46 protein-coding genes (1 of these 46 running past the window's edge) are annotated in these 57,671 nt (G+C 70.4%); 23 read left to right on the top strand and 23 right to left on the bottom strand.

Annotated elements, in window-relative coordinates:
• Together AB0I15_RS41060 and mqo are read right to left on the bottom strand one after the other, a co-directional pair.
• Positions 1-207, bottom strand: the beginning of a protein-coding gene (locus tag AB0I15_RS41060) for an FCD domain-containing protein (protein WP_358108529.1). The gene continues 474 nt to the left of window position 1, outside the view; the window shows 207 of its 681 coding nt (coding positions 1-207); the start codon lies at positions 205-207; its stop codon lies off the left edge, out of view.
• Positions 200-1,720: a malate dehydrogenase (quinone) gene (gene mqo, locus AB0I15_RS41055; protein ID WP_358108526.1), complete on the bottom strand. Its 1,521-nt coding sequence runs from the start codon at positions 1,718-1,720 to the stop codon at positions 200-202. Before mqo ends, AB0I15_RS41060 begins: the two co-directional genes overlap by 8 nt.
• Positions 1,721-1,917: 197 nt before the next feature.
• Here mqo and AB0I15_RS41050 point away from each other — a divergent pair, with 197 nt between their 5' ends.
• Positions 1,918-2,271 carry a hypothetical protein gene (locus AB0I15_RS41050; protein ID WP_358108523.1) on the top strand — a complete coding sequence of 118 codons (354 nt, stop codon included), beginning with the start codon at positions 1,918-1,920 and terminating at the stop codon, positions 2,269-2,271.
• On the opposite strand, the gene AB0I15_RS41045 is transcribed toward AB0I15_RS41050, so the two are convergent.
• Both AB0I15_RS41045 and AB0I15_RS41040 read right to left on the bottom strand, forming a co-directional pair.
• The gene (locus AB0I15_RS41045) at positions 2,268-2,921 is read right to left on the bottom strand and encodes a hypothetical protein (protein ID WP_358108683.1); all 654 of its coding nucleotides are present in this window, start codon (positions 2,919-2,921) and stop codon (positions 2,268-2,270) included. The genes AB0I15_RS41050 and AB0I15_RS41045 overlap by 4 nt on opposite strands.
• A 222-nt stretch (positions 2,922-3,143) precedes the next feature.
• Positions 3,144-4,025, bottom strand: a complete 882-nt coding sequence (locus AB0I15_RS41040; protein ID WP_358108520.1) for an SDR family oxidoreductase — start codon at positions 4,023-4,025, stop codon at positions 3,144-3,146.
• An 86-nt stretch (positions 4,026-4,111) separates the two neighbouring features.
• Between AB0I15_RS41040 and AB0I15_RS41035 the strand changes: the two genes are divergently transcribed.
• Positions 4,112-4,690: a helix-turn-helix domain-containing protein gene (locus AB0I15_RS41035; protein ID WP_358108516.1), complete on the top strand. Its 579-nt coding sequence runs from the start codon at positions 4,112-4,114 to the stop codon at positions 4,688-4,690.
• A 48-nt stretch (positions 4,691-4,738) separates the two neighbouring features.
• On the opposite strand, the gene AB0I15_RS41030 is transcribed toward AB0I15_RS41035, so the two are convergent.
• The 6 genes from AB0I15_RS41030 to AB0I15_RS41005 form a co-directional block, all read right to left on the bottom strand.
• A complete protein-coding gene (locus tag AB0I15_RS41030) occupies positions 4,739-5,545 on the bottom strand; it encodes a hypothetical protein (protein WP_358108513.1) in 807 nt (268 codons plus the stop codon).
• Complete coding sequence (locus tag AB0I15_RS41025) at positions 5,542-6,243, bottom strand: hypothetical protein (RefSeq protein ID WP_358108510.1); 702 nt, start codon at positions 6,241-6,243, stop codon at positions 5,542-5,544. The genes AB0I15_RS41030 and AB0I15_RS41025 overlap by 4 nt, the downstream gene beginning before the upstream one ends.
• Before the next feature lie 274 nt (positions 6,244-6,517).
• Entirely contained in the window at positions 6,518-6,739 is a 222-nt protein-coding gene (locus AB0I15_RS41020; RefSeq protein WP_358108507.1) for a hypothetical protein, read from the bottom strand.
• Between the two features lie 310 nt (positions 6,740-7,049).
• Positions 7,050-7,907, bottom strand: coding sequence for a hypothetical protein (locus AB0I15_RS41015; RefSeq protein ID WP_358108504.1), 858 nt, complete (start codon positions 7,905-7,907; stop codon positions 7,050-7,052).
• Positions 7,908-8,224: 317 nt separating this feature from the next.
• Positions 8,225-8,437 (bottom strand): hypothetical protein, encoded by a 213-nt coding sequence (locus AB0I15_RS41010; RefSeq protein ID WP_358108500.1) that lies wholly within the window; start codon positions 8,435-8,437, stop codon positions 8,225-8,227.
• 149 nt (positions 8,438-8,586) lie between these two features.
• A complete protein-coding gene (locus AB0I15_RS41005; protein ID WP_358108497.1) occupies positions 8,587-9,993 on the bottom strand; it encodes an FUSC family protein in 1,407 nt (468 codons plus the stop codon).
• Between the two features lie 82 nt (positions 9,994-10,075).
• On the opposite strand from AB0I15_RS41005, the gene AB0I15_RS41000 reads away from it, so the two are divergent.
• Complete coding sequence (locus AB0I15_RS41000) at positions 10,076-10,561, top strand: MarR family transcriptional regulator (RefSeq protein ID WP_358108494.1); 486 nt, start codon at positions 10,076-10,078, stop codon at positions 10,559-10,561.
• 234 nt (positions 10,562-10,795) lie between these two features.
• Here AB0I15_RS41000 and AB0I15_RS40995 read toward each other — a convergent pair whose 3' ends face one another.
• Positions 10,796-12,886 carry a GAF domain-containing SpoIIE family protein phosphatase gene (locus AB0I15_RS40995; protein ID WP_358108492.1) on the bottom strand — a complete coding sequence of 697 codons (2,091 nt, stop codon included), beginning with the start codon at positions 12,884-12,886 and terminating at the stop codon, positions 10,796-10,798.
• Between the two features lie 430 nt (positions 12,887-13,316).
• On the opposite strand from AB0I15_RS40995, the gene AB0I15_RS40990 reads away from it, so the two are divergent.
• From AB0I15_RS40990 to AB0I15_RS40975, 4 genes are all read left to right on the top strand, one after another.
• Positions 13,317-14,540 (top strand): lipase, encoded by a 1,224-nt coding sequence (locus AB0I15_RS40990; protein ID WP_358108490.1) that lies wholly within the window; start codon positions 13,317-13,319, stop codon positions 14,538-14,540.
• Positions 14,541-14,722: 182 nt separating this feature from the next.
• Positions 14,723-14,878, top strand: a complete 156-nt coding sequence (locus AB0I15_RS40985; protein ID WP_358108487.1) for a hypothetical protein — start codon at positions 14,723-14,725, stop codon at positions 14,876-14,878.
• On the top strand, positions 14,875-15,630 hold the full coding sequence (locus AB0I15_RS40980; protein ID WP_358108484.1) for an SDR family oxidoreductase: 756 nt from the start codon (positions 14,875-14,877) through the stop codon (positions 15,628-15,630). Before AB0I15_RS40985 ends, AB0I15_RS40980 begins: the two co-directional genes overlap by 4 nt.
• 134 nt (positions 15,631-15,764) lie before the next feature.
• Positions 15,765-16,655, top strand: coding sequence for an ABC transporter substrate-binding protein (locus AB0I15_RS40975; RefSeq protein ID WP_358108481.1), 891 nt, complete (start codon positions 15,765-15,767; stop codon positions 16,653-16,655).
• Between the two features lie 92 nt (positions 16,656-16,747).
• Here AB0I15_RS40975 and AB0I15_RS40970 read toward each other — a convergent pair whose 3' ends face one another.
• On the bottom strand, positions 16,748-17,692 hold the full coding sequence (locus AB0I15_RS40970; protein ID WP_358108478.1) for an acyltransferase domain-containing protein: 945 nt from the start codon (positions 17,690-17,692) through the stop codon (positions 16,748-16,750).
• 252 nt (positions 17,693-17,944) lie between these two features.
• On the opposite strand from AB0I15_RS40970, the gene AB0I15_RS40965 reads away from it, so the two are divergent.
• Together AB0I15_RS40965 and AB0I15_RS40960 are read left to right on the top strand one after the other, a co-directional pair.
• Positions 17,945-18,856, top strand: a complete 912-nt coding sequence (locus tag AB0I15_RS40965; RefSeq protein WP_358108476.1) for a HAMP domain-containing sensor histidine kinase — start codon at positions 17,945-17,947, stop codon at positions 18,854-18,856.
• 234 nt (positions 18,857-19,090) lie between these two features.
• Positions 19,091-19,687, top strand: a complete 597-nt coding sequence (locus AB0I15_RS40960; RefSeq protein WP_358108474.1) for a hypothetical protein — start codon at positions 19,091-19,093, stop codon at positions 19,685-19,687.
• 43 nt (positions 19,688-19,730) lie between these two features.
• Here the strand turns inward: AB0I15_RS40960 and AB0I15_RS40955 are convergent, their stop codons facing one another.
• Together AB0I15_RS40955 and AB0I15_RS40950 are read right to left on the bottom strand one after the other, a co-directional pair.
• On the bottom strand, positions 19,731-20,249 hold the full coding sequence (locus AB0I15_RS40955; RefSeq protein WP_358108472.1) for a hypothetical protein: 519 nt from the start codon (positions 20,247-20,249) through the stop codon (positions 19,731-19,733).
• Positions 20,250-20,375: 126 nt separating this feature from the next.
• Positions 20,376-20,642 carry a hypothetical protein gene (locus AB0I15_RS40950; RefSeq protein WP_358108470.1) on the bottom strand — a complete coding sequence of 89 codons (267 nt, stop codon included), beginning with the start codon at positions 20,640-20,642 and terminating at the stop codon, positions 20,376-20,378.
• Positions 20,643-20,923: 281 nt separating this feature from the next.
• Here AB0I15_RS40950 and AB0I15_RS40945 point away from each other — a divergent pair, with 281 nt between their 5' ends.
• Together AB0I15_RS40945 and AB0I15_RS40940 are read left to right on the top strand one after the other, a co-directional pair.
• Positions 20,924-21,850, top strand: a complete 927-nt coding sequence (locus AB0I15_RS40945) for a sugar ABC transporter permease (protein WP_358108467.1) — start codon at positions 20,924-20,926, stop codon at positions 21,848-21,850.
• An 11-nt stretch (positions 21,851-21,861) separates the two neighbouring features.
• The gene (locus AB0I15_RS40940; RefSeq protein ID WP_358108464.1) at positions 21,862-22,743 is read left to right on the top strand and encodes a carbohydrate ABC transporter permease; all 882 of its coding nucleotides are present in this window, start codon (positions 21,862-21,864) and stop codon (positions 22,741-22,743) included.
• 35 nt (positions 22,744-22,778) lie between these two features.
• On the opposite strand, the gene AB0I15_RS40935 is transcribed toward AB0I15_RS40940, so the two are convergent.
• Positions 22,779-25,007, bottom strand: coding sequence for a DUF4832 domain-containing protein (locus tag AB0I15_RS40935; protein WP_358108461.1), 2,229 nt, complete (start codon positions 25,005-25,007; stop codon positions 22,779-22,781).
• Between the two features lie 41 nt (positions 25,008-25,048).
• Complete coding sequence (locus tag AB0I15_RS40930) at positions 25,049-26,494, bottom strand: hypothetical protein (protein WP_358108458.1); 1,446 nt, start codon at positions 26,492-26,494, stop codon at positions 25,049-25,051.
• Positions 26,495-26,621: 127 nt separating this feature from the next.
• Between AB0I15_RS40930 and AB0I15_RS40925 the strand changes: the two genes are divergently transcribed.
• The 3 genes from AB0I15_RS40925 to AB0I15_RS40915 all read left to right on the top strand — a co-directional run bounded on the left by AB0I15_RS40925 (position 26,622) and on the right by AB0I15_RS40915 (position 30,762).
• Positions 26,622-27,983, top strand: coding sequence for a sugar ABC transporter substrate-binding protein (locus AB0I15_RS40925; protein ID WP_358108455.1), 1,362 nt, complete (start codon positions 26,622-26,624; stop codon positions 27,981-27,983).
• Between the two features lie 79 nt (positions 27,984-28,062).
• Complete coding sequence (locus tag AB0I15_RS40920) at positions 28,063-29,556, top strand: glycoside hydrolase family 36 protein (RefSeq protein WP_358108452.1); 1,494 nt, start codon at positions 28,063-28,065, stop codon at positions 29,554-29,556.
• Between the two features lie 48 nt (positions 29,557-29,604).
• Positions 29,605-30,762, top strand: a complete 1,158-nt coding sequence (locus AB0I15_RS40915) for an ROK family transcriptional regulator (RefSeq protein ID WP_358108449.1) — start codon at positions 29,605-29,607, stop codon at positions 30,760-30,762.
• A 7-nt stretch (positions 30,763-30,769) separates the two neighbouring features.
• Here the strand turns inward: AB0I15_RS40915 and AB0I15_RS40910 are convergent, their stop codons facing one another.
• Positions 30,770-31,912, bottom strand: coding sequence for a serine hydrolase domain-containing protein (locus AB0I15_RS40910; RefSeq protein WP_358108445.1), 1,143 nt, complete (start codon positions 31,910-31,912; stop codon positions 30,770-30,772).
• Positions 31,913-32,037: 125 nt separating this feature from the next.
• The gene (locus AB0I15_RS40905; protein ID WP_358108441.1) at positions 32,038-34,785 is read right to left on the bottom strand and encodes a heparinase II/III family protein; all 2,748 of its coding nucleotides are present in this window, start codon (positions 34,783-34,785) and stop codon (positions 32,038-32,040) included.
• 355 nt (positions 34,786-35,140) lie between these two features.
• Here AB0I15_RS40905 and AB0I15_RS40900 point away from each other — a divergent pair, with 355 nt between their 5' ends.
• The 4 genes from AB0I15_RS40900 to AB0I15_RS40885 all read left to right on the top strand — a co-directional run bounded on the left by AB0I15_RS40900 (position 35,141) and on the right by AB0I15_RS40885 (position 42,781).
• A complete protein-coding gene (locus tag AB0I15_RS40900) occupies positions 35,141-38,452 on the top strand; it encodes a WD40 repeat domain-containing serine/threonine protein kinase (RefSeq protein WP_358108438.1) in 3,312 nt (1,103 codons plus the stop codon).
• A gap of 170 nt (positions 38,453-38,622) precedes the next feature.
• On the top strand, positions 38,623-40,173 hold the full coding sequence (locus tag AB0I15_RS40895) for a M4 family metallopeptidase (RefSeq protein WP_358108435.1): 1,551 nt from the start codon (positions 38,623-38,625) through the stop codon (positions 40,171-40,173).
• Positions 40,174-40,411: 238 nt separating this feature from the next.
• Positions 40,412-41,254: an alpha/beta hydrolase gene (locus AB0I15_RS40890; RefSeq protein ID WP_358108432.1), complete on the top strand. Its 843-nt coding sequence runs from the start codon at positions 40,412-40,414 to the stop codon at positions 41,252-41,254.
• 114 nt (positions 41,255-41,368) lie between these two features.
• On the top strand, positions 41,369-42,781 hold the full coding sequence (locus AB0I15_RS40885) for a hypothetical protein (RefSeq protein WP_358108429.1): 1,413 nt from the start codon (positions 41,369-41,371) through the stop codon (positions 42,779-42,781).
• Between the two features lie 145 nt (positions 42,782-42,926).
• Here AB0I15_RS40885 and AB0I15_RS40880 read toward each other — a convergent pair whose 3' ends face one another.
• Complete coding sequence (locus tag AB0I15_RS40880) at positions 42,927-43,316, bottom strand: MerR family transcriptional regulator (RefSeq protein ID WP_358108427.1); 390 nt, start codon at positions 43,314-43,316, stop codon at positions 42,927-42,929.
• Positions 43,317-43,394: 78 nt separating this feature from the next.
• Between AB0I15_RS40880 and AB0I15_RS40875 the strand changes: the two genes are divergently transcribed.
• The 3 genes from AB0I15_RS40875 (at position 43,395) to AB0I15_RS40865 (ending at position 46,539) form a co-directional block, all read left to right on the top strand.
• The gene (locus tag AB0I15_RS40875; RefSeq protein WP_358108424.1) at positions 43,395-44,579 is read left to right on the top strand and encodes an MFS transporter; all 1,185 of its coding nucleotides are present in this window, start codon (positions 43,395-43,397) and stop codon (positions 44,577-44,579) included.
• A gap of 31 nt (positions 44,580-44,610) precedes the next feature.
• Positions 44,611-45,189: a TetR/AcrR family transcriptional regulator gene (locus tag AB0I15_RS40870; RefSeq protein WP_358108421.1), complete on the top strand. Its 579-nt coding sequence runs from the start codon at positions 44,611-44,613 to the stop codon at positions 45,187-45,189.
• Between the two features lie 69 nt (positions 45,190-45,258).
• Positions 45,259-46,539 carry a hypothetical protein gene (locus tag AB0I15_RS40865; protein WP_358108418.1) on the top strand — a complete coding sequence of 427 codons (1,281 nt, stop codon included), beginning with the start codon at positions 45,259-45,261 and terminating at the stop codon, positions 46,537-46,539.
• 63 nt (positions 46,540-46,602) lie between these two features.
• Here the strand turns inward: AB0I15_RS40865 and AB0I15_RS40860 are convergent, their stop codons facing one another.
• A complete protein-coding gene (locus tag AB0I15_RS40860; RefSeq protein WP_358108415.1) occupies positions 46,603-47,562 on the bottom strand; it encodes an exopolyphosphatase in 960 nt (319 codons plus the stop codon).
• 423 nt (positions 47,563-47,985) lie between these two features.
• Between AB0I15_RS40860 and AB0I15_RS40855 the strand changes: the two genes are divergently transcribed.
• The gene (locus AB0I15_RS40855) at positions 47,986-49,275 is read left to right on the top strand and encodes a dicarboxylate/amino acid:cation symporter (RefSeq protein ID WP_358108412.1); all 1,290 of its coding nucleotides are present in this window, start codon (positions 47,986-47,988) and stop codon (positions 49,273-49,275) included.
• A gap of 108 nt (positions 49,276-49,383) precedes the next feature.
• Here AB0I15_RS40855 and AB0I15_RS40850 read toward each other — a convergent pair whose 3' ends face one another.
• The 3 genes from AB0I15_RS40850 to AB0I15_RS40840 form a co-directional block, all read right to left on the bottom strand.
• Positions 49,384-50,955: an RICIN domain-containing protein gene (locus AB0I15_RS40850; RefSeq protein WP_358108409.1), complete on the bottom strand. Its 1,572-nt coding sequence runs from the start codon at positions 50,953-50,955 to the stop codon at positions 49,384-49,386.
• A 382-nt stretch (positions 50,956-51,337) separates the two neighbouring features.
• Entirely contained in the window at positions 51,338-54,961 is a 3,624-nt protein-coding gene (locus tag AB0I15_RS40845) for a LamG-like jellyroll fold domain-containing protein (RefSeq protein WP_358108406.1), read from the bottom strand.
• Between the two features lie 253 nt (positions 54,962-55,214).
• Positions 55,215-56,231, bottom strand: a complete 1,017-nt coding sequence (locus AB0I15_RS40840; RefSeq protein ID WP_358108403.1) for a LacI family DNA-binding transcriptional regulator — start codon at positions 56,229-56,231, stop codon at positions 55,215-55,217.
• Positions 56,232-56,481: 250 nt separating this feature from the next.
• Between AB0I15_RS40840 and AB0I15_RS40835 the strand changes: the two genes are divergently transcribed.
• A partial coding sequence (locus AB0I15_RS40835; protein ID WP_358108400.1) for an ABC transporter substrate-binding protein occupies positions 56,482-57,671 on the top strand: 1,190 nt, incomplete at its 3' end.

Raw genomic sequence — 57,671 nt, 5'->3', positions numbered from 1 at the left:
TCCGCGTCCGCGCCGCGTCTCGACCAGCCCCGCGGCCCGCAAGCGCGACATGGCTTCGCGCACCACCGTACGGCTGACCTGAAAACGGACGGCGAGGTCACCCTCGGAGGGCATCAGCTCGCCGGGCTGCCAGGCGCCGTGCCCGATGTCGCTCCGGAGCTCGCCCTCCACACGATCGGCCAGGCTCGCGCCGTGAGCGTCAGCCATGCTCCGCCTCTTGAGGGGCGCTCTCGTCGGTCAGGCCCAGCGCGAGGGCGCTGCGCCGCGTGGTCTCCGTCAGCAGCTCCGGCTGTCCGGCCAGGGGAGTGCCGTACGTCGGCACCAGGGCCCGCAGCGCGGGACGCCAGCCGGGCAGGCGGTCCGGGAAACTCCGCTCCAGCACGTCCAGCATGATCGCCACCGAGGCGGAGGCACCGGGGGAGGCCCCGAGCAGGGCGGCGAGCCCGCCCTGAGCCGGCGTCACGACCTCGGTGCCGAACCCGGCGATCGACCCCCGGCCGGCCACCCGCTTGACCACCTGCACCCGCTGGCCGGCGGTGACGAGCTCCCAGTCGGCCGCTCGGGCGTCGGGGACGAACCGGCGCAGCGCCCGCAACCGGCCGCGCCGGCTCTGCGCCAGTTGCCCGACGAGGTAGCGCAGCAGGCCGAGGTCGCCGCGGGCCGCGCCCAGGAGCGTGCCGAGGTTGTGGCGGGTCACCGACCGGGGCAGGTCGGTGAGGCGGCCACGCTTGAGGAAACGCGGCGAGAACGCGGCGAAGGGACCGAACATCAGGTAGGTCCGGCCGTCCACGACCCGGGTGTCGAGATGCGGCACCGACAGCGACGGCGCTCCCGGCTCCGCGTGGCTGTAGACCTTCGCGTGGTGCCGGGCGATCAGGTCGGCCCTGGCCGTACGCAGGAACCGCCCGCTGATGGGGAACCCGCCGTATCCCTCCGTCTCCGCCACTCCGGCGCTCTGGAGCAGCGGAAGCGTCCCCCCGCCCGCGCCGAGGAACACGAACGAGGCGCGTACGTCCTCGTCACGGCCCCCTTCCAGATCCCGCACCCGCAAGCACCAGCCCGGGCCGTCCCGGCGCAGCGACCGCACCTCATGGCCGGTCCGCATCTCGGTGCCGTCACGTGCCAGGGCCGCGAACATCCGCCGGGTGAGCACCCCGTAGTCGACGTCCGTGCCCCCGCGCGTGCGGCAGACGGCGACCTGCTCGCCGCCGCGACGATCGCCGAACATCAGCGGCAGCCACCGCGCCATGACCTCCCGGTCGCGGGTGAACTCCAGCCCCTCGAACAGCGGGTGCGCGCGCAAGGCCGCGTGGCGCAGGCGAAGGTGCTCCACCCCGGTGGCGCCGTGGGCGAAGCCGAAATGGGGGACCGAGCGGATGAAGTCCGCGGGATCGCCGAGCGCCCCCTCCTCGGCCAGCCGCGCCCACAACTGCCGCGACAACTGGAACTGCTCGTTCACGGCGACGGCGCCGCCGACGTCGATCGAGCCGTCACCCCGCAGGGGCGTGTAGTTGAACTCGCACAGCCCGGCGTGGCCCGTGCCCGCGTTGTTCCAGGCCGACGAACTCTCGAGACCGGGCCCGTCGAGCCGCTCGAGCACGAGGATCGACCAGTCCGGCTGCGCCCGGCGCAGCAACGTCCCGAGGGTGGCGCTCATGATCCCGCCGCCGACCAGCACCACGTCGTAGTCCGCGCCGGTCTTCACCTCTCGCCCGACCACCTCGAAGCCTCCTCGCCGCCGCAACCTCTATGACAGGACCTCGTCCTGTATAACAAGTCGCGGCCCGTTCACGCGAGCCGGGGGCTGCGGGCGCGCATCCTGAAGTCGCGGGCCGATGAACAGATCGGCTCGTTCCCCGTCCTGAGGGCTCTCGTTCCGGTCGGACATGGGGGTGAACCTGATGGGATGATGATGAAGTGGCGCGTTTTGAGCCGTTCGTGGAGGAACTGCTCGATTTTCTGCTGAGGCGGCTGGATGAGGCGGGGTTCGAGCGACTCGTCGTCCATGAGCCCAGGCGAATGTGCGCCCCGTACATCTTCTCCGGCGGCGGCCGTGTGGAGCAGCGAGGACTGTGGTTCACGGGGTGCCGCGCCTGCTCGCACATCCCCCAAGGCGGGTTCGGCGGAGACGTCGACGTCGAAGCATGGCCGTGCCCGCATGTTCTGTCCCTGACGCTGCAGTTCGCCGCCGACCCGGACTACCGCCAGGGGTGGAGGCCGGAGAACGCGCTGTTCGCCTCGGGGAGGCTCGTCCACCCGGACGGCGTCTAGCCGGACTCGGCTTCGGGCTCCGCCGGGGCCGTGCCCGGTGCGATCTCCAGTGGCGTGGCGAGGCCGCCGGCGAGTTGGTGTCCGTGGGTGAGCGTGTGGTCGAGCTGTCTGGCCAGGCGGGGGACGGTCGACGGTGGCAGGTACGCGTCGGCGCCGGCATCGAGCAGGCGCCGGACCGGGCCGTGGTAGTTGACCCCGAGCTCGGGGTCCTCGATTTCGGTGATGATGACACGAGCCTTCGGGAACATCGATCGGAGCGTCGCGACCAACTGCGGACTGACCGGCGGCACCAGCAGCACGTCGGCCGTGAGGGGAGCCGCGTTCATGTCGAGCACGATGTAGTCCGTACCGAGTTGGGTGGCCAGAGACGTCCGGGCCTCGGCCGACAGCTCCATCGCGGTGGCGACGACCGTCACGTTGTCGTAGTCGGCCGTCGGCTGGTCGTCGGCCTCGTCCGTCCTGTCGTGATCGACGATGGTGCCCTGAAGGACGTCGACGGCACTGGAGATCGTCGCGATCGCCTGGCCGTCTCGCATGACGACCAGGGTCTCGTCGGGCTCGAGAGCGTCGATGAGCGCCACGATGTCCTCGGGAAGGCGAGCCACGTCGAGCCGTTGCTTCTTGGCTCGCGTGACGCGCTTGCGGATCACCAAGCCTGGAACGAGGTCTGGGCGGCGGACGAAGGTGGCGGCATCGTCACAGCGTTCAATCCTTCACGAATCGGGCCGGCGGTCAGTCGCGAGCCTAGCTCGTGGATCACATGGCACCCGACAAGACCTGGTGAGAGGACCCGCCTCGCCCTGGAAGCACGCGTGCCGCAGTGGACGGCGATCCGGTGCGAACGGGCCCGCCCGGATCTTCCCGGTCGCCGGTCAGGGCAGGATGTTCTCCAGGTCCTCCAGAAGGCTCGGGTGCTTCGGCTCCCAGCCGAGCGCCTGCCGGGTGTGGGTGCTGGACGAGGGCTGGTCGGCCGCGAAGATCGGGCCGAGCGGGCCGTAGGTCTCCGGCGGCACCGACTCGACCGGCAACCCCAGCCGCCGGCCGATGACCGCCGCAATGTCACGCACCCTGTCTCCCTCGTCGGCCACGGCATGCCAGGAGCTACCGGCCGGCGCCAGCTCCAGCGCGAGCCGGAGGAGGACCGCCGCGTCGAGCGCGTGCACGGCCGGCCAGCGCTGTGCGCCGTCGCCGGGGTAGCCGGACGATCCGGTACGGCGTGCGATGTCGGTCAGCAAGCCGGCGAACCCGCCCGTGCCCTGGTTGTGAACGGTGCGCGGCAGGCGTACGGCCGTGCTCCGGACCCCGCGCGAGGCCAACCCCAGGACCGCCATGACCGCGCGACCGCGACCACCGACCGGCCCGTCGGTCGGCAGCGGGTCGGCCTCGGTGGAGGCGCGGCCCGGCGCATGGGGCGTGCCCGAGACGGTGACGAAGGGGCGGTCGCTGCCGACGAGTTCCTCGCCGAGGGCCGCGAGGGCGGCGCCTTCCTCCGCGACCGCCTTGGCGAGGGCGTCGGAGCTGCTGAAGTCGTTGGCGAAGGCCAGGTGGATCACCCCGTCAGTCCGGGCGACGCCGGTGCGAAGGACGTCCAGATCGGCGAGACCTCCCCGGAGCGGCTCGGCGCCGGCCGCCTCGGCGACCAGCGCGGACGCGTCGGAGCGGGCGAGCGCGAGGACGGTGTGGCCGTTGCCGAGCAGTTCGGCGACGACGGCGGAACCGATCAGACCGGTGCCACCGGTGACGAAGACGCGCATGGAACCCTCCCGCAAGTGATGGGACTCTTGTCCCGTCACCATAGCAGGGTGATGGGACAAGAGTCCCATCGCGTTAGGATGGGCCCATGGGTCGGTGGGAACCAGGCGCGCGCGAACGCCTCGTCGTGGCTGCCGTCGACCTGTTCACCGAGCAGGGCTACGACGCCACGACGGTCGCGCAGATCGCCGAGCGCGCCGGGGTCACCAAAAGCACCTTCTTCCGGCACTTCCCCGACAAGCGCGAGCTGCTGGTCGCCGGGCAGGAGACGCTGAGCCGGCTGCTGGCCGAGGGGATCGCCGAGGCGCCCGGCGACGCCAGCCCGCTGGAGGCGGTCGCCGCCGGTCTCGAGCGCGCCTCGAGCGCGATGGGCCCCATGAATCGCGAGCTCGCCCCACGCCTGAAGGCGGCCGTCGCCGCCAGCGCCGAACTTCAGGAGCGCGACGCCCTCAAGAGGGTCAGCCTCGCGGCCGCGATGACAACCGCCCTGGTCGCCCGCGGCGTACCCGATCCGACCGCGGCTCTCGCGGGCGAGCTGGGCGTCCTCGCCTTCAAACGGGGCTACGCCGAATGGTCCGAGGCCGACGGTGACGCCAAGGACGATCTGGCCGGATACGCCTTGGCGGCCCTGAACGAGCTGCGCGCGGCGAGCGCCTCACTGGGCTGACCGGCCACACCTGTCCTACCGCGGGCCCAGGGGAGGCGGGGCCGTCGGTCAGGAGGCCAGGGTCGTGACGGCGGCGGCCAGGTAGAGACAGCCGCCCAAGGCCACGACGACGCCCGCCAGCGCCGGTATCCAGTCCGCCGCCGTCCGCAGCACCCGCAGCCGCGGCGTACGGCCCCTCAGCGCGGCGGCTCCGCGTACGGTCGCGAGCCCGACGGCGGTCAGCGTGACGGCCATCCCGATGCCGAACGCCAGCGTCAGCACGACCGCGTCGAGCGCCCGCCCGGTGAGCAGACCGGTGACCAGCACGATGAACGCCGAAGGCGACGGGACCAGCCCGCCGGACATGGCGAGCGCGACCAATCCCCGCGCCGACCACGGATCATCGGGCTGATCGTGCCCGTGTCCGTGTCCATGCCCGTGTCCGTCTCCGTGCCCGTGTCCGTCTCCGTGCCTGTGCCCATGCCCGTGTCCATGCCCGTGGGTCCCGCGGTGCCGGAGGCGGCGGTAGGTCAGGTGCACGCCGACGCCGATCACCACCACACCCGCCACGACCTGCAGCCAGGCGCTGATCGCCCCGGCGCCGACGGCGGTCGCGCTGCTCAGCCCCACCCAGGCCAGCGCCAGCGCGAGCACCGAGATCGTGTGCATCAGCGCCACGACCACCCCCAGCCGCAGGGCGTCGCGATAGCGCCCGTGCGTGCCGATCAGGTACGCGGCCGTCACGCTCTTGCCGTGCCCCGGCGCGACCGCGTGCAGCACGCCCACCCCCAGCGCGACGACCAGGGCCGGCCAGAACGCCCCCTTCCCGTCGAACAACGCGATCAGGTAGCCTTCCGGACCGGTGGCGTCGCTCATGTGCCCACCTCCGAGCGGCGACGCCGGCGTACCAGGAGAGCGACCAGCACACCGATCACGGTCACCAGCGCGACGGCGGGCACCACGAGCGGCACTCCGGCCTCCGCCGACGGGTCGAAGCGCAGTCTGCGCGTGTCGGCCGCCGAGGTCAGCAACGCCTTCGCGGGCACGGCCGGCGACTCGGCGGTGAGCATGGTCCGATACGCCTCGTGCAGGTCGGCCAGCGCCCCGATCCGGACATCGACCTCCCGGACCGTCTCCGGGCACTCGAAGCTGAACCGGGCGCCCTCGGCGAGCAACCGCTCCAGCGGAGCGAGCTCGGAGGCGCAGGGCCGGCCGCCCTGACTGACCCCGACACGGGCCTGCAGATAGTTCCGGACGGCGGTGGAGCGGGCCAGCACCTGCTCGCCGGTCAGGCGGGCGGCCGCGGCCGCGGCCAGGTCCTCGAACGCGCCGACCGAACGGCCGAGCAACACCCAGTCATCCTCGGCCGGCAACCAGGCGAGCGTCACCCGGTTCCCCTCGGCCCCGATCCTGGCCACGGACGGCAGCCCGAACGGATGCGCGGCACGTGCGGACATGGACACGGCCGCTCGCGCGGGAGTGGCGGGCACGGCCCCCGCGGCCATGGCCACCAGGGCCGCGTTGGCCGCGATGAGCAGCACGCACAGGCGACGTACGACAGATGTGAAGATCAAGGGGACTCCAGTGCGGGACCTTGATGGGGCCGTGCGACAGGGACACGACCCTGCCGCACGGCCGGACCGGGACATGGCTCACCCGCAGAACGGACGCCCGGGATAGACCTCGCGAATGCCGCCCTTCTTCACCCGCACGGGCGGGCGGACAACGTCGGCGTCAGGTGCTGTTCGACGGTTGCGCCCGCGCCATTCATCGGCCCGTCCGGCTTCCGATCACGAAGATCGTCGCGCATGGTCTCGACGACGTCGGGACGGGGTGATGCTCAGCGGGTCAAGGTGTGGCTTCCCACTCAGTCCGGACCACGTCCTCGAGACTGATCGAGGCGACACTGTGCTGGCAGCCGCATATCCAGTGCCAGAGGTTGTGCGCGGGGCTGCCGGAGTCGGCCGAGGCCGGAGCGGCCATGACTCCGATCGACAGCACACCGGCCATCGCGAACACCACGGCAGTGCGCCGGGCCGTCGTACGGGGCCGAACGGAACGATGCTTCACTGCCTTCTCCTTCGGCTTGCGTGGCACTCGTTGCAAGTGCTGAATCGACGATTCACACCACCCAAGCACCCGGCGGCTTCATGGCAGCTTCATGACTGCTTCACCCAGAGCGTCCGCGATGGCCTGACAGCGCTTGATCGCGGCGGCGGTACGGCGTGCTCGGTCGGTTCGGGGCCGGTCGCGGGCAGGCGCCGTCCCTGGTGACCACGCTCCACGTCGCCCGCGTACGTGTTCGCCGCTGACCTGCACTATCGTGGAGCTGAGTCCGGCACACTGTTCCTGTGCCGGACTCAGCCCAACGCCGCGGGTCCTACTTCTTGCTCCAGACCGACGCGATGACGCCGTCCTCGGCGCTCAGGATCTTCGGCGAGTAGCCCAGGGCCTTCATCTCGGCCGACTTGAGCGTGTAGGTCAGCTTCGACAGGTTGAGATATTCCTTCAGCCCGGTCGCGCTGCCCTTGCTCCACACGGTGGTGTAGAGCTTGCCGGGCTCGACGGCCATGAGCACCGGCTGCAGGCCCTGCTTGGTCTTCGCCAGCAGCTCCTTGCCGCGCTCTTCCACGGTCTGCCCGAGGGTCACCTGGACGGCTCCCGTGGCGGCGCCGGCCACCCAGACGGCCGCGTAGAGGGGCTTCTCCACGGTGCCGTACACGTCGAGGGACGCGATGCTGTAGCCGGCGGCGGTGAACTCGGCGTTGACCTTCGCGAAGGTCTCCTTGCTCATGCTCAGCTGAGACTTGGCCAGTTGCGTGGTCTTCTCGAAGACCGCCGCGAAGACCGCGCTCGGGCCGGTGCCGGTGCCGGTGATCAGCTTCGGCTGGAAGCCCGACTTCACCTGCTGGTCGATCTGCTTGGGCAGGTCCGTGGCCGACAGGCCCTGCAGCACGTTGACCTTGCCGACGGTGTCCTTGACCCACAGGGACGTGTACTGCGGGTTGGTCGCGTTGGTCACGTTCAGGGCCGAGGGGACGTAGCCCTTCCCCAGCAGCTCCTTGACCCGCTGCGCCAGCGCCGTGCCGCTCAGCGCGTCAAGGGAGAGCCAGTCCAGCACCTGGGTCTGGACGGCAGCGGTCTTGGCAGGCTGCTGGGCCATCGCCGGGGACGCGAGGGCCAGCAGGGGGACGGTCGCCGTCGCCACAGCCGCGGTAAGGGCAGCCGCCCTCTTCATGCTCCGCATGTTCCTCCTCAGAGATAAAAGGTCATCCCAATTGGGGACAAGAGGGGACCATAACAGAGGATGAGGGGATGGCAACCTATCGTTACCGCGATCGTGACAAGGCTGTGTCAAAACTCCTCACAGCCGGGCATGACTGGACCGCTCCAGGCGGGCGCCCGGCCGCCCGCCCGGCCCCGCCAAGGCCGGCTCGGCGCCCCATCGGGTACGCGGCGTCGGCGGCGTGCTGTACGGCCCGTTTCTAGGGGATGGGGAGTGGCGCTTTGATGGTCAAGCGCCTATTGGCGTTGGTGTGCATATTGGTTGCGGTTTCAGGTTGCGCGCCGTGGATTTCGACGACGGTGATCAAAGTCGATCCTGCCGCAATCAGTGAAGCGGAAAGCATTGGCCGCGTCGTTGCGCGGACCGTCGCCGAACCAACGTATGAGAACGCCGTACAGGTCAACGAGATATCGGTGCTCGATCTGACTGCTTCTGCAGTTGCCGGAGCGCTCGATGCGGCCCGTGCCCGTCTGGAGCAGCATGGGGTCAACACGCTGGAAGGGAACGTCCGCCACCCTCGATCACGTGGGAGTAATCGCTTCATCCAGCGCCAAGCGGTGGACGTTCCATGCCGGTCTTGCCGAGAATCGGGCCGCGTTGTTTTCCCGGGCAGTGCGACCGCCGGTGTGGCTCATGACATGGTAAGCGCGGCCGTTTCGGCCAGGCGTTCGCTTGTCCGGCGCAATGCCGCGTGCGGTTCGGTGCCGCCCGTGCGTAAGACGCCGAGTTCTTTTCTGGCCTGGCCGATCAGTGCCGCCACGTCAGGCGCCGGACGTCCGTTCGTTGAGGCTTCTATGTGCTCGGTGATTTCGCGCAGTGAACGGGCGGTGTTTCGTAGGGCGTCGAAGACGTCGGCGTGCCGCCGGCAGTCGGCTCGCCATTGGCCCGGTAGCCGTCGTCGGGCCTCGAAGGGCGGGGCGATCTCCTCCACCCGGCCGACGGCCTCCTCGAAGCGCGCGCGATGCTCGGACGACGATTCGCCGGCGTGGCCGGCGGCCCGCTCCTGCAGGCTCTGCAGGTAGGCGGCCAGCGCACGTACGGACTCGGCCACCCGCAGCCGGGCCACCGCCGTGCTGCGTACGGGCAGGACGTACCACGAGACCGCGACGGCGATCGCGCCGCCGAGCAGGATGCCCGCCAGGCGGACACCCAGCAGCGACGGGACGCTCTGCCCGAAGTAGGCGTAGGCGAAGGCCAGCGCCGCGCTGATGCCGGCGACCCAGTACGCGTACCCGAACGACCGCAACCACACGCCGGCCCCCAAGGCGGCGGTGATGGCGGTGACGTGAGCCGCCGAACTGCCCGCGAGCAGCGGCAGCAGCAACGTCGCGCCGCCCGTGCCCGCCACCGCGCCCGCGACCCGCGACATTCCCTTGTGCACGACGTCCGCCCGCCCTCTGTTGCCGCTGCACACGAGGAAGGTCGTCAACACCACCCACTGCCAGTGCTCGCCCAAGAGGAGCCGGCCGCAGAGGAAGGCGAGCGCCAGCGCCACGCCGAGCTGGATCGCCATCTTGGTGCTCGCCGGCAGCCGCCCCCGGGGCGGGGTGTCCGCGCGCCGTTCCGGCGGGGGACCGGTCAGCAGGTGAATCCCCAGCACCACGCCGCACGTCAGCATGGCGATCAACGCCGTCCATCCGATGTCCGGCATGCCGACCGGCGCCACCAGCACCACGACGAGCAGCGGCATGGACGCCTGGGTCCCGGCGGCGGTGGCGCGCCCGCCCCAGCGCCGTACCCAGACGGTGGCGCTCATGGCGAGGACGAACAACGCCGCACCGAGCACGGCGTACGGCCCCGCCAGCAACACGCGCGTCACGACGGCCGCCGCCGCGACGACCGGCAGCACGGTGAGGGCGATGACGCGGTCCGGCCAGTCCTTGTCCCGGCGCGTCCGGCCCAGCGACAGGCCCAGCGCCGCGGCCACGACAAGGAGGCCGGTGTGCAGGTGCGCGACATGGATGACGACCGCCGCGACGCCGAGGCCGGCGATCGTGGCCGCTGTGGTGACCGCGGCGTTCTTCACTCGTGAAGTCATCTTCAGATGGTAAGCATCACGTAGTACTTTTGCCCAGTTTACGAAGTATGACGCAGAAAGAACTAAGTGATAGCGTAGCAACATGGGAGCTGATCAGGGAGAAACACGACGCCGGGTGGCGTCGGAGACCCGCCGGGCGGTCACGAGCCTGGCCCGCCGGCTGCGCGCCGAGCGCCCGTCCGACGCGCTCAGCAGCAACAAGGTGAGCGTGCTCGGGCACCTGTACCGCCACGGTTCCAGCACCCCGACGCAGATCGCCGTCGCCGAGCACCAGCAGCCGCAGTCGCTGACCCGCGTGTTCGCCGAGCTGGAGGACGAGGGCCTGATCGCCCGCACGCCGAGCCCGCTCGACCGTCGCGCGTCGGTGCTGGACCTCACCCCCGTGGGCCGCGAGGTGCTGATCCGCGACATGGCCGCCCGCGATCGCTGGCTCGCCACCGCGATGGAAGGGCTGAACGAGACCGAGGTCCAGGTGATCGGCCTGGCGGCCGCGCTGCTGGCGGAGCTGGCCGACCCCGCGGGCGCCGGCCCGCGCCCGCACGCGCCGACCTCCGGGGCGGCCCGATGACCGGCGTGAGCGCATTGGGGCTCCGGGACGGCCCCGCGCCGTGGCTCGTCACCCGATACGACACGACGTGCGCGCCGTCGGGGCAACCCCGCGCTTCGGCGACCACCAGCCCCACCGAGAAGCACCGCGTGACGGCCGACCTCTTCATCGCGAACGGTGGTGACGGATTCGGCGTGCCGACCGGCCGCTTGGAGAAGGTGCGCGACATCGAGGCGTTGGAGGCTCACATTCGTGTCAGGAGTCCTCGTCGGCGCTGGGCCGCATCACCCGCTCGGGCGTGGGTGTGTTTCGCAGGAGGAGGACGGCGGTGTCGTCCGTACGCTGCTCCCGCGTGGCCGGCCTGATCAGCGATTCCGCCAGGCTGTGCAGGGGCTGGCCGGGTGCGGGGGTGAAGTGGGTGGCCAGGTCGGCGATGGCATCGCCCAGATCGCAGCCGGGCTGCTCGATGAGCCCGTCGGTGTAGAGGGTCAGCACCGAGCCGGGCGGCAGGTACAACTCCGTGGTGGCGTACTCGGCGTCGGGATCGATGCCGAGCAGCAGGCCGGGCACGGTGTCGATGACCTGGGTGGGGGTGCCGCGGCGGCTGAGCAGGGGCGGGAGGTGCCCGGCGCTGGCCAGGCAGACGGTGTGCCGTCGCAGGTCGAGCCGGAGGTAGAGGCAGCTCGTGAAGCGGTCGGGGGCCAGTTCGGATATCAGGCGGTTGGTGTACGCGAGCACCTCGCCCGGGGTTGCGCCGGCGGTCGCGTGGGTGTGGATGGCGGTGCGTACCTGGCCCATGAGGGCGGCGGCCGTCACGTCGTGGCCCTGCACGTCGCCGATGACGGCCGCGGCCATGGTGTCGTCGAGGCGGATCAGGTCGTAGAAGTCGCCGCCGATGTCCATGCCGGGGGTGGCGCACACGTATCGGGCGGCAACGTCCAGCCCGGGAATCGCGGGGAGTTCGCGCGGCAGCAGCGTGCGCAGCAGGGACTCGGCGAGTTGGTGCTTGCCGTCGTAGAGCCAGGCGCGTTCGAACGCCTGGGTGACCAGGCGGCCCAGGGCGGTGAACATGGCCCGCTCGTTGTCACTGAACCGGTGGGGATGGTCGTAGGCGAGAACGCAGGTGCCGATGGAGCGTCCCGACGCGACCAGCGGCAGGAGCACCCAGGCGTACATGTCGTCGATACGGACCGCGCCGGGGTAAGTGCGGTGGAACTCCTCCCAGGAGGAGTAGAACGCCGGTCGGCCTTCCTCGTAGCCGCCCGCCCAGCGGACCGGTTGGACCACCGGGCGGCCCTCGAAGTTCTCCAGGCCCCGCTTGCTGTAGCCGCGCGAGGCGGCCACGTGCATCCGGCCGCTGTCCCAGCTGAGGAGGGCCATCGCCTGGGCGTCGCAGACCGGCAGGACGTGGTCGGCCACAAGGTCGACCACGTGCTGCGCGGTCACCGCTTGTGCGAGCGAGGTCGCCAGGTGCAGCAGTTCGTGCAGCCCGATCACCTGCGGATGCTCGCCGGAGATGTCGGCCGGGGGCTCGGACGTGGTTGCGGGCGTGATCCGTATGGTGATGCCGGGCAGGCTCGGGTAGCACTGGAACGACAGCCACCGCCCGTCGGGATGGCGGGCGGTGAACCGCGTGGTCCGGTGGCTGACGATCGCGGCCCGGTAGCGGTCTTCGTAGATCGGGTCGTCCAGCCACGGCAGCGCCTTGCACAGGCGCTGACCGATCATCTCGGACGGTTCCGCGGCCAGCAACGCCGCGGCCGGCGCGGTGACGAGGTTCACCCGCCCGCGCGCGTCCAGGTGACAGTGGCCCTCGGGCAGGCCGTCGAGGCATTTCAGCGCCGTCAGACCGGTACGCGGACCCGCCTTGTGGGCGCGAACCGGATCCAGGATCCGGGGCCGGGACCCTGGGGCGACCGCGCGGCCCTGCTCGCTCGCCTGACGGAGCAGGTCGCCCATGTGGGCGCAGGTGTCGTTGATGACGTCGAGCTCGCGCCGGGTGAGCCCGGATCCATCGCCCGCGGGCCACATCAGGATGAACCCGCCCCAGATGGCGCCGCCGGAGCAGATCGGCGCAGTGGCCAGCGCGAAATGGTACGGCAGCGCCAGGGCCGTCCCCGGGAACTCGCGGGCCAGGGCCACCTGGTCACTGAGCCAGATCAGCCGCCGTTCGCGCACCGACACCGACACCGGCACCGCATCGTTCGACCTGACCGTGGCCCACGCACTCGCGATCGAGGGGGGAAGACCTATCGACGCCTCCATGCGCAGGACCTGACGGCCGTCGTCCAGGACGTACACGATGCCGACATGGGCTCCCGCGTTGAACACGGCTTCGATCAGCAACTCGTCCAGACGAGACGACGCGACGGCCGCGCGCGGAACCGGGACGCTACCCTGCCAACGCGCCACAGCACGCCCGGTTTCCGAATCGAGAGCCCCACAAGCGTCCGGCCCCATTCATATAGGCAGAATATGGCGATAGATGTATAGAGAGCCCTAAGAAAAGACTTGAATGCGCAATTTCGTTCCCGAACAATGCGCACGCCGATGATGGCGGAGGCCACGAGGGCGGGCCACCGCGGACGCCGATCTCCCGCTGCTGCTCAGGGACCCCGCCCGGAGTACGACCTGGGTATGACCGATGGCTGGATCGATCACTTCAGTCAGACCAGGGTGGCACGGGGAGTTCGTCCCGCCGGAGGATCAAAGTGAGGAAGATCGCTGGAAGGCTCCTGCACAGGAAGAATTCGTCCGCCCGTGAGGAGAAAGCGCGATGGGGACGACTGTTACACGACCCGGCCGGACGGGGACGATCGCCGCCCTGTGCCTGGCGCTGGCCGCCGGGCCGCCGGCCACAGAGGCGGCGGCGGAGCCCGCCACCCGCGGGACCGGGATCCAGGTGACCCTGCCGCCGCCCGCCGGGAAGCACCCGGTCGGCACCGTGGCGCTGCATCTGGTGGACCGGTCGCGCCCCGATCCGTGGGTGGAGGGGCGTGCGTATCGGGAGCTCATGGTGAGCGTGTGGTATCCGGCGCGGCGGAGGGCGGGGCTGCCCACCGCGCCGTACATGCCGCCGCTGGCGGCGGCCGACTTCGGCCGGACCCTGGCAGCCTTCCTCGGGGTCCAGCCCGGGGACGTCGACTGGGCCGGGGCCACGACACACTCCCAGGAGGGGGCGCCGATGGACAGGGCCGGCGGGAGGCTGCCGGTCGTGTTGTACTCGTCCGGGTTCCGGGCGCCGCGCACCATCGGCACCACCGTCGTGGAAGACCTCGCCAGCCGCGGATACGTCGTCGTCAGCGTCGACCACACCTACGAGACGGCGCAGGTCGAGTTCCCCGGCGGGCGGCTCGAACGCACCGTGGTCACGGCGGACTGGACGGAGGAGGACATGGCCAAGGCGGTGGACGTACGCGTCGACGACATGGCCTTCGTCCTCGACCAGCTCGCCCGCCTGAACCGGGGACACAACCCCGACGCCGACCGGCGCGCGCTCCCGGCGGGGCTGCGCGGCGGGCTGAACCTGTCCCGCATCGGAGCGCTGGGTCATTCCATGGGCGGCTCGACGGCGCTGCAACTCGCCCATGACGACCGCCGCGTCGACGCGGGAGTCAACCTGGACGGCGGGCACCGCGGCCCGGTGGCGCGAACCGGCCTGGCCAAGCCGTTCCTGCAGATGGCGGCAGAGCCGCACACCCGGGCGAGCGATCCCACCTGGCAGTCCCTGTGGGACAGGTCGACGGGCTGGAAGCGCGAACTGCGTTTCACCGGGGCGGAGCACATCTCCTTCAGCGACGCCCAGGCGCTGCTACCCCAGTTCGCCGACAAGCTGCAGCTCGACCCCTCCGACCTCATCGGGACGATCGACCCGGGCCGCTCCATCGCCGCCCAGCGCACCTACGCCGCCGCCTTCTTCGACCTGCACCTGAAGACGCGCGGCACCCCCCTCTTCGACCGCCCGAGCCCGCGTCACCCCGAGGTGACCCTCATTCCGTGAGCCGGGGCGTGTGCAGGCCGGGCTTGCGGGCTTCGACGCGGAAACGCCGGGAGCGGGCGACGCAGGGGTGAACCAGCCTCACCCGCTCCCGGCGCGCCAGGGACATGCCCGATTCTTCTACTGTCCCCGATCGATTGCAGAGAGTAAGAGAGCGGGCGCGGCGGTAGATGTCCGGTATGCCTATGCGTGGCGATGTGAGGTCCGACGGTGGCCGTGGCACGGTGGAGCGACCGCTCACCTTCGCGGTCGCCGCGCTCAGCACCCCCGGTATCGGCGATGAACGACTCCGGGCGGTCGTGCCGACGGCCCGCGATGAGGAGCAGGAGGCGGGCACGTGACTGGGGCAACCGGCAGGGTGGCGTTGGTGACAGGGGCCAGCAGCGGAATCGGCGCGGCCACCGCCCGCCTTCTGGCCGCGCGGGAGATGCGCGTGGTGGTCAACTACCTCCGCAGCGTCACGGCGGCCGACGAGGTCGTGGCCGGCATCGAGGGCTCAGGCGGCCAGGCCATGGCCGTGCAGGGCGACGTGCGCGAGTCGGCGGCGGTCGAGAGCATGATCGAGCAGGTCCGGGCGGCATGGGGCGGCATCGATGTGCTCGTGCACAATGCGCTCACCCCGTACGTGATCAAGCCGTTCCACGACATGACCTGGGACGAGCTGGGCGGCAAGCTCGACGACGAGATGCGTGCGGCGTTCGCGGTCACCAAAGCCGTCCTGCCCGCCATGACCGAGCAGGGCTGGGGACGCCTCATCTATCTCGGCACCGGCCTCAGCCGCCAGCCCCGCGAGGGCATGATCGCACTGGGCACGGCCAAGGCCGCACTGGCGCAGTTCGCCCGCTATCTCGCCCAGGAACTGGCCCCTCGGGGCATCACGGTCAACGTCGTCGAGCCCGGTCCGGTGGAGGACACCCGCATGGCGAGTCTGATCGACGCGGGGCAGAAGCAGCGGCAGGTGGCCGCGACCCCCCTGGGCCGCCTGGCACGCCCGGACGACGTCGCCCAGGTGGTCGCCTTCTACGCCAGTGAGGACAACGCCTTCATGACCGGCACCACGGCCGCGGTCAACGGCGGGCTGGCCATGTACTGACGCCCGGCGTCCTCCGCACCCGAGGTACACCATTCCGGGCCGCATCCGGCACACCGTCACCCTGCGCGGCCGCAGCGGCCGGGCCCGCGGCACGCGCGGGCACAGGGCAGCGACACGACCAAGGAAGAACGTTCATGCACACGATCGATCTCGCCTACGTCGGGCGGGGCCTGCACGAGGAACTGGTCGCCTACATCGCCGATCAGCAGGACTACTACGCCGACGAGGGCGTCCACGTCGCGCTGCGCGACGGCTGTGCCTGGGACGACGAGCGGCTGCGCCGCGGCGCCACCATCGGGCTCGGCCGGGCACTGCTGTCCCGGCTCACCGACGGCGTCCCCTGGGTCGCACTCAACGTCAACACCCACCGCCCGTTGTTCTGGTTCCTCGCCCGCTCCGGCCTGACCTCCCTGGCCGACCTGGCCGGCCGGCGGCTGGCGATACACGCCCCCCACACCGCACCCGGCTGCTTCGCCCGGATCGTACTGCGCCAGGCCGGCCTCGACCCGGACCGCGACATCCACACCATCGTCCGCCCGCCCGGCGACTACGGCATGGACCTGCGCCGGCTGCACGACGGCAGGATCGACGCCGCCCTGGTCGGCAGCACCATGGCGCCGGAGGCGATCGCCGCCGAACACGGCTGGCAGGTATTGGCCTGGGTCGGCGACCACTTCCAGATCCCCACCGTGGGCGTGGCCGTCGACCCCACCTTCATCCACCCGGACGACCCTGCGGTCCAGGCCGTCGTACGAGCTCACCGGCGCGCCCTGCGGGTGATCCACCACGAACCCGACACCACGGTGCGGCACATCCAAACGTTCCTCGGCCGACACACCGCAGACGAGGTGCGAACCCACTACGAGAGGTTCATCGCACCGTATTTCACCACCGACGGCCAGGTCGACCTCGCCGTCGGCGACGCCGCGATCACCGCGGTCGCCACCGAACTCGGCGTCCCCGCCACCGTCACCGCACCCGAGTTCTACCGCATCGCGGAAGGTACGGCTCGGCACTCTGCTTGACGCGCCGGCCCAGCGGTGCGCGGGCCGGCCGCAGAATCAATGAAGCCACGTCTCATTGATCATGAGGCAGATCTGGGGTGTCTCGTCCCGGGTTAGATCGGGAAGTGGCCGCGGCGGATGCGCCAGTGGCGGCCGGCCTTCAGATGGTCGACGATCGCGCGCTGGAGCACGGTGCGGCGCGGGAGCCGGTCGAGCGGCGTGGTCAACGTGCGGAACACGAACCGCAGCACCTCGACGTCGGCGTCCTGCCCTTCCGGCTCCTCGTAGGGCTCCAGCTCGAACCTCCGCTGGAACCGGACGATGTTGGAGTCGTCGGGCAGGTATTCCCGTAGTTGCGGGTCGAGCAGCCACGAGCCGCAGGAGAACGCCGTGTGGCGCTCGTCGGGAAAGTGGCGTGGGAAGAACGCGCGGGCTTCGTCGAGCGACGCCGAGACCGCCTCCGGGGTCATCGGCCCCGACTCGGGGATGTGCAGGTCGATGGTGGTGCCGCCGCGCTGGTGCTGCAGCCGGCCCAGCTCGTAGATGCCGCCGCGCGCGTGCAGTGTCAGCCAGCTCTGCATGACCGGCCAGCCCTCGCGGTGCATCCGCCGGTCGATCGCGAGGTTGCGGCCCAGATCCGCGAGGGACACCCACGACACGGCATCGGCGATGCCGTGGTCGCGGTGGTATCTCATGACGACGTCGACCAGGGCCAGGTACGCGTACACGTAGAGATGCCGCCAGGCGGGACCCCGCTCGCGCGGCAGCTCCGGACCGGGCGACAGCCACCCGTGGCCCCCGAGATCGGCGCGGACCAGGGCGATCGAGCGGTCGAGCAGCCAGCGCAGCTCCGGAGTCCACAATGGCGAGCCGGGGTCGGGCCAGCCCGCCATGATCTCGGCGGCGTCGTCCGGCCGCACCGCGAGCCGGTCGAGGATCGCGGGCGCGTCGGCCTTGGCGGGCAGCGGAGCCGACGGCCGGTCGCCGGCGAGCCGGTGCACGCGGTCGACGTCTTCGACGGATGCCCCGAGCCGGGCGGCGGCGTCGTCCAGATTCACGCGGACGATCCTACGATCACCGGCCGACAAAGAGGGCCCGGACGTGTTCGCCATGATCCGGAAGGGTGCAGCCGCTTCCGCACGCACATGCGAGGAGGACCGAACACCTCGTACGTCCCGCCGGCCAGGGTCTACCAGTTGGCACGCTCATGGCCGGCATCGACGGCCCAGCGAGCGCCGGAGGGGCGAGCTTTGTTGCTGACCGAGCCAGGGCCGGCCCAAGGGCCGTAGACGAAGCTTCCCCAGCCGGTCGTGGGATCACCGGCCAACCAGGCCCGCATCGCGGGCGTGGCGGCGCTGGTCCTGCTGATCACCGTGACCGCCACCGTCATCGCGGGCAGCCGCTTGAGCAGGCCGCTGCGGGAGCTGACCGACGCCGTACGCCTCATGGAAGAGGGGAAGGCCGCGCGAGTCACGGTGACGGGACGGGACGAGCTCTGCCGGCTCGCCGCGGCCTTCAACGCCATGTCAGAACGGCGAGAACGGCTGGAAGAGTTGCGCAAGGAGATGGTCAGTGACATCGCCCACGAGCTGCGGACCCCGCTGAGCAACATCCGGGGCTGGCTGGAGGCGACCGAGGACGGAGTGGTCGCCCCGGACCGGGAGCTGGTGTCGTCCCTGCTGGAGGAGGCCCTGCTGCTCCAGCACATCATCGACGACCTGCAGGACCTGGCGGTGGCCGACGCGGGCGAGCTGAGACTGCGCGAGGAGCCGGTCAACGTGGCCGACCTGCTCGTCCAGGTCGCCACCGCGCACCGTGGAGGCGCGGAGGCCGCCGGCGTCACCCTCACCACCCGGGCCGACGGCGAGCCGCGCCTGTTCGCCGACCCGGTACGGCTGCGCCAGGCGGTGGGCAACCTGGCGTCCAACGCCGTGCGGCACACCCCGCCGGACGGCACCGTCAGCCTGCTCGCCCGTCGCGAGGGCGACGACGTGGTGATCGACGTGACCGACACCGGCACCGGGATCGCCGCCGAGGACCTGCCCCTGATCTTCGAGCGGTTCTGGCGGGTGGAGAAGTCGCGCAGCAGGCGGACCGGAGGCAGCGGCCTCGGCCTGCCCATCGCCCGCAAGCTCGCCGAGGCCCACGGCGGCACGTTGCACGCGACCAGCGTCCTCGGCGAAGGCTCGACCTTCACGCTCCGGCTCCCCGCGGCGCGCTGAACCGGTCACCGGCCGCCCGGTTCCGACAGTCGAGGAGATCGTGCACGGCCCGACCGTCCGGCACGGGTGGAGATCGGCCGCTCGGCCGTGGAGTGGTTCGCGACGGTGGGACGTTCCCGGGGACATGCTCGTGGTCGCGGTCGAATGTCATGGAGCCGACACACCGGCGATTGATCGAACCGATCGGTATCATCTAACTCGCGTGAATCGCTCCCGGTCCAATAGGATAAGGGCATGGCTGCGAGGCGCGTGCTGACGTTTCCTGGTTCGCGGTTTCTTCTCATGGCGCTGATGGCGGGCTGTCTCGTGTTGGCGATGGTCAGCCACGAAGTTCCACTGCCGCGCGGGCTCGACCCGCTTCTCGCCTTTTTCCCCCTGCTGGTGGCCGTGGTTTCGCTGATTCGCGGCGCCCTTATCGATTGGGGCGCGACGGAACCGGCGCCGCGCGTACGCGATCGGTCGGTTCTGTGGCGCTCGGTTCCGCTGTGGTTGCTTTTCGCGGCGACGGCCGGCGCCGTGTGGATGACCGTCAGTTACGGCAATGTGCCGCGCCTCTGCACGAACGGCGGCACTTCGTGCGTGAAGGTGAGCACCTACGGTTACAGCTCGGCCGACGGTGTCTACGCCCGCCGGTATCCCTTCGACCAGCAAGGAGTCTCCGAGCCGGACCGGCCCTGGGTCACGATCAGCGAAGAGGCGTACGTGGCCGAGGTCGGCACCATTCTGCGCCAGTCGCTGAGCTTCGGCGCCCTTTGCCTCTTCTTCGCATTCGTGACCGGCGAAGCGATCCGCCTGGGACTGTGGCGGCGGCGGAAAAGGGATTTGTGGTGAGTTCGGGGTCCTCCATGCCGGGAACGGCATGGAGGACGCCCTCCTACGCCGGGAAATAGCCGAGTACGAACTCGGCCTTCACCGGGGACTCCGGCGGATTGGCTTCGCAGTCGGACTTGACGGAGAAGAAGTGGCTCTTCGTGTGCGGCACGTAACAGCGATAAGCCGCCTTCAGGCCGGGGCCCGGCTGCGTGTAGAGATATCCCTCGACTTTCAGCAGGACATTGTCGCCCGTGTCGCTCACCCGATTCTCGCAGTCGGTGAAATGCGACAGATACTGGTCACGCGGAGCCGAGCCGCTCATGCAACTGTAGACGGCCCGGGTGCCCGGCGCCTGCGTCACGAGAATCGGAATCCGGCCCTCTTCACGATATTTCGCGTTGGGCTTCGCCCCCGTCGTGCTCCAGTGCTTGCGCCCGTCGAAATACCGCACCAGCGGCACGGTGCGGGCCGCGGCGCTCGTGTCCGTGGCCGCGACGGCCTTGTCGAAACCGGGTACGGCTATGGCGAGCGCGGCCACGCCGACCGCCGCCAGCACCGCCTTCGTTCTTTCCAGGTTCATGAGGCCAGGACGCTAGCAGCGCCCTGCTTCATATCTGCTTCACCCAGACAGGCCGACGGGCGGCGACCAGGGAAGCCACGACGACAACGACGAGCGTGCTCCAGTACAGAAACCCACGAGCACCGGTCACCGGCAGGTCCTCGCCCAGGCAGACCAGGTCGGGAAGCAGGTAGACGGGCGCCGAGCGGCCGGCGCGATCCCGAGCGCCGCCCACGCCGGATGGTTGACCTGCGGCAGGACGGGCAGCTCCGCGAAGGTGAGACCCGCCACGATCAGCACGCCGAGATGCAGCCCGTCGGCCCGCGGCGGCACGCCGTACGCGCGAGTGGCCTGGGCGCGGACGGCGAATCCGCCGGCGAGGCGGCGGTAGCGCAGTTCGAGAACGTGATTCATTCGCTCGTCACCGCGTTCGGCAACAGGACATGTGCGGCGGCGCGCTGCATCCGAGCCGCCTGAGCGTGGGCGGCGCGGACGCCGTCGTCGGTGATCCGATGGTAGCGCCGCGGACGCCCGTTGACGGTCCAGCCCGACCCGGCCGGCTTCCGCGCCCGTGGCCGACCGGCACGGTGGGTTCGCTGCCGTAAGCCCACTGGGCAGTTATGATTAGCTCTTGACAAATTATCGCTAGTCCTCATCATTATTAACCGATGGTCGGCCGTCGATGAGGAGTGCGCATGCACGCGGTTGGGACACGACTCGATGCGGGTTCTCTCCGCGGCGGTCCGCGAAGACGGCGGGACGATCGGCTGGTCGGGTGGTTGTTCCTGCTGCCGGTGATCGTGGGTTTCGCGGTGTTCTACGCCTATCCCACGATCCGCGGCGTGTGGTATTCGGTCACGGACTACAGCCTGCTCAACGACCCGGCGTTCGTGGGCGCCGACAACTACCGCAAGCTCATCGGTGACGGCCAGTTCTGGAACGCGCTGAAGGTCACGGGCTACTACGTGCTCGTGAACATCACCGTGCAGACGGTGGTCGCGCTGGGGCTGGCGGCGTTGATGCACCGGCTGACCCGCTCGGTCGTGCTGCGTGCCACGCTGCTGGTGCCCTGGCTGGTGCCGAACGTGACGATCGGCCTGTTGTGGGCGTGGCTGCTCGATCCCGACCTCGGGTTCGTCAACCACCTCCTCGGCGTGGCCGGTCTCGACACGACCCTGTCGTTCAACTCCCCGACCTGGGCGATGCCCCTGGTGGCCCTGGTCAACAGCTGGGCCTATACCGGCTACACCGCGCTGCTCCTCTACGCCGGAATGCTGCAGATTCCGCAGCACCTGTACGAGGGCGCGGCGATCGACGGCGCGGGCGAGATCCGGATGTTCCGCTCGATCACCCTGCCGCTCCTGCGGCCGATCCTGGCCCTGGTGCTGGTGGTGTCGCTGATCGGCTCGTTCCAGATCTTCGACACCGTCGCGGTCGTCTACGGCGGCAAGGCGCCCATCCCCGAGACCCGCGTCATCTACTACTACATCTTCCAGCAGGCCTTCACCTACTTCCACATGGGATACGCCGCCGCCGTGGCGATGGTCCTCGTGGTCATCCTCGGCGTGCTGACGACCGTGCAGATGCGGATGCTGCGCGCGTCGAGCTCGGACCTGGGCTAAGGAGCCTTCGGATGTTCTCCGGAATGAAGATCGGCAGAGGCGTCACCTGGTTCGCCCTCATCGCCGCGGTCGTGCTCACCATCTTCCCCTTCTACTGGATGGTCCGTACGGCCCTCACCCCCGCGGCCGACCTCTACCGCGACTCGACGGCCCTGTGGCCCCAGAACCCCACACTGATCAACTTCACCCGGGTGCTGGGCCTGGTCAGCCCCGAAGAGGCGCGAGCCGCGGGCGGGTCCGGCGCGCAGATCGACTTCCTGCTGTACACGGTGAACTCGCTGATCTACAGCGGACTGATCGCCGTCGTGCAGACCTTCTGCTGTGCCATGGCCGGTTACGCCTTCGCCCGGCTGCGCTTCCCGGGCCGGGACCTGATGTTCGGCGTCATCGTCGCCGCGCTGATGGTGCCGCCGATCTTCACGCTCCTGCCGAACTTCGTGCTGGTCAAGCAGTTGGGAGTGCTGAACACCATCCCGGGCCTGGTCCTGCCCAGCCTGCTGATGACGCCGTTCGCGGTGTTCTTCCTGCGCCAGTTCTTCCTGTCCATCCCCGGGGACGTGGAGGAGGCCGCCACGCTCGAGGGCATCGGCCGGTGGGGCATGTTCTGGAAGATCGTGCTGCCCATGAGCCGTGGCCCGCTGATCACCATCGGGCTGACCACCGTCGTGTGGAGCTGGAAGGACTATCTGTGGCCGCTGCTGGTGGGCAAGGGCGAGAGCACCCGGGTCCTCACCGTCGGCCTGGGCGTGTTCCTCCAGCAGTCCCCGAACACGGCGCCGGACTGGACCGGGCTCATGGCCGGATCGGTGCTGTCCGTCCTCCCGGTGCTCCTGCTGCTCGTCTTCCTCGGCGGGCGGCTGGTGCAGTCCATGAACTTCTCCGGCATGAAATGACCGAGACCCGGCCGCCCAGGCCGGGTCTCGGCGCCCTACGAGATGGCGATCTTGTCGATGTCCGGGGCCCAGTCGCCCGGGTTGGCGATGGTGATGGTGTTGTCGCCGGCGGCGAGGGTGACGGTCACAGTGCGGACGCCCACGGTGTTCCAGTCGGCGGTGACCGGGAAGCCGACGGTGGCCGCCGTCCCGTTGTTCACTTTGACCGTCGCCGTACGGGCCACCGCCGACAGGTAGGAGATCGTCAGCGTACGGGCTCCGGCGCTGCTCGTACCGACGTTGTTGATGGTGAGGGTCGCACCGTTGCCGATGTAGCCGACCTTGGAGCCGCCCGAGCATCCCGAGCAGGACGCGACCACGGCGCCACCGCTCAGGGTGTTGGCCGGATGCTCCGCCTCCACCGTGGTCGTGGACGTCGTGGTGACGGTGAGGGGTGAGGAGGCGGCCGAGGAGTTGCCCGCGGCGTCACGGGCCCTGACCGTGTAGGTGTAGGAGGTGGCGGGCGAAAGGCCCGTGTCGGTGTAGGTGGTGGTGCCGGTCGTGCCCACCGGGGAGCCGTTGCGCAGCACCTGGTACGAGGTCACCGCGACGTTGTCGGTCGAGGCGTTCCACGCCAGGGTGGCCGAGGTGCTGGTGGCCGACGGCGAGGTCAGCCCGGCCGGCACGCTCGGCGCGACCTGGTCGCCGCCCGATCCCACGGCCATGGAGCCGAGCCCGAGCCACCCGTCGGCGTTCTGGGTGGCGTTGGCGAAGCGCAGTTTCCTGGCGTTGGCGCTGACGGCCTCCAGCGGGTTCTTCACCCGCATGACGAGCTGGTACGCGCCGCCCGCGACCCCGGACAGGTTGACGGTGGTCGCGAAATACTGGAGGTGACCGAAGTCACGGTAGGTGGGATCGGCGCCTACGTTCCAGTCGGGAAAGGCCCTGATCCTGCGGGGCATCACCGTACGCAGGTCCCAAGGGGTGTCCCACGACTTGACCACGCTGCCGGCGCTGTTCTTCAGACCCAGCGTCACCGTCCACGGGTAGTAGAACGGGGCCACGCCGTCGTTGCCGATCTGCACGCCGACCTTCGCGGTGCCGCTCGCGACGTCGTTGTAGTAGGCGTTGGTGACGCTGAGGTCGTAGCCCATGAGCCGGACGGCGGCCGCGACCTTGGGGTCGCCTGCGGCGTACCCGGAGCTCTGCTCGTTGATCATCCAGGTGGCGTGCTCCAGTTCGATGCAGGCCCTCATGTCGTCCACCTGGCCCGACCCGCCGGGCCAGTAGGAGAAGGCCTGGGACTGGATCTCGGGCCGGACCTCGCCGCCCATCGAATCAGTGATCCACTTGTTCTCCACGCCCTGGTCGAGTGCCCGCTGCAACTGGGAGTAGCCTGCGCCGCCGAGCGATTGGGGCAGGGTCACCCCGGCGAGCGGGCTGCCCTCGCGGTAGCAGAAGGAGTCGTCGTGGTAGCCGATGCGCAGGTTCCTGGCCCCGGAGCCGCCGGCGCCCGGATACCGGACTTCGAGCTTGGTCGTGTCGAAGGCGTTGTCGTACGCCTGCAGGATCTGCGCGCCGTGGGCGTCGGTCGGCATGTAATCGGGGTAGCCGTCGCCGGTGTCGGTGTCGTACGGCCAGGTGTGCCATTCGCCCCACAGGCCGACGATGCCGGTGTGGATGAAGCCGATGCGCGGGTCGCCGTCGTAGCGGGCGCCGAACGCGGCGATGAAGTTCTGGACGGCGGTGAGGAGGTAGGCGTTGTCGTAGTCGGGGCTGGTGGTGCCCCAGTAGGCGTTGTTCCGGTAGGTGACGTGACCGTCGAAGCAGCGGGGGATGGCGTTGGCCGGGTGGCTGCCGCTGCCGCCGGGATATTCCATGTAGAACCGCAGCGCGACCTGGTTGCCGTAGGACGCGCTCTCGTTGAGGGCGCTGTCGACCGGCGACCAGTCGTAGGAGCCGCAGTTGCCGGCGTTGGTCATGACCTCGGAGAGCCCGAAGTAGGTCCAGGTCAGCGAGTGGGGGTAGCCCTGGTTCTGGTCGCCGCCCGGGCTGTAGAAGCGGGCGAACCCCTTGAGCGGATTGTCCACCGGCCCGTCGGCCGCGGTGAGCGGGTGGACGGTCAGGGACGGGTCGGGTGTCGGGGGAGCCGCGGGCCTGGGGGGCGGACCTTGCGGGGCCGCCGCCGCGGGTAACGCCGGCGACAGTGCCAGCAGCAGTGTCAGCAGCGCCCCGGTGACGAGGGCGACGGCGGCGCGGCAGGACCGCGCCAGGAGGGGTCGCATGGGGTGGTGACCTCCATCGGTGGGGGATGGCCGGCGCGGGCTCAGGAGAGGCGAGTCCGGCCGAGGGTGAGCCAGCCGGGAACGGTGGTGTCCTGGCCGGCGTTGGCGAAGCGGAGCGGCATGCCGTTCCGCAGCGGGTTGGCGGCCCTCAGGACGAGCGTGTAGTCGCCCTTCCGCAGAGCGGTGGTGGGCCCGGTGGTGGGCCCGGTGGTGGGCCCGGTGGCGGGCCCGGTGGCGGGGCCAGAGGCGGGACCGGTGGCGGGACCGGAGATCGGCAGGGCGGTGGTGAGCTCGGCCGGGACGCCGGGCATGATGCCGGTCAGCCGCCACGACGTCGTCCAGGTCCTGGCGATCCGGCCGTCGCGGCCGACGGCGGCCACCTGGAGGGGCCAGTCGTAGGAGAACGGGGCGACGCCGTCGTTCTGGATCCGGACGGACAGGCGCCGGTGGCCGGTCTTCACCGCGGTGACCCGCAGCTCGTAGCCCAGTGACTTCGCGCCGGCCAGGGCCTTGTCGTAGGCGGCGCCCGTGTGGCCGGGGCTGAAGGCGTAGTGGTCGAGCAGCCAGGTGGCGTGGGTTTGGGTGACGCTCGTGTCGAAGTCCTTGTCCCCGTCGCCGGGGCAGTCCATCGGTGTGTTGAACAGACAGCCCTGCAGTTCGGGTCGCAGCTCGCCGGCGACGGTGTTGCTCTTCCACTTGTCGGTGGTCCCGGCCTGCCGCATGAGGTCCATGAAGTGCCAGCCGGGCCCGGGCAGGGTGGAGTAGGCGAAGGAGTCGTCGTGGTAGCCCATGTCGAGGGCCTTGTTGTCGGCGCCGGGGTAGCGGACCATGAGCCTGGTCTCGTCGAAGGCGGCGTCGTAGGCGTTCAGGACCCTGAGCTGCTCGGCCTGGGAGGCGAACCAGTTCTCCGTGCCGGGGTCCCCGTTGTGCGGCCAGGTGTGCCACTCGCCCCAGAAGCCCAGCAGGCCGAGCTGGACGAACCCCACGCGGGGGTCGCCGTCGTAGCGGTGGCCGAGCGCGGCGATGAAGCGGTCGAGCGCGGCGGCCAGGTTCGGGTCGTCGTAGTCGGGTGACACGCTCTGCCCGTTGTTGCCGAAGTCGTCGTACGGGTGCGTCACCAAGCCCTGGTCGAGCAGGAACCGCGGGATGCCGCTGGGCTTGCCCGGATAGTCCAGGTAGAAGCGGAACGCCGCCTGGTGGCCTCGGGCGGCGATCGCGTTGAGCTGCTCTTCCAGGGGCCGCCAGTCGAACCGGTGGGACCCGGTCATCACCGCGTTCAGGGGCAGGTAGAACCACTCCATCGAGTGCGGGAACGTCGTGTAGGCGCCCGCGTACGGGATGAAGCCCTCCAGCGGGTTGGCGTCCGGGGCCTGTGCCGCCTCCACGGGCCGCCAGCCCGGCTGCGCCGCCGCGGCCGGGCTCCGCGCCGGTAACGCCGCGACCGCGGTCAGGACGGCGACGGCCGCCATCCGGTTGATCCGCCTCATCGAAGCCTCCACTTATGAGCTAGCCTTGACAAATTTTCGATGAGCCACATCATTATTCGAGAGAACGAACAAGGCAAGAGGGAACTTTTCTGGCCCTCCGCCCCACCCCCCAGGAAGAGGCACCTCGATGATCAATAGGAAGCGTGCCGGCGCGGCGCTGCTGTGCGGGCTGCTGGCGGGCACCACGCTCACCGCGTGCGGGGGCTCCGCGCCCGGCGGCGACCCGGGGAGCGGCCCGGTCACCCTCGACTACTGGCTGTGGGACGACAACCAGCAGACCTCCTACCAGGCCTGCGCCGACGCCTTCCACGCCGCGAACCCGAACGTCACCGTCAAGATCACGCAGACGGCCTGGGCCCAGTACTGGCAGAACCTGACCACCCAGCTCGCCGCCGGCCAGGCCCCGGACGTGTGGACCAACCAGGTGTCCTACTATCCGCAGTTCGTCTCCAGCCAGCAGATCCTCGACATCCAGCCCTACGTCGACGCCGACAAGGTCGACCTGAGCCAGTACCAGGACGGGCTGGCGGAGCTGTGGACCAAGGACGGCAAGCGGTACGGGCTGCCCAAGGACTGGGACACCGAGGCGGTCGTCTACAACAGCGGCATGCTCGACAAGGCCGGCCTCAAGGCCGCCGACCTGGCCGACCTCACCTGGAACCCCACCGATGGCGGCAGCTTCGAGCAGGTCATCGCCAAGCTCACCGTCGACGACAAGGGCCGCGACGGCCTGGACCCGGACTTCGACAAGGATCACGTCGCCGTCTACGGCTACCAGCCGGAGTGGAACGACGGCTCGCAGGGCCAGAACGGCTGGGGCGAGCTGGCCGCCGCGAACGGCTTCACCTACCTGGACAAGAACCCGTGGGGCACCCGGTTCAAGTACGACGACCCCAAACTGATCGAGACCATCGGCTGGTACAAGGCGCTCACCGACAAGGGGTACGCGCCCAAGTTCGACAAGCAGTCGACGCTCGGCATCGACGCGGTGATGGGCGCGGGCAAGGCCGCGCTGACGATCGCGGGCTCCTGGACCATCAACACCTATCTGGGCGAGGACGCCAAGCAGAAGTTCGCACTCGCGCCCCTGCCCGTCGGCCCGGTCGGCGCCCGCAAGAGCGCCATCAACGGCCTGTCGGACGCGATCTGGGCGGGCACCGAGAACAAGGACGCCGCCTGGAAGTGGGTGAAGTACCTCGGATCGGCCGCCTGCCAGGACGTGGTCGGCGGCAACGCCGTGGTCTTCCCCGCGATCAAGACCTCGAGCGAGAAGGCGCTGGCCGCGCACAAGGCCAAGGGCCGTGACGTGCAGGTGTACGTCGACTACACCAAGACGCCGGGCGGCACGTTCCTGCTGCCGATCACCGAGCACGGCACCGAGATCAGCCAGATCGTGCAGGACGCCCTGCAGTCGGTCATTCTCGGCCAGTCCGCCCCCGCCGAGGCGCTGACGAAGGCCAACCAGGAGGTCAACGGCCTGTTCGGCTGACCGTTCCATCCTCTGCCACCTTCGGCGGGATCCACGCTGGGCCTCCCGCCGGACGGTCACTGCTGCTCGAAGGAGAACCATGCCCCTGCTCGTCGACCTGGCCGGCCGCGACTTCGCGGTCGAACTCACCGGATCCGAGCCCCCCAAGCCCGTCGCCGGCGGTCTGGTCCTGCCACCAGGCCGGGTCGCGATCCTGCACGGCCTGGGCGACGCCCTGTTCTACCGCCACGGCCAGAATTCCTGGAGCCCCTGCGGATGGCGCCGCCTCAGCGAGCCCCCTCTGCGGATCGCCGCTCCCGAGCGCCGCCTGACCGCCGACGACACCGTCTGGGACGATCCGGCCCGCCACCACTCCTCGGCGGTGGCCGCCGTGCAGGGCGCCGACGGCCGGGTGCTGCTGCTGGGCTCGCTCGGGCTGGGCACCCCCCGCCTGGCCGCCGACCACGACACGCTCGCCGGCTGGTGCGAGGACGTCGGAGCCCCCTGGTTCCTCGCGTACGGGCCCGAGCGGGAGGTCTTCGCGCACTACGCCGCGCAACTGGCCGAGCGGCTGGGCAGCAGCGACCGGCGCGCCGGCAACGTGTGGTGCACCTGGTACGCCTACTACGAGGGCATCACCGAAGAGGTGCTGAACAAGGACATCGCCGCACTGGCCGGCCTGCGGTTCGACGTCGTCCAGATCGACGACGGCTGGGAGCGGGCCGTCGGCGACTGGCGGCCCAACGACAAGTTCCCCTCCGGCATGCGGGCCCTGACCGACCGGATCACCGCCGCCGGGATGAGCCCGGGCCTGTGGCTCGCGCCCTTCATCGTGCTGCCCGATTCGGCGACGGCCCGCGAACATCCCGAGTACCTGCTGCGCGACGCCGGCGGTGAGCCGGTCGTCGCCGGCCACAACTGGGGCACCGGCTACTGGGCGCTGGACCTCACCCACCCCGGCGTCCAGGAGCACCTCACCGACCTGATCCACCGCGTGGTCCACGAATGGGGCTTCACCTACCTCAAGATCGACTTCATCAACGCCGGCGCCGTCCCCGGCGTCCGGCACTCCGGCGCGCCGCGCGAGCAGGCCTACCGGGACGGGCTCGCCCTGATCCGGCGCGTCGCGGGCCCGGAGGTCTACCTGCTCGCCAGCGGTGGGCTGCTGCTGCCCTCGCTCGGGCTCGTCGACGGGATGCGCAGCGGCCCCGACGTCGCCCCGCTGTGGACCAACTACGCCACCGACGATCCCTCGGACGCGATGGCGTACAACGCCGTGGTGAACACGCTGCACCGGCTGTGGCAGTCGCCGCTCCTCCAGGTCGACCCCGACATCGTCTACTTCCGCAGCCGCCTCAACCTGCTCACCGAGACCCAGATGGGCTGGCTGCACGACCTGGCCGCGATCTGCGGCTTCAAGGCCGTCTCCGACCCGCCGTCCTGGCTCAGCTCGGACGAGTTCGAGCACATGGCCGCCTACCTCGCCGAACAGCCCGAGATCACGCAGGAAGGCCGGTACGGCTTCACCATCGACGGCCGTACCGTGGACTTCACGGCCGCGCTCGGCCCGGGGCAGCAGTACCCGATCTCGTGAAGGGGCCGCTAGAATTTCGCTTTAACGAAGCATAATTGGGGGGTAGTGGTGCCCGAGGCGGCCGGAGCCGACGTCAGCAAGCTCCGCGAGCTCAACTCGCTGAGCATCGTCCGGGCGATGCGGGGTCAACCGCCCGCCACCGTCACCGAGCTCGCCGCCCGCACCGGCCTGTCCCGGCCCGGGGCCGACGTCGTGGTCCGCGGGCTGGTCGCCGACGGCTGGGTGAAGGTCGTCGAACCCGACGGCAGCAGCGTCGGCCGGCCCGCCCGCCGCTACCACTTCAACGCCGCCGCCGGACACGTGCTCGGCGTCGACGTCGGCGGCCACAAGATACTCGTCCTGCTCGCCGACCTCGAAGGACGGGTCCTGCACAGCCATCGGCTGCCGGTCGAGCCCGACGCCGACCCGGCCGCGCGGCTCGAGGCCGTCGACACCGCCCTCTCCCAGTGCCTGACGGCGGCCGGGATGCGGCCCGACCAGATCTGGGCGGTGACGGTCGGGGTGACCGGCCCTGTCGACGCGACCGGTCGTACCACCCTGTTCACCCCGCTGCCCGGCTGGGCGAGCGTCTCTCCCAGCGAGCACCTCGCGGCCCGGTTCGGCTGCCCGATCCTGGTCGAGAACGACTGCAAGCTCGCCGCCGTCGCCGAACGCTGGCAGGGCGCCGCACAGGACGCCGACGACATCGTCTACCTGCTGGCGGGCATGCGCACGGGCGCCGGCCTCATCCTCGACGGCAACCTGCGGCGCGGCTACGGGGGAGCGGCCGGCGAGATAGGCGCGCTCAAGGCGGTCCGCTGGCTCACGGCCCCCTCACACATCGAGAACTGCCCGGGGGCCCCGGAGAACATCCACCCGAACGACAAGGCCGCCTGGGTCTTCGAACGCGCCCGCGAAGGCGACCGCCACGCGCGCACCGCGCTCCGCCGCTACGTCAAGGACCTGGCCGTGGGCGCCGCGGCCCTCGTGCTGACCCTCGATCCGCAGGTCGTCATCCTCGGCGGCGGCTACTCCCGCTCCGCCGACCTCCTCATCGATCCCCTTGAGCAGGAGCTGGGCCGGCTCTGCCTGCGCGTCCCCGAGATCCGGGCCTCCGATCTCGGCGCGGACAGCGTCGCCCTCGGCGCGCTGCGCGTCGCCCTCGACCAGGTCGACGCGCGGCTGTTCACCGACGGGATGCCGGCCCCGCTCACCGTCCCTTCATGACCAGACCTCAGCCGGCGGCGGCCGCAGGGCAGAACACCGACTTGAGGGCCTGGTCGACGCGCATCCCCACAGCGCCGCGCTCGGCATCGTCCGCGGCCACCGTCACGGAGACCGCGAACTGCAGCTTCCCGTCAGGAGAGGTGTAGGTCACGGCGACGAAACCGGGAGCGCTGCCGCCGCGCGGCTGGAAGCTGGGGTTGCCCTCGCACAGGCCGCCCTTCGGCGGCGGCTGCTGGCCGGGCGCCGGGTCGGTGATGAGTTTGCGCAGGGAGTCCGGCAGCAGCCTGCCCTGGGTGAACGCGCGTTCGAAGGCGCTGACGTCGTGCGCGGTGGAGATCACGCCACCGGCGCCCAGCATGGTGGTGGCGTTGAGCTTGTCGACGTCGAGCAGCTTGCCCGTCTCATCCTCCCTGTAGCCGTGCCCATGCGGGCCCTTGATCCCCTCGGCGGCCTTGACCGGCAGGTAGGTGTCGCGCATGCCCAGCGGGGTGAAGATCCTCTTCTTGAGCTCGGCCGCCAGCGAACGCCCGGTCAGCTTCTCGATGATCATGCCGACCAGGATGTAGTTGGTGTTGGAGTAGTTGAAGGTCCCGATCTCCGACGGCCGCTGCCGCTTGCGGGAGGCGGCCAGCAGGTCGACGGGGCGGTACGTGACCGTGGAGTCGAGCGGGTCGATGTCGGGGGTGAGGAAGTCGGGGATGCCCGAGGTCTGCTGGATCAGGTCGCGTACCGTGATCTCGTCGGCGCGTTCCACGAGATCCTGCTCCGCCGTCTCGGGGAGCAGCGTGCCGAGCTTGTCGTCCAGCTTCAGCCTGCCGCTCCGCACGAGTTGCAGGGCCGCGGTGGCGGTCATGTTCTTGCTCTGTGACCCGATCCGGTAGCGGGCGGTGGAGGGGATCGCGCCGCCCCGGCCGTCGAGCAGCCGGGATCCGGCCGACCCCTTCCCGGCCCGCCTGCCGTTCACGTACACCTCACCGATGGCGCCCACCACGTGGCCTGCCTTCACCAAGGCCTCCATCGCCTTCTGCACGTCCCCCAGCTTGACGGAGGCGTCGCCCGTCGCCGCGATGGCGGGCGCGGACACGCTCAGAGCCAGCGCCGCGCATCCCGCCGAGACGACGCGGGTGAGTGCCGATTGACGCGAAACCATGAATGACTTCTCCTAGAAGGCCGAAGCTCCGATGTGACGCTCCAGTCCTAGTCAGGAGGCCGTTTCCGCGGCGTTTCCATCGCACCGGAACGAGCCGGGCCCTGGCCGCGCCGCGGGTGACGTCTTCAGGCGGCGGCGTAGATGAGCGCGCCCGCGCGTTCGAAGGGGACGACCTTGCCGTTGAGCATCACCTGGGTGGCGTCCGGCGCCGCGATCGCGATGGCCTTGGCCGGGTCGGTGCTCGCGGTCAGCCCGCTGCCGGCGATGCGTACGGTGCCGTCCCCGCCGAAGGTGACGGCCAGGTCCTTGACCGCGGCCGGCGCCTTGACCAGAGTCGCGCCGGCACGTTCGACCGACGAGCCGTCGACCATCACGATCGATGCGGCGTCGGCGTAGAGCAGCTTGCCGTCGAAGGTGTAGGGCCCGAACGCGCGCGGCGCCTTCGTGGTCCAGGACTTGTAGTAGACCCCCGCGCCGCCGCTCAGGCTGAGGGCGGTCGCCTCGTACGACGGGAGGGCGCCCACGGGGAGCCGTTCCACCGTCACCGAGGTGTCGGCCGCGCTCTTGGACGGCAGCAGGAGGGTGTCGAAGGTCTGCTGGCCGGTGTCCGTCTTGACGTAGGAGGCGTACTTCGCGTTCTCCACCGAGTAGAAGCGCGGCGCGTAGTAGCCGTCGCGCAGGGTGGAGGCGACCTCGGCCGGGTCGGCGGGGACGATCGTGAGGTTCGCGCCCGTCGCGAAGGCGGTGGTCGTGGCTTTCGTCCCGGAACGGATCGAGGGATGGGCGTCCGCGGCGAAGTGCCAGTTCTGCTCGTAGCGGTGCTCGGCGTCGTTGACCGGCTTGAGCCGGTCGGAGACCACCCACAGGCCCGAGTGCAGCGACAGGACGGATCGCTCGTGGCGGACACCGGCGGAGCCCTCGGTGTTCGCGCCGATCAGGTCGAAGGCGGGGTTGGCGATCAGGTGCGAGATCCCGCCGGCCGCGGTCGAGGTCTGCGGCCGGTCGTCGATCTCGATCGTGCTGTGCGCCTCCGTGGTGAGCCGCAGCCACTTCGCGCTGCCGTCCGTGCTGTAGGTGAAGGTGCCCATGTCGGGCAGGAGCGGCCGGCCGTAGGCGTACGCGGTGATCGCCAGCTCGTCCGGGTGGCCGTGGTTGCCGCGGTCGGCGTTGATCCGGAGGTGGGAGGCGTCGGCGGTCCAGCCGGAGCGGGAGACCGCGACCCGGGTGTCCGGGTAGAGGACGGAGGTGTGCGCCGGCTTCTCGCCCGACCTGCCGGAGGTGCCGACATGGAGGAGCTCGGGGTCGTCGAGCAGCTCGCCCAGCTCCACGAGGGTGCCGCGCAGGTCGAGGGAGTCGCTGTCGCCGTACGCCGGGCCGTACCCGCTGGGATAGCTCTGGTCCATGAGGAAGCGGGCCAACCGCCGCAGCTTGGCGCTGGCGGTGAACGCGATGCCGTTGCGCCGCATGTAGCCGACGACGTCCGCGTACTGCCTCAGGTAGCCCCGCAGATAGGCGTCCGTGGACTCCTTGTAGCCGCCGTCGGCGTAGGTCGAGTCGTCGAGCTGGGCCGACAGGAAGCCGGCGGCGTTGGTCCGCCACGCAGGCGCGACGCGGAACTCCGGGAAGTAGACGGAGGCGTGCAGCAGCGTGATCTTCTGTGACTGCATCTTGTTGGGCGTGCCGTTGACGTTCACCTGGAGGTACAGGCCGGCCCGGTTCATCGTCTTGAGGATCGCGGTGTTGGCCTCGGGGGTCAGCGACGGGCTCCTGCGCAGGATCTCGTAGGCCGCGATCCAGTTGTGCAGGCGGCGCGCGGCGTGCAGGTTACCCGGGTAGGAACCGGCGCCCTGGTCGGCGTCGTAGCCGTCGGCGTCCTTGATGAAGTCGGTCATCAGGCCGATGAGCGTGCGGGCGTGCTGCTCGTTGCCGGTCTTCTGGTATTCCAGGGCCAGCGGGCCGGCGAAGTAGAAGCGGGGAAGCTGGTAGAGGTACTCGTTGTCGGCGCCGGCGGGCAGCTTCCAGTTGAAGCCGCCGGGGTCGCCCTGCCAGGAGAAGGTGTTCTGCACGGTGGTGGACCAGGTGCGGGTGGCCTCGTCGAAGGTCTCGGCGTTGCCGTACAGCATGAGGTCCTTCGCGGTGTCGGCCGCGCCGGTCAGCGTCAGCTCCGCCTTCCGCACGTCCGTGACGCCGGCGAGGTCGAACCGGAGGTACGCCTTGCGCGTCTCGTCGGTGAACGGCCCCACGCCCTGGTCGCTGACCTGCATGTAGTACTTGGCGCCGTACACGCCGCTCGGGTGGGCCGCCCAGATGTAGGTGTCGTGCGCGGGGTGAAGGGTTTTGACCGAGCCGTCGGCCAGGGTCAGGCGGAGGGTGGGCTTGCCCGATCCCTTGCTCCTGCTGTTGACGAGAGCGATGACCGCGTCCTTGTACCGGCTCATCAGGAAGAACCCGGGCTTGCCGCTCTTGACGCTGCTCGTGACGTCGGCGGTGACCGTTTTCTCCCCCGGGCCGAACGTCAGCGTCTTGATGTAGACCTCGCCCGATCCCAGCGTCCAGATGTGGCTGGGGGTCAGCTCGAGTGCGCCCGGCCAGGTCGTGTGCGAGAAGCCGCCGGCCTCGATGGCCGGGCGCGCGCGGTAGTAGTCCAGCAGTCGCTGCTTGGCCAGCGCGTAGTCGCCCGCCTTCACCGCGATCTCCACGGGCTTCAGGCCCGTGTGCGCGTAGTTCAGCCGCGGCCCGACCGTCCAGGCACCGGCGCTCCAGCGGCCGAAGAAGCCCGCGTCGGACAGCGCGGCCGCGGCGGCCGGAGGGGTCGGCACCAGGAACGCGGCGATCAGAAGCAGGACGGCGAGCCGCCGCGACGAGGGAGACATGCGCGCCACGGTAGGGGCGCGCGGTATGTCCGCGGTATGCCGGACGCGGGAGGCCAGGTGGAGAGAATGATCTGCCGGGCGTGAATACGAGCGCACCGAACTGATCTTCGAGCCCGGAACCTACCGCTTCCTCGGCTGGCGGCACATGTCCGAGCCACCCGGCGCTGAGCCGCAAGGCGCTGCCGGCGCAGTGGTGGAAACCAAGATCGTCAACGCCATGCCGAAGATCCCGGCCGGCACTCCCGAAGCGGTGACCTGCTGAGCATCTGACGCGACCAGGCCGTGACGCCACGACCCGGCCGGGAGTGAGCGACGCGGTTTCAACTTGCGGTCGCCGTGCCGCGTCTAAACCGGCGTGGAGACGCGAATCGGCGACTACGTGGTGGCCGGCCGGCTGGGTTCGGGTGGGCAGGGCGTGGTCTACGACGCCTACGATCCCGACGGCCGGCGGGTGGCGGTCAAGGTGCTGCATCCGGGGGAGAGCCATGACCGGCTGGCCAAGGAGGCCGCGGCGGCCAGGCGGGTGGCCTCGTTCTGCACGGCGAAGGTCCTGGCCGCCGATCTGACCGGCGGCCGGCCGTACATCGTCAGCGAGTACGTCCCGGGCCCGAGCCTGCGCCGCGCCGTGCGGGAGGGACGCACGTTCGGTGGCGACGACCTGCACCGGCTCGGTACGGCCGTCGCGACCGCGTTGACGTCGATCCACGACTGCGGCGTCGTGCACCGCGACCTGAAGCCGGACAACGTGCTGCTCGGCCCCGACGGGCCCCGGGTGATCGACTTCGGCATCGCCAGGACCGCGGACATGTCGCTCACCAGGAGCGGCGTGGTCTCGGGGACACCCGGTTACATGGCGCCGGAGGTGCTCACCGGGCAGCGGGCCGGGCCCGCGGCGGACGTCTTCGCGTGGGGCGCGGTCATGGTCTTCGCCGCCATCGGCGAGGATCCCTTCGGCGGCGAGAACGTGAGCGCCGTCATGCACCAGGTGCTGTCGGCGCAGCCGGACGTGAGCGGGCTGCCCGATCCGGTGCGGTCCCTGGTCAGGGCGGCTCTGGCGAAGGATCCGAAGGCCCGGCCCACGGCGCGCGACCTGCTGCTGGCCCTGGTGACCGGCGGCGCCGCGGACACCGCCGAGCTGCTGGCGGCCGGCCGGCGAGCCGCCGCGGGCGTCGTGGCGCCCGGCCACGACGACCCCTCGCTGGGGACTCTGGCCGAGGACGCCTACGCCGCCTTGGCGCCGCGGGAGCGCGAGCAGGCCGCCCAGATCTTCCTGCGGTTGGTGGCGCTGGGCGAGCGCGGGGCCACGGCCGACGAGCTCGGGCCGGAGGCCGGGCCGGTGCTGCGGGCGTTCCGCTACCTGGTGTCCACGGACGACGAGGTGGTCGTGCTGGCCCGGCCGGCGGTCGTGCGCGCCTGGCCGCGGCTGCGCGAATGGGTGCGGGCCGAACGCGAGGGGCTGGCCACGCTGGCCGAGATCAGCGCGGCCGCCCGTGACTGGGACGACCATGGGCGAAGGGACGGCGACCTGCTGCGTGGCAGCCGTCTGGAGCACGCTCTGACCTGGGCGGCGACGGGCCGTACGCATGCCACGCTGATCCCGCGCGAGCGGGACTTCCTGCAGGCGGCGACCGGCCTGACGCGGCGGCAGACCCATCGCCGGCGGGCGCTGACCGCCGCACTGGCCGCGCTGCTGGCCGTCGCGGTGGCCGCGGCCGGCACCGCGGTGTGGCAGGGGAGCCAGGCTCAAGACCAGCGCGACCTGGTGACCGGCCGGCAGGTCGCCGCCGAGGCCGCGCGGCTGCGCACGACGGATCCGGTCAAGGCCATGCTGCTGAACGCCGCCGGCTGGCGGTTGGCCCCCGGCGCCGGCACCAGGGCGGGGCTGGTGGAGGCGCTGCAGGCGCCGGAGCGGTCGGTGTTCCGGCTGCCGGCGGTCGCGGGGGTCAGCACCATCGCGGCCGGCGGCAACGGGCGGTTGATGGCCGGGGTCGGCGAGCAGGGCGTACACCTCTATGACGTGCCGACCGGCCGGATGGTCGCCTCCTGGTCCTGGCCGGCGGGCCAGGCGCTGACGCCCGCTGCGGCGGCGCTCAGCCCTGGCGGCCGGATCCTCGTCGTGGCGTCGAAGGAGAATCGGATCACCGCGTGGGACGTCCGGTCGGGCCGTAAGCTCGGCGAGCGGTCCCTGGGCGAGGGGGGTGAGCTTCCGCTGGTGCGTTTCGGCGACCACGAGTCGCTGGTGGCGCTGGGGCGGGGGACCAGCGTCCATACCCTGTGGGACCCCGTCGCCGGGCGGGCCCACAGCCTCATCTACCGCTCCGGCTTCGACCCCGCGACCTCCCCCAACGCTCCCGACGGCCCGCTCGTCTCCGCCGACGGCGCCTACTTCGCCGCCGTCCACGGGAACGAGGTGAGACTGGTGCGACTGCCCGGCATGACGGTCAGCGACCGCGTCCCCAGGAAATGCGGCTCGATGGCCACGTTCAGCCCGGACGGCGCCCGTCTGCTGTGCGCCTACGGCGACATCACCTCCTGGGACCTGGTGACCGGCCGGCGGACCAAGGGGCCGTACTGGCAGGCCTCCGGATTCGACGGCATGCATGGGGGCGGGCTCAGGTCGGCGGGAAAGACGACGGCGGGCTACAGCGGCGACACGATCACGGTCTGGGCGGGCAGGACGCGGGTGCTGGAGCACAAGATCGACGGGCAGCCGCAGGAGATGTGGCTGGACCCGGACGGCGCCACCCTGCGCTACCAGCGGGACGACACCATCGTCACGCTCGACCTGCGCTCCCGCCTTCGCGTGACGCGCCTGCCGCAGCCGCTCGGCCGGGCGAATCTCTACGAGGAACAGGTGCCGGGCCACCGCATGCGGGTGATCGCGGAGAACGGCACCCTGGCGGCGCGGGACACCGCGTCGGGCCGGAGGCTGTGGGCGTACTCGATCCCCACCGGCTGGACGGCTGCCTGGCGGACGTTCAGCCCCGACGGCGGACTCCACCTGGTGAGCCTGGAGGTGAACGACCCGCCCCATCACCGTGACCGGTTGGTGCAGGTGGACACGGCCACCGGCAAGGTGGTCGGCGACCGGATGCTCGACGCGGGGCTGGGCCGGTTCGTCCTGGCCGCGGACGGCACGACTCTGGTGTCGCCGACCGGCGTCATGCTCGACCTGCGGACCGGCGGGAAGATCGGCCAGGGGTTCACCGCCGGCGGCCTGTCGGCGGTGGCCGCCAGCCCGGCGGGACCGCTTATCGCGGTCAGCGGCAGCCAGGGCACCATCACGCTGTGGGACATCCGCCGGCGGATCCCGCTGTCTCCTCCGCTCCAGCAGACCGACGACGCGGGCACCGAGCACATCGCCTTCAGCCCCGACGGCGCCATGGTCGCCGCGTACGGCTCCGGGTTCGACGGAGGTGTCGTCGACGTATGGGACACCGCCACGATGACGCGCCTCGCCGCGGTGCCCGCCGACGGCCGTATCGTGGGGCACCTGATGTTCACCGCAGACGCCACCCTGCGGATGACGACCGACCGCACGGTGGTCGAGCTGCCGCTGGACGGTGACCGCCTGGCGCGGGCGGTGTGCCGGCGGGCCGGCCGCGACCTCACTCCCGCCGAGTGGGAGCTCCACCTGCCGGGGGTGCCCCAACGGCAGGTGTGCTGACGCGCGCCCTTGCGGCTCTCCGGCGGGACGGCCGGGAAAGGTGTCGTCCATCCATACCACGGCGTTATGGGCAAATTGGGAGGTATCACGTAGGTCGCTCGAAATGTCAATCTGAGTGCACCCCTGCCGGCGGGGGCTCGTCCACTCCACCCCCCTGAGGAGCAACGAGCGTGAACCCCAAGCTCAGGTTGGGCACTGCCGCCATACTCGCGTTAGCCCTGACCATCACCGCACTCGCAGGCGCCACAAGCGCGAGCGCCCAGGTGGCCGACCCGCCCTCACCCGCCGAGCGCGGCGCCGCGGTGGCGACCGCGCAGAGCGTCATCGCCTCCAGCCGGACGCAGCTCCTGGCCGCCGACCAGGACGCCTTCTCCCTGTCGTCGGCCATCGCCGGCGTCAACGGCATACAGCACCTCACCTACACCCGTACCTACGCCGGCCTGCCCGTCTTCGGCGGCGAGGTGGTGGTGGCGACCGACAAGTCCGGCAAGGCCGTCAGCACGATCGACACCGGCCAGCAGGCGATGATCACCCTGGACACCAAGCCGCGGATCGCCGCGCAGGCGGCGGCGGACACGGCCCGCAACGTGGCGCCCAAGGCCACCTCGATCAGCACGCCCGCTCTCGTGGTGCACGCCACCACGCCCACGCCACGGCTGGCGTGGGAGGTCGTGGCCGCCACCGACGACCAGTCCAGCATCGTGCACGTGTACGTGGACGCGCGTGACGGCCAGGTCATCGACCAGTGGGACCAGGTGGTCCACGGCACCGGCAACAGCTACTACAACGGCAACCCGGTCACCATCGACACCTCCCCGTCGTACGTGATGCGCGACCCCACGCGCACCGGCATCCAGTGCGGAGGCCAGAACGGCGCGGTGTACACCAAGTCGACCGACAGTTGGGGCAACGGCAGCGGCACGAACCTGGAGACGGCCTGCGTCGACGCGCTCTTCGCCGCCCAGCGCCAGTGGAACATGCTCCGCGACTGGCTCGGCCGCAACGGCGTCAACGGCTCCGGCCGCGGCTACCCCGCCAGGGTCGGGCTGAACCAGGCCAACGCCTTCTGGAACGGGTCGTACGCCTCCTTCGGCCGCAACTCCGCCGGCACCCAGCAGGCCGTGTCGATGGACGTCGTCGGGCACGAGTTCGGCCACGGCATCTTCCAGTTCTCCGGCGGCAGCGGTGGCGGCGGCAACGAGTCCGGCGGCCTGAACGAGTCGACGGGTGACATCTTCGGCGCGCTGACCGAGGCGTACGTCAACGAGCCGGCCAGCCTCGACCCGCCCGACTACCTGGTCGGCGAGGAGGTCAACCTGTCGGGCCGCGGCGCGATCAGGAACATGTACAACCCGTCGGCGCTGGGTCACCCGAACTGCTACAGCTCCTCCATCCCGGGCACCGAGGTGCACGCGGCGGCCGGACCGCAGAACCACTGGTTCTACCTGCTGGCCGAGGGCACGAACCCGAGCGGAAAGCCGGCCAGCAGCCGGTGCGACGGCGGCGCGGCCATCACCGGCGTCGGCATCCGCAAGGCGGGCCAGATCTTCATGACCGGCCTGAACATGAAGACGGCGCCGTGGACGCACGTCAAGGCACGCGTGGCCACGCTGCGGGCGGCCAGGACGCTGTACACCGGCTGTGTCGAGTTCAACGTCATCAAGGCGGCCTGGAGCGGGGTGAACGTCCCCGCGCAGAGCGGTGAGCCGACCTGTCCCTGAGCACGATGGCGGCCCTGTTCAGCGCGGATCGTCCGTCATCCGCCTGAGCAGGGCGCAGCGATCCCCGGACTCCTCGGCCAGGTGCGCATCGCCGAAGCTCTGGCAATGTTTCGGTCGCTTTGGGTTTGTTTCGCACCTTTCGCGGCATTTTGATTGTCGTCAGCACACGGCTGAGCATGGGGGAGAGCGCCCAGGGGGACGGATGAATCCTGCATGTGCCAGGAAGATGATCAGATCCATGGCGGCGCTCACCATGGCCGCCGCGTCGATGGGAGCCGCGCCGACGACCGGCGCCCGGGCCACCACGACACGAGCCGCGTCCGCTCCCATGAACGAGCCGCTGCCGTGCCCATCGCCCGGCGGGTCCAAGCCGACCGTCGTCCTGGTCCACGGAGCCTGGGCCGACACGTCGAGCTGGAGCGGAGAGGTGGACGCCCTGCGCCGGGCAGGCTACGTCGCCCGCGCCATCGCCAACCCCCTCCAGGGCCTCGGCACCGACGCCGCGGCCGTCGCCGACTTCCTGAGAACCCTGCCCGGCCCGATCGTGCTCGTCGGCCACTCCTACGGGGGCTCGGTGATCACGAACGCCGCCGCGGGCGTCCCGCAGGTCAAGGCCCTGGTGTACGTCGATGCCGCCGCGCCGGACGTGGGGGAGGCCACCGGCAAGCTCAGCGGGACGAACTCCGCCCTCAACGCGAACCCGGACACCCTCTACGACAAGGTGGCCCAGCCGGGCGCACCTCGGGGAGTGGCCGGCCTGTACCTCAAACGGGACACCTTCGTCGGCTCCTTCGCCACGGACCTGCCACGGGAGACCGCCCTGCGCCTGTGGGCGATCCAGCGAGCGGCCTCGACCAGCGCCTTCACGACTCCGTCGGCGGCCGCGGCATGGAAGTCCATCCCGTCGTGGTACTTCGTCAGCACCGGCGACCGGATCATCACCCCGGCCTCGAAGCTGGCCATGGCCCGCCGGGCGCACGCCAAGATCACCCGGTTCGAGGGCGGATCCCACCTCACCCTGATCTCGCACCCGGACGCGGTGACATCGGTGATCGGATCCGCCATCTGCTCGGCTCGCTAGTCGCCGCCCACATCCGCACGGCCGGCGGCCGTCATGCCCGGCGACATACCGGCGTCATACCGGCGGCCTCTAGATTCGTGGACTTCCGATCACGGACGAGCCCGAAGGAATGAAATGCCCCGTCTCGTGCACATGGTGGTGGCCGCCGTGCTGCTGTCGATGCTTCCCGGGCTGCCGGCCGCAGCCGCGACACCAGGAGTGGTGGGGACTTCGGGCAACCTGATCCGGGAGGAGCGGCCACGGGCCGACGGGATCAGGCACATCGACTCGGCGGCGATGGTCGCCGCGCTGAAGGCGCTCAACGCGAACACCTACGTCTATCCGATGGCCGGCGACGACGTGCACTGGGTCGACCTGCGCGAGGAGTTCCTGCCGGCCGCGGCAGCGGCCGGGATCGACGTGTGGGTGCTGGTCTACTCGCCGAGCCAGGCGTCGTGCTGCGTCTCCCGGCCCTACCGGCACGACTATGTGGCGTGGTCGCGCGAGATCGCCACGCTGTCGAAGGCCCATCCCCACCTGAAGGGCTGGACCGTCGACGACTACGCCTACGACCTCGAGACGTTCACGCCGAGTCATCTCCAGCAGATGCGGTCGACGGCCAAGGCGATCAACCCGGCGCTGAAGTTCGTCCCCACCGTCTACTACAACCAGTTCACCGACGCCTTCGTCACCGGGCAAGCCCCGCTCCTGGACGGCGTGATCTTCCCCTATCGGGACGAACCGCACCGGGGCACGGCCTGGACATGGAGTGTGTCCTCCCAGGTCAAGCAGCTCGCCCAGCGGATGCCCGGCACGGAGGTCTACCTGATGCCGTACGCCCACCCGCTCAGCCACTCCGCCCAGAAGCCGACCGTCCACTACGTCGAGACGGTCACCAGGACGGCGCTGCAGCACGTCCGGTCGGGCGAACTCGCCGGCGTGATCCAGTACAAGCTGCCCTACCTGTCCCGCGACGCCAACTGGACCCGCCCCGCGAGCGACAACCGGGCGCGCACCGGCGACGGCCGGCTCAGCTTCGTCGTCCAGGCCAAGACCGTCACCAAGGCCGGAATGTGGTGCGGCGCCTCGCGCACGGTCAAGCCGGTATCCGGCGCGACCCGGCGTACCGTCGGCTTCTGGCACCGCGACGACCGCGGCGCGGAGAGCCCGGCCGGTTACCACGTCAAGCAGCTCCTGCTCAACGGCAAGGTGGTCTGGCAGCAGGACGTCACCGCCGACGCCAAGGACGTGTGGAGCAGGGTCACCGTCGACCTGACCACGCGTCTGGTGGGGGCGACGAGCGCGACGCTCCAATGGCGGCTCTACGAGCGCAAGGGCGTCACCAACTACTTCGTCGACGCCGGCGTGGACGACATCACGCTGACCGGCCTGCAGATGAGCGGCCCCGGCGTGGAGGACGCCGCCGCCTGGACCCCCGGCCTGTCCCGCCAGGGCGGCCCCGTCTACTGCTCCGCCCAGGTCTACCACCACGACTACGGCGCCGCCCTCGGCGCGCGCCTCACCTCCCTGTACGCCGCCACCCCATGACCACCCGGCCCGGGCCGACGACCTTCAAGCGCCCGCACGGTTCGCAGGTCTCCCGGGCATGGTCTGAGCGATGGTCCACCGTGGGGCGGCCTATTGACAGCGCGATCGGATCCCTGGGTGCGATGACCGATGACGCGTGCGTCATTCAGCGATCGAGCGTGGCGAGCGCGCGGCGGGTCACGTCGGGTGGGGCTGCCGTGATGACCCTGTCGAGTGCGCCCAGGGACGTCTGCAGGTCGGTGATCGACTGTGTGATCCTTTCCCGCTCCCGGTGGAGATCGGCGACAAGGTCGGAGCATGTGGGGATCAGCCGGTCACCGTCATCGCGTAGGCAGGGCAGGATCGTGGCGATGGTGGAGGTGTTCAGGCCGGCGGCCAAGAGGCTGCGGATGCGGCGGACGGTGTCGATGTCTTCGTCCCTGTACTCCCGGTAGCCGCTGGGGCGCCGCTCGGGGTGAAGCAGGCCCTGCTCCTCGTAGTAGCGCAGCAGGCGCTCGTGTACGCCGGTCCGTCGTGACAGGTCACCGATGCGCATGGTGCCTCCTTCGTGTGCCGTGGGCAATCGTCGCACGACTTGACTCTCACATCCATGTGAGACTTTAGCGTCCTCGCTATGGGAAAGACCTTCGCGACGCTCGCCGCCCTGTGTGTGAGCGTCTTCGTCGTCGGAACGTCGGAATATCTGATCTCCGGGCTGCTGCCCCAGGTGGGCGCGGACCTGCGGGTGTCCGTGGGCACGGCCGGGCAGGCCGTCACCGTCTACGCCCTGGGGGTCGTGGTCGGTGGGCCCCTGGTGGCCGTACTGACCGCCAAGGTGCCCCGTAAAGGGCTGGCGCTCGGTCTGATGCTGCTGTTCGCGGCGGGCAGTGCGATCAGCGCGCTGGCTCCCTCGTACGAGTTGCTGCTGGTAGGACGTCTGGTCTCGTCCTTCAGCCACGCCGCCTTCCTGGCCCTGGCGCTGGTGATGGCGACCAGCGTGGTGCCACCGCACAAGACGGGGACGGCGATCTCCGCGGTCGCCTCCGGCTTCACCGTGGCGACCCTGCTGGGCGTGCCCTTGGGCGCGCTGCTGGGGGAGAGCGCCGGATGGCGCGCCCCGTTCGCCGTCCTGACCGCGCTGGCGCTTGCGGGCGTCGTGCTGCTCGCAGTCGTCCTGCCCCGGCGGCCGGCCCCGGCCACGCGGCTGCGGGACGAAGTCCGCGTGGTGACCCGCCGTCCGGTCCTGCTGGCCATCGCCACCACCGCGGTCGGGTTCTCCGGTGTCGCCACGGTGTTCACCTACGTCGCCCCGCTGCTGACGCGCGTGTCGGGCTTCTCCTCCGCGGCGGTCTCCGGGCTGCTGCTCGCCTACGGAGCGGGCAGCTTCTTCGGCAACCTCCTGGCCGGCCGGCTCACCGACAGGTCCATGAGCGCCACCGTGCGCGGTGTCTTCGGCGGGCTGGCCGGTGTGCTCGCGCTCATTCCGTTCGCCGCCGTCTGGCAGCCCTCCGCGGTCGCGGCGATCTTGGTGCTCGGCCTGCTCGCCACCGCCACCATCGCGCCGCTGCAGGGGCTGATCCTGCGCCACGCCGGCGACGCCCCCACGCTGGCCGTCGCCGCCAACGTCGGCGCCTTCAACCTCGGCGCCGCCACCGGCTCGGCCATCGGCGGCGTCATCGTCTCGGCAGGCGCCCTGCGCTGGAGCGGCCTGGCCGGCGCGGTGCTGAGCCTGGCGGGCCTGGCCCTGACCTACCTCGTCCTGCCCCGGACGCGTACGACAGCGCGGTCGGCCGAAGACGACGTCCCGGCTCTTTCTTGAACGGGCGATCCAGATAAGGTAGCGTGAGCGCGTGGCAAGGACCCGGGAATTCGACACCGAAGCGGCGGTGGGCCGCGCGATGGAGCTGTTCTGGACGCGCGGATATGAGGGAACCTCGGTGCGCGACCTCACCCAGCACCTCGGAATAGGGCAAGGGTCCCTGTACGCCGCGTTCGGTGACAAGGACGGCCTCTACCGGGCCGCGCTCGAGCACTACCGCACCACCTTCGCGGCAGCCGCCCTGCGCACCCTCGACGAGGGGGCGGACGCCCGGTCGGCGATCCGCACGATGCTGGTCGAGCGGGTCAGGATCGCCGTCGAGCGCGGCGGCCGGGGCTGCCTGCTGGTCAACGCCGCCTGCGAGCGCCTGCCGGAGGACCCCGCGACCGGCCGCATCGTGCGTGACGTGCTGGCCGCCAACAAAGACGCGCTCGCCGACGTGCTCCGCGTGGCGGTGGAGCGCGGCGAGGTCTCACCTCGGCACGCCCCGCACACTCTCGCCGCCTTCCTCGTCACCTTCCTCAACGGCCTGCTCGTCTCCTCGAAGATCACGCCGGACGCCGGCGCGCTCGAACCCCTTGTGGAGGTCGCCCTGGTCGCCCTCGACTGATTTTTCACGCGCAAAATCTGTATCAAGCGATCCACAATCGCGGATCGCAACCATCGAACGAGAGAGCCCATGACCTCCTCGAAGACCACGACCATGCCCCCTCTGGGCGGCTCCCGATGGAACACCTTCCCTGCCCGGGGCGCCATGACCGCCCGCGAGTTCTTCGCCGGCACGGAGCCGCTGCTGCAGGGCATCATCGATGACAACACCCTGCGGAGCGCCGACGGCGAGGTCCTGGAGGCCCAGATCCGCGCGACGCTGGGCCTCGGCACCCGTGAGACCTCCCTGCCGCTGGCCGCCGGCCCCGACAGCGCCCCGGCCGCCCGCGAACTGGGCGCGCAGGCCGAAGCGATCGGCAAGGAGATCGCCGCCTGGGCGACCGCGGCCCTGGACCGGCTGCTCACCCACCGGATCCCCCTTCCCGCCGGTCCGCTGGTCGTCCGCAGCCACTGTTACGGCCACCTGCTCACCCCGCCCGCGGCCGACCTGCTCCGCGGCCGTCGTGGGGGACCCGTCACGATGCAGCTCTACAACGAGTGGCTGCACCAGATGGTCCTGCTGCGCGACGCGCTCCTGCCCTTCACCAACTGGCAGGACGTCCCGCTCCTGGTCACCCCGTCCGGGTTGCGGCACACCGAGCCGGCCCGCGACGGATTCCTCACCGAACTCCTGGTCCGCCAGATCCGGCACACCGGCGTCGTGGACTTCGCCCGCCACGTCATCACCGGCGCCTCCGGACCCGACGGCTACGGTTTCGACGCGGACGGTGGCACCGTCCTGCCCGCCGTCCTCGACACTCCACCCCTGATCGCGCCCCGATACCTGCTGACGTGGCGTGCCGCCCCCGCGGCCGGCGAAACCGCCACCTACGTGGTCGAGGCGCGGGACTACTACGCCGCTCCCCGAACCCGCGTCGAGGACCTGCCGCCCGTCACCGGAACATCGGACCCGATCGACGGACGAATCGTCACCGGCCCGGTCGCGGACGGCACCCGCACCGCCCGCATCGAGGTGACCCACGACGGCGGCACCGCGGACGTCGACCTCGGCCAGGCCCTGCGCGGCCACCGCTTCGCCCACCACGAAGCGACCACGACCGCCACGGACCCCACGGACCCCACGGACGCCGGTGGCTCGCGCGCCGCCGACCTGTGGGCCGCGCTGCGCGCACCCGGGCTGGTGTGGACACAGGGCGGCGCCGTCTCCCTGGACGCCACCGGTCGGCAGGACCTGGTCGTGCTGGCGCTGCTCGGCCGGCTCTACCCGGACAACGTCATCCTGCGCCCCGCCTGCTCGAAGACCACGGGCGCCTACCCACCGAACCACGTCGTCATCGACATCACACGCTGAAAGGCCGAGGGAAGCATTGATCTTCGACCGGGCAAGGCGCCGGCCACGACCGGCCGGGCGTGGTCAGGAGGTTCCCCGCGACCGTCTTTCACGGTTGGCGCCGAGCCGTTCCAGGAGCAGGCCTTCTCGCGTGGACCATGGGCAGATCTGCGCCTCGGTCGCCTGGCACGCCTCCATGAGGGCCTCGGCGATCACGGCTCCGGCCAGGGATTGCCCGGCCCGGTGAGGGCTGATGCCGGGCAGCTCGCCACGCTGCTCGACGTCGGTGCGGGCGAGCAGCCGGGCGGCCCTGCTCACCGATGGCAGCGTGAGGGAGGCGGGGGCGCGCGTGGGCTGTTCGAGGGTGGCGGCGAGCTGCGCGAGCTGGGTGAACGTCTTGGACGACGCGATCACCTGGGTGCCTGGCAGGGCGACCGGCAAGGGGGCCCGGTCCTGCAGCGCCTCGCGCACATGCCGGCGTACGGCCTGGAGCTTTTCCTTCTTGGGCAGCGCGCCGCCGGACAGCAGCGCACGCGTCACCGTCCGGGCGCCCAAGGGCAGGGAACGCACCTGTGCGGGTTCCGCGCCCTCCCCGTAGGCGATCTCCACGGTCCCGCCGCCGATGTCCAGCACCAGCAACGGGCCCGATACGCCGCCCAGCCAGCAGCGAGCGGCGATGTAGGCCAGCCGCGCCTCCTCGCGCCCCGGTAAGAGCCGTAACCTGACGCCGGTGGTGTCGGCCACGCGGCCGATGACCTCGTCGCGATTGGCGGCATCGCGGATGACCGAGGTCGCGAACGCGAACATCGCCGGCTCGCGATGCCCAGGACCCGAAAGGCTGGCCACCGCGCGCTGCACGCTGCGGATCCCGCGCCGGCTCATCCGCCCGTCCAGGGTGAGCGTCTCCTGTAAGGCCAGCCGGACCTTGCCGTCGCGCGACATGACCCATCGGCTCCGGGCCTGGCGGTCCTTGGGCTCGCGCCGCCGTGCCACCATCAACAGCGCGCTGTGGCAGCCCACATCCAGTACCGCTGCTTGCCGCATGCAGATCGTCTCCCCTTGTCCACCCGAGCCCCGTCACGGCCCTACCCAACGTGCCGTGACGAGACATAGATCATCCCTTGTGATCACCGGTGCATGAAACACGTGAGCGTCATGCTGGTGGTACCCGGTCCGCCGAGTGCCGTGACCCCGGCGCCGTCTTCTATGTTCAGGCCCTAAATTCCGATCGGGAAAGTCTTGATTTGCGATGGAGATCGCTCTTACAGTCGGGATAACAACCTATTCGTACGACTTGTTGGCCATGTGAGGTGTGTTGTCCTGTCTGTGCTGCCCCGTTGAGCGGCCGCACATCGGTCTCCTCTGTCGCTGATCACGCTCTGACGTAGCGCCTCGATCCACACCCCCTCACCCACCCCCACCTCGCGTGCCCTCCCAGGCATGCCTCCTTTCGGAGCCTTCCTCATCGTGAAGAGATTCTCTTTCTCCCTGCAGTTGCTGCTGGGCCTGGTCGTGGGAGTCGCCCTCGGCTTCGCCGCCCGCGTCTGGGACCTCGCCTGGCTGGCGTCGACTCTCACCGAAGTCGGAGCGATCTTCGTCCAGTTGCTCAAGCTGGCGGTGCCGCCGCTGGTGTTCGCCGCCGTCGTGGTCAGCGTCGCCAACCTCCGCAACGTCAACGGCGCCGCCAGGCTGGCGGGCAAGACGTTGTTCTGGTTCCTGGCCACCGCGCTGATCGCCGTCATCGTCGGCATCGGCCTCGGCCTGATCATCAACCCCGGCCAGGGCGTCACCCTGAGCACGGCGGGCGCGAAGGCGCCCGAGCACGTCGGATCCTGGGTCGACTTCCTCACCGGCATCATCCCGACGAACATCGTCACGGCGTTCACCGAACTCAACGTCCTCCAGATCGTCTTCCTGGCGGTCGTCCTCGGCGCGGCGGCCATCACGATCGGCGAGAAGGCCGAGCCGTTCCTCAACGTCAGCCGCTCGATCCTCGACCTGGTCCAGAAGGCGCTGTGGTGGGTCATCCGCCTGGCCCCCATCGGGACCGCCGGCCTGATCGGCAAGTCGGTCGCCACGTACGGGTGGGATCTGCTCGCGCCGCTGGCCACGTTCAGCCTGGGTGTCTACATCGGCTGCTTCATCGTCCTGCTGGCCGTCTACCCGGCGCTGCTCGCGCTGGTCGGCAAGGTCAACCCGATCACGTTCCTCCGCAACGCCTGGCCCGCGATCGAGCTGGCGTTCGTCTCCCGCTCCTCGGTCGGCACGCTGCCGCTGACCCAGAAGGTCACGATCGAGCGCCTCGGAGTCGACCGCGACTACGCCTCCTTCGCCGTGCCGTTCGGCGCGACCACCAAGATGGACGGCTGCGCCTCGATCTACCCGGCACTGGCGGCGATCTTCGTGGCCCAGGTGTTCAACGTCCCGCTGGGCGTCGGGGAGTACCTGCTCATCGCGTTCGTCTCCGTGGTCGGCTCGGCCGCGACGGCCGGTCTGACCGGCGCGACCGTCATGCTCACCCTGACGCTGAGCACGCTGGGCCTGCCGCTCGAAGGCGTCGGCCTGCTGCTGGCCATCGACCCGATCCTCGACATGATCAGGACCACCACCAACGTCGCGGGACAGATCGTGGTGCCGGTCCTCGTCGCCCGCGGCGAGGGACGGATCGACGAGGCGGTGCTCAACGCCTCCCCACAGCCGCTCGACGAGGCTCCGGTGAGCGCGCCGCGCCCCTCCGGCGCACCGGCGATCGCCTGACCTCCTCACCCGGATGAGCAGACGGGGCGGCCGGCGCACGGGCCGCCCCGTCTCCTGTGCGCTCACATCCGAGAGCCCACCGCCCAGGTCGCCGGGCCGGCTACCTGGTCACGCACGGCCCCAGAGCCGCCAGGTCTGGTTGCGTGGGCTCGATTGTCCTGCCGGATTGCAGGTCCATTGGTGAACGGGAGCCCGCGGAGCGGTGGAGATCGCGCTGACGTCGACGCATTTGCCGCTGTGGCGGGCGACGAGTTGGTGGTCGCGGGGATCGCTGCCCGCATAGGTGACCCTGCGGAGGACGAACTGCTGGTTCTGCGCTCCACCGATGCAGCCCCACTGGTGCACCGGGGCTCCGTCGGCGCCGGAGACCGCACTCACGTCCAGGCATTTCCCGCTCTGCTGGTTGACCAGGGTGTAGGTGTCGGCCGTACCGGCCACCGGGCGGAAGTCCCACATCTGCTGGGCGCCGCCCTCGCAGAGGAACTGCTGCTGGACGTTGCCGTCCGCGCCGCCGAGGTCGGTGTTGTCCAGGCACTGCTGGGAGTGCTGGGCGACGGCGACCGAAGAGAAGCCGGTCTCCGAGGGCGGCAGCAGGGTGATGGTGAACGTGTCATCGGCGTTGGTGTGAGGCAGGTTCAGCGTGGTGGCGTCGCCGGACAGCGTCACGACCGAATTCTGGACGGTGATCGGCCCCTGCACGGCGCCACCCCCGTTGTACGGGATGAGCTGGACGAGCGCGCGGACCTGGTTGTTCTGCGCGATGCCGCTGGTGGCGTCGAGGCGCCGGAGATGCACGGCGATGTTCCCGGTCGTGCCGCCTCCGCCCACCAGCACCTTGGCCGTACCCGGCGTCTTCGTGGCGAAGGCGTCGTACGACACGCTGGGGGTGACGGCGACGGTCTGGCCGGTCTGCGAGGCGTAGAAGCGGTAGAGCCACCATTCGCCCTTGGGCAGGTGCCGGCCCGACCCATCGCGCAGGAGCAGGCCGGCGAGATTGTCATGAAGACCCGAGCCGCCCGCCCAGTTCGCGCGCAGGCCGTCGGCGCTCGCCCGCTCCAGCCGGGCGACGTACCACGCCCCGTCTCCGGGGTTCTGCTCCTGGGGCGCGCCGTATTCGTTGATCTGGTACGGCCGCGGGTGCGGGATGCCGCGAGAGCCGAGCGTCGTATCCGCCGCGGCCACGTTCGCGACCGGGTCTCCCGGCAGGGAGTGCCAGCTGACGATGTCGGGGACGACGTTGTTGGCCCGGACGAAATCGAGGTACTGGTTCCACCAGGCGTACGTTGCCGAGGGCACGCAGGCGCAGCTCGGGCCGACGATCAACTGGCTCGGAAACGCGGCGCGGATACGCTGGTGGCTGCGACGCCACAGTTCGAAATACTGCGCCTGGGGCCGGTTCCAGAACATGGCCAGGTTCGGCTCGTTCCAGATGTCCCACTGCACGGTGATCCCGGCCGCCCGTACGTCGTTGATGACCCGCGTGAGAAAGGCGTCGTAGTCGGACCAGTCGCCGCCGTCGCCGGGGAAGCGCGCGATCGACGAGCCGTCCGCGCCCCACAGGTCGTGGGGGAGCAGGATGAACCGGCCGCCGAGCGCGATCGTCCGGCGGGCCTGGGCCAGCGTCGCGTTCCACCTGCGGCCGTAGGTGCCCGCCACCCAGCCGCCGGGTGAGCGCGCCACCGGCGCGCATGAAGCGGAATTTCACGTCACGGTAGAAGTGGTCCGCCGGTCCGGAGGCGTCCTCCGTCATACCGTAGATCCAGCCGGACGCGCGGTGTGCCGGGGCGCCGCCGGCGGCGGCGAAATCCACGCTGATGGCCTCGTCGGCGGCCTGCGCGGGCACTGCCATGGGCACTGCCAGGGCCGGGACGACGGCGGCGGCGATGAGCATCACCACCAGGAACCGGGCGACGGAGGCCAGATGTCGGCTCGGGGGTCGTTGCGTTGCCGTGAGCACGGGTTGCTCCTCTGGGAGTGGGGGTGAGGTGCGCGGCATGTGCGTGTGGCCGGCCATGGCGCCGGACGGAGTGACGATTCCGACCGGCCCACGGCGGCGGCCTGGCTACTTCGCGATCGGTGTCACCGAGATCTTGTCGATGATCGGCGCGTAGGAGGATCGCAGCAGGACGTCGGGGAAGGTGTCGGAGATGTAGCTGACACCGTCGAAGTTCGGCAGTTCCTGGGAGGTGAAGGTGAGGGTGTTGGCTCCCTGCCTGAACTGGACGGGAATGGTCAGTTCCCAGAAGTTGCCGGCGTGGAAGGAGTGCGGGAACCATGCGCGCCGAGGCCGGGCGCCGTTGATGGAGATCTCGGCGTGGCGGGCCAGCGGGTCGGGGTTGTAGTGGGAGGCGGGGGACTGCTCGGGGTTGGAGTAGCGGACGGTCAGGGCATGTACGCCGCTCTTCGGGGCGGTGACGTCGAAGGTGAGGGCGCTGCCGTTTCCAGGGGCGCCGCCGACGTCGGCGACGGCTTTGCCGCCGCTGGCCAGCGGGTGGGCGGTGACCTTGGCGGTGCCGGCGACGCGGGCCGATTCGGCTTCGTACCAGGTGGGCTTGAGGCCGCCGTCGGTGTCGGCGACGGTGAGGCGGTCCAGGCGGAGCCTGCCGGACCGGCCGGACAGGGTGATCTTGTTGACTCCGCCGGACAGGAAGGCCCTGATCTTGGTGTCGGCGTGGACGCCGGTGAGCCGCTGGCCGTTGACATCGAGCCAGGCCCGGCCGCCGCCGAGGGTGTCGAGGGTGAGGGTCGATTCACCGTCGTCCGGAGAGTAGACCCAGAAGGTGGCGGTCTGGTTCTTGCCGATCTCCGTGTGGCCGGAGACCTTCTTGTGGGTGTAGCCGGTGCTCGCGCCCTTGAGGGTGGCGTATTCGGCCTCGTAGATCGTCTCGGACGCCGCCGGATTGGCGAGGGAGAGGTCGATCTTGTCGATGAGGGCGTCGCCCTTGGTGGCGCGGGCCCCGTCGAGGCTCCTGGCGGCCAGGGTGAGGGTGTGCTCGCCCTGGGTCAGCCGGACCCTGGCGTCGGTGTGGTCCCATGCCAGCCAGCGGTAGCCGAGGGGGAGGCGGAGCTCCTGCTCGGCCCTGCCGTCGACGCGGAGGAAGACGTTGGTCGGGCCCTGCTCCTTGACGGCGTCGGCGGTGTTCAGGGAGTTGGCGAAAACCGACAGGTCGTAGGTGCCGTCCTTCGGGACCGAGACCTTGAAGTCCAGGGTGACCTCGGAGCCGGTGTGGAAGCCGCCGATGTTGTGGCCGCCGGAGGTGTAGTACTGGCCGACGTTGGACGGCGAGCCCTGCGGCCCTTCGCGGCGGTAGGTGCCGCCGGTGTGGGCGGCGTCCTCGGCCTCGTACGACGCCTGCCAGAGCTTGGTCGGTTTGGCCGGCTTGGCCGGTGCTGTCGCGTTGCGGCCGGGGGTGAGGATGATCTGGTACGCGGAGGACTCCTTCAGCCGGGGCAGCGTCCGGCCGAAGTCGAAGGCCACCGAACCGTTCCTCACCCGCAGGTCGAGCTCGGCGACGACGTCCGGCTGAGCGGAGTCGCCGATCTGGCCGGTCCACGGGATCTCCTGGATCAGCGCGTGCACGGTGCCGCCGAACAGCTTGGCGTCCACGTCGCCGAACCGGATGCCGGCCTTGCCGGACGTGCCGCCGAACAGGGCGCGCGCCTGCGCCTTGGCCTTGTCGAGCGTCGCCACGCCCTGGAGGGTGTAGCTGACGCCGGGCCGCGGGGGAACGACCTTGACGGTGTTGCCGGTCATCTGGCCGTAGGCGTTGAGCAGCCACCACTGGCCGTTGCCCCGGTTGGCCTGCACGGCCGAGTCGGACAGGTTGCCGTCGATGTTCCAGTAGGCGATGTCGGCGTCGACCTTCGACTCCTCGATGGCCGAGGCCCACTGGATCATCTGGCCGGGCACCGAGGTGTGGTAGTTGTGCGCGTACTCGTTGAGGCTGATCGGCAGCCGCCTGTCGCCGAGGACGGCGCGCTCCCACTCCCGGTACTTGGCGACATTGGTGCGTATGCCGGCGGGGTCGCCCAGCTCGTGCCAGGTGATCACCTCGGGGAGGGTGCCCGCCTCGCGCGTGTGCCGCAGGAAGTCACGCACCTTGTCGTACAGGGCGCTGGAGTTGGGGCCGGCGATCCTGGCCTTCGGCAGCTTGCCCTTGATCAGGGCGTTGACCTCATCCCAGGCATTGAAGTAGTGCTGCGGGTCGCTGAGCCAGTTGATGCCGTTGTAGCTCCACTGCCCACTGCCGAACATGTTGCCCTCGGGCTCGTTGAACGGCACGAAGACGATGTTGTCCTGGTATTTCGGGTCGAGTTTGCGGACCTGGTCGACCTGGTCGGCGATCTTGCCCTTGAAGTCGGCGATCCGTTCCTCGGGCGTGCTGCCCGGCCACTGGTAGGGGAAGCCGCGGTAGATGTCGGTCATGTAGATGTACACGTCGCCGCCGGTGGTGTCGGCCAGCGGCTTGACCACCTCCAGGGCGTCGGCGCCGGGATGTTGCGGGCCGTCCTGCGCCTTGGTCGAGACCGTGCGAAGGTTCATGCCTTCGAGCAGGTTGCCGGTGGGCAGCCCTTCGCCGTAGACGCCGTACAGGGTGCCGGAGGCGCCGCCGTGGAAGGCGCCGGTCTCGGTGCCGAGGTCGATGGTGAGGTCGTTCGCGATGACCTGCACCGTGGCCTCGACGGCGGTGTCGTTCGCGGTGCCCTTGACGGTGAACCGGCCGGGCTCGGCGTATTGCGCGGGATCGACGGCCTGCCAGGTGATGGGGACGCCGCGGCGGATGCCGTCGGTGAAGCCGGCGTCGGCGCTCTTCGGCAGGTCCGGCGTGACCTCGGCGTAGGTCGTCACCTCGAAGGAGGTCCGCTCGATCCTCGTCATCGTGGCCAGGTGGTCGCCGGCCAGGCCGGCGACCTGCGCGGCGTCCATGGCGGCGTCGTACACGCGGAAGTCGTCCAGCTCGCCGTCCAGGAACGGGTGCCCGCCCCAGAACGGCTTGCCGAGGAAGCCGGAGGTGGTGTTGCCGTCGGAGTGCATGACCGCGGCCAGGTCGACCTCCGCCGTGCTGGTGCCGATGACGGCGCCGTTGGCGTAGTAGGTGAGGGCCTCGCCGTCGATCGTGGTGACGAGATTGACCCACTGCCCGGCCGGCAGTTTCTGCGCGCCGGGCACGCCCACCTCGGTGTTGCCGTTGACCGGCTTGATGGATGAGCGGGTGGTCGCGTCGCCGGCGTAGGAGGGGGTGACGAAGGTGGCGGTCGCGGCGTTCTTGCCGAGGTTGTAGACCCATTGGAAGTCGGGGCCGCCCGACCACTTCAGCCAGGTCGAGATCGTCATGGCGTGGCGGTCGCGGAACAGGCCGTTCGGGATCGTCACGTACGGGGCGGTGGTGGCGCCGCTCGCTCCGCCGGGCAGGGACAACGCCCGGGTGCCGTCGGCGCCTTCGGCGGAGGTGGCCGCCCCGGGGTTGGCGAGGGTGCCGTCCAGACCGGAGGAGGAGCGGTCGGCGATGGTGCCGCCTGAGAGGTCTCCTTCGAAGTCGTAGTGCAGGATGAGGTTCGGGCCTGCTGCCCGCGCGGCTCCGAGTGCCGGTAAGGCGGCCATCGGGATGGTGGCCAGCGCGAGCGCGGCGGCGAGGAGGGTGCGCGGCACGTGCATGCGTGCCCGCAGGGACAAGGGTTCGGCCATGCGTCTTCCCCTTCGGGGAATACGGGGAGTTCCAGTCGAATCGATTCGCCGAATCGATTCGACTGGACCATAAACAGCTTCGGCCGTACCGGTCAAGTGCCGGAAATCTGCCTGAAACGGCGCGGCCACACGTCCGTCGCGCATGGCGATGGCCCCGGGGGAGTGCCCGGAGCGGCCGGGGTCGCCCGCCGTCGAAGGGCTGACGTGCGCGGCCGGGCCGCCGTCCCGGCCGGCCGTCAGTCTCGTGCGGCCGTCAGTCTCGTGCCCGGCCTGGGCCCGTCGTGGCCCGCAGCGAGATCGGCGGGGCGAGCAGCAGGTGACGGTGCGGGGTCGTGGCCTCGGCGATGCGCTGGATGAGCAGCTCGACGGCGCGGGCGCCCATCTCGCTGGCGGGCACGTCGGCGGCGGTGAGCGGCGGGTGCAGATTCTCGGCCCAGTGCTGCGCGGCGACGCCGATGACGGAGAAGTCGCGGGGGACGGTCAGGCCGAGGTCGGCCAGCGCGCGGTACATGCCCGGCACCGCCGCCTCGTTGATCGTGGCGACGGCCGTCAGCTCCGGGTGCTCGGCCAGGAGTTGCCGAAGGCAGGTCTGGCCGGCCTGGGCGTCGTCGCCGCAGCAGGCCCGCACGCCGCGCAGGTCTCGTTCGGCGATGGCGCGATCGAAACCGGCCTGTGCGCGATGCCCCGGGCCGTAACCGGCGGCGACCAGCTCGACGTTGCGGTTGACCAGCGCCACATGCCGATGGCCGAGGTCGGCCAGATGCTGGACGCACCTGGCGATGAGGGTCTCATAGTCGACGTCCACCCACGACATGTCCTCGGGCCGGCCGGTGCGGCCGATGCCGACGAACGGCAGCCCGCTCTGGAGCAGCCGGGTGACCCTTTCGTCCTCCAGCCGTATCTCCATGAGGATGACGCCGTCCACGCGCCGGCCCGTGACGACGCGCTCGAAGGAGCGGTCGTGTTCGCCGCCCGAGGGCGACAGCAGGACGTCGAGGTCGGCGCGGGCGGCGGCGTCGACCACGCTGGCCACGAAGCCGAGCTGCATGTCGGTGAGCTGCTTGCCGGCGGGCGGTATGACCAGGCCGATCGTACGGGTGCGGCCCTCCTTCAGTGCCCGGGCGGATGCGTTGGGCCGGTAACCCAGCTCATCGATGACCGTCTGGATGCGGCGCTTGGTCTGCTCCGATACCGGGCGCTTGCCGGTCAGCGCGTACGAGACGGTGCTGCGTGAGACGCCCGCCCTCCTGGCGATCTCTCCGATGTTCACCCGAGCTCCTTCGTTCCGCCGTCGGCGACCATCGTAGGTCGAACCGGTTCATGCGATGCACCCGCCGGCGTCCGAGGGCGGGAACGTGCCGCCTGCCGCAAGTCCACCGGCAACATCGCGGAAACCTTGCCGCGCCGCCCATTGACTGTCGTGACGAGACGGCCCTATGTTCAGTCGAACCGATTCGGCGAATCGATTCGACTCGGGGTTCGAACGGCCGCCACCTGCCCTGCACCGGAGGTCAGCGCAAATGAGATCAGCGGAAAGAAGCCGGCGTGCGGCCGGCGCGAGCCTGGCGGTCCTGGCCGCCGTGAGCGGGCTGGCCGCCTGCTCGTCCGATGGCGGCGGCGACGGCGGCGGGGTCACGGGGTCGAGCCAGGCCGCCGGGGGCGGGACCTACACGATCTGGGACCCGTACCCCCAGTACGACAAGAGCTCGGAGTGGGTGAGGCTGCTCGAGAAGTGCGGCACCGACGCCGGGGTGAAGGTGGAGCGGACGGCTTACGACACCACGGATCTGACGAACAAGGCGCTGCTGGCGGCTCAGCAGGGCAACTCGCCGGACGTGCTCATCGTGGACAACCCGGTGATATCGACGCTCGCCGAGGCCGGGGTGCTGACGACGACCGAGGAGAACAGGCTCGACGTGTCGGCGATCGCGCCGAACCTGCTGGCCGCCGGACAAAGCGGAGGCAAGACGTACGGGATCCCGATCGGCGCCAACACCCTGGCCCTGTACTACAACGAGGACGTCCTCAAGGCGGCGGGCGTGGACATCGCCTCGGTGAAGGACTGGGCGTCGCTGACGGCGGCGCTCGCGAAGGTGAAGGCGTCGGGCAAGAAGGGCATCACGTTCTCGGCGATCGGCACGGAGGAGGGCAGTTTCCAGTTCCTGCCCTGGTTCTGGGGCTCGGGCGCGAGCCTGACCAAGCTCGACTCCGCCGAGGGCGTCGCGGCCGTGGCGCTGTGGGCCGCCTGGCTGAAGCAGGGCTACGCCCCCAACTCGGTCATCAACAACACCCAGACCACGAGCTGGCAGGAGTTCGCCGGCGGCGACTACGCCTTCGCGGAGAACGGCACGTGGCAGCTCGCCAACGCCAAGAAGGCGGGCTTCGACTACGGCATCATCCCCATCCCCGGCAAGGACGGCGGCACCGCGCCCGCGCCCACGGGCGGCGAGTTCGTCAGTGCCCCCGTGCAGGCCGACACCGGCCGCTACGCCACCTCACAGAAGCTGATGACCTGCCTGACCAGCGCGGACAACTCGCTCACCACCACGACCACCCTCTCCTACATCGCGCCCACCGAGGCGGTACAGGCCAAGCAGACGGCGGCCACGCCCGATCTGCGGGTGTGGGTGGACGCGGTCAAGGCGGCCAAGGGCCGCACCAGCGACGACCTCGGCACGAAGTATCCGAAGATCTCCGAGCCGATGTGGGG

This window comes from Nonomuraea sp. NPDC050643 (assembly GCF_040654715.1).
Classification (GTDB): Bacteria; Actinomycetota; Actinomycetes; order Streptosporangiales; family Streptosporangiaceae; genus Nonomuraea.
The sequence above is the reverse complement of the archived record's forward strand: the minus strand, read 5'-3'. Positions and strand labels throughout refer to the sequence as shown.

Excerpts from the sequence above, each read along its gene's own strand:
- AB0I15_RS40960 (WP_358108474.1), top strand. The coding sequence starts at position 19,091 with ATGGCTGCGAGGCGCGTGCTGACGTTTCCTGGTTCGCGGTTTCTTCTC.
- AB0I15_RS40930 (WP_358108458.1), bottom strand. The coding sequence starts at position 26,494 with ATGAGGCGGATCAACCGGATGGCGGCCGTCGCCGTCCTGACCGCGGTC.
- AB0I15_RS40945 (WP_358108467.1), top strand. The coding sequence starts at position 20,924 with ATGCACGCGGTTGGGACACGACTCGATGCGGGTTCTCTCCGCGGCGGT.
- AB0I15_RS40860 (WP_358108415.1), bottom strand. The coding sequence starts at position 47,562 with ATGCGGCAAGCAGCGGTACTGGATGTGGGCTGCCACAGCGCGCTGTTG.
- AB0I15_RS40910 (WP_358108445.1), bottom strand. The coding sequence starts at position 31,912 with ATGGTTTCGCGTCAATCGGCACTCACCCGCGTCGTCTCGGCGGGATGC.
- AB0I15_RS40920 (WP_358108452.1), top strand. The coding sequence starts at position 28,063 with ATGCCCCTGCTCGTCGACCTGGCCGGCCGCGACTTCGCGGTCGAACTC.
- AB0I15_RS40955 (WP_358108472.1), bottom strand. The coding sequence starts at position 20,249 with ATGAACCTGGAAAGAACGAAGGCGGTGCTGGCGGCGGTCGGCGTGGCC.
- AB0I15_RS40925 (WP_358108455.1), top strand. The coding sequence starts at position 26,622 with ATGATCAATAGGAAGCGTGCCGGCGCGGCGCTGCTGTGCGGGCTGCTG.
- AB0I15_RS41030 (WP_358108513.1), bottom strand. The coding sequence starts at position 5,545 with ATGAGCGACGCCACCGGTCCGGAAGGCTACCTGATCGCGTTGTTCGAC.
- AB0I15_RS40905 (WP_358108441.1), bottom strand. The coding sequence starts at position 34,785 with ATGTCTCCCTCGTCGCGGCGGCTCGCCGTCCTGCTTCTGATCGCCGCG.
- AB0I15_RS40985 (WP_358108487.1), top strand. The coding sequence starts at position 14,723 with ATGCGTGGCGATGTGAGGTCCGACGGTGGCCGTGGCACGGTGGAGCGA.
- AB0I15_RS40880 (WP_358108427.1), bottom strand. The coding sequence starts at position 43,316 with ATGCGCATCGGTGACCTGTCACGACGGACCGGCGTACACGAGCGCCTG.
- AB0I15_RS41015 (WP_358108504.1), bottom strand. The coding sequence starts at position 7,907 with ATGAAGAGGGCGGCTGCCCTTACCGCGGCTGTGGCGACGGCGACCGTC.
- AB0I15_RS40875 (WP_358108424.1), top strand. The coding sequence starts at position 43,395 with ATGGGAAAGACCTTCGCGACGCTCGCCGCCCTGTGTGTGAGCGTCTTC.
- AB0I15_RS41005 (WP_358108497.1), bottom strand. The coding sequence starts at position 9,993 with ATGACTTCACGAGTGAAGAACGCCGCGGTCACCACAGCGGCCACGATC.
- AB0I15_RS40935 (WP_358108461.1), bottom strand. The coding sequence starts at position 25,007 with ATGCGACCCCTCCTGGCGCGGTCCTGCCGCGCCGCCGTCGCCCTCGTC.
- AB0I15_RS41035 (WP_358108516.1), top strand. The coding sequence starts at position 4,112 with ATGGGTCGGTGGGAACCAGGCGCGCGCGAACGCCTCGTCGTGGCTGCC.
- AB0I15_RS40885 (WP_358108429.1), top strand. The coding sequence starts at position 41,369 with ATGCCCCGTCTCGTGCACATGGTGGTGGCCGCCGTGCTGCTGTCGATG.
- AB0I15_RS41040 (WP_358108520.1), bottom strand. The coding sequence starts at position 4,025 with ATGCGCGTCTTCGTCACCGGTGGCACCGGTCTGATCGGTTCCGCCGTC.
- AB0I15_RS40950 (WP_358108470.1), bottom strand. The coding sequence starts at position 20,642 with ATGAATCACGTTCTCGAACTGCGCTACCGCCGCCTCGCCGGCGGATTC.
- AB0I15_RS40975 (WP_358108481.1), top strand. The coding sequence starts at position 15,765 with ATGCACACGATCGATCTCGCCTACGTCGGGCGGGGCCTGCACGAGGAA.
- AB0I15_RS40890 (WP_358108432.1), top strand. The coding sequence starts at position 40,412 with ATGGCGGCGCTCACCATGGCCGCCGCGTCGATGGGAGCCGCGCCGACG.
- AB0I15_RS41010 (WP_358108500.1), bottom strand. The coding sequence starts at position 8,437 with ATGCTGCTCCAGACGGGCACGGGCCGCATCGAGCGCTCCGGCAACTGC.
- AB0I15_RS41000 (WP_358108494.1), top strand. The coding sequence starts at position 10,076 with ATGGGAGCTGATCAGGGAGAAACACGACGCCGGGTGGCGTCGGAGACC.
- AB0I15_RS40865 (WP_358108418.1), top strand. The coding sequence starts at position 45,259 with ATGACCTCCTCGAAGACCACGACCATGCCCCCTCTGGGCGGCTCCCGA.
- AB0I15_RS40990 (WP_358108490.1), top strand. The coding sequence starts at position 13,317 with ATGGGGACGACTGTTACACGACCCGGCCGGACGGGGACGATCGCCGCC.
- AB0I15_RS40845 (WP_358108406.1), bottom strand. The coding sequence starts at position 54,961 with ATGGCCGAACCCTTGTCCCTGCGGGCACGCATGCACGTGCCGCGCACC.
- AB0I15_RS40940 (WP_358108464.1), top strand. The coding sequence starts at position 21,862 with ATGTTCTCCGGAATGAAGATCGGCAGAGGCGTCACCTGGTTCGCCCTC.